The 57671-nt window shown below is 55.8% G+C and carries 43 protein-coding genes (2 of these 43 running past the window's edge); 25 read left to right on the plus strand and 18 right to left on the minus strand.

Annotation, left to right across the window (positions count from 1 at the left end; translation table 11 throughout):
• On the plus strand, positions 1–249 hold the 3' portion of the coding sequence (locus tag Mal52_RS03690; protein WP_145374378.1) for a mandelate racemase/muconate lactonizing enzyme family protein. The gene continues 1035 nt to the left of window position 1, outside the view; 249 of the gene's 1284 nt are visible here — the last part of the coding sequence; its start codon lies beyond the left edge, outside the window; the stop codon is at positions 247–249.
• Between the two features lie 113 nt (positions 250–362).
• On the opposite strand, the gene Mal52_RS03695 is transcribed toward Mal52_RS03690, so the two are convergent.
• On the minus strand, positions 363–2096 hold the full coding sequence (locus Mal52_RS03695; protein WP_145374379.1) for an NHL repeat-containing protein: 1734 nt from the start codon (positions 2094–2096) through the stop codon (positions 363–365).
• Between the two features lie 524 nt (positions 2097–2620).
• On the opposite strand from Mal52_RS03695, the gene Mal52_RS03700 reads away from it, so the two are divergent.
• From Mal52_RS03700 to Mal52_RS03720, 5 genes are all read left to right on the plus strand, one after another.
• On the plus strand, positions 2621–3910 hold the full coding sequence (locus tag Mal52_RS03700) for a DegT/DnrJ/EryC1/StrS family aminotransferase (RefSeq protein WP_145374380.1): 1290 nt from the start codon (positions 2621–2623) through the stop codon (positions 3908–3910).
• A 46-nt stretch (positions 3911–3956) separates the two neighbouring features.
• Positions 3957–4334, plus strand: a complete 378-nt coding sequence (locus Mal52_RS03705) for a hypothetical protein (RefSeq protein ID WP_145374381.1) — start codon at positions 3957–3959, stop codon at positions 4332–4334.
• Between the two features lie 255 nt (positions 4335–4589).
• Positions 4590–5132: a hypothetical protein gene (locus Mal52_RS03710; RefSeq protein WP_145374382.1), complete on the plus strand. Its 543-nt coding sequence runs from the start codon at positions 4590–4592 to the stop codon at positions 5130–5132.
• 247 nt (positions 5133–5379) lie between these two features.
• On the plus strand, positions 5380–6066 hold the full coding sequence (locus Mal52_RS03715) for a YoaK family protein (protein WP_145374383.1): 687 nt from the start codon (positions 5380–5382) through the stop codon (positions 6064–6066).
• A 95-nt stretch (positions 6067–6161) separates the two neighbouring features.
• Positions 6162–7094, plus strand: coding sequence for a MauE/DoxX family redox-associated membrane protein (locus tag Mal52_RS03720; protein ID WP_145374384.1), 933 nt, complete (start codon positions 6162–6164; stop codon positions 7092–7094).
• A gap of 73 nt (positions 7095–7167) precedes the next feature.
• On the opposite strand, the gene Mal52_RS03725 is transcribed toward Mal52_RS03720, so the two are convergent.
• Positions 7168–7692 (minus strand): hypothetical protein, encoded by a 525-nt coding sequence (locus tag Mal52_RS03725; protein WP_231962519.1) that lies wholly within the window; start codon positions 7690–7692, stop codon positions 7168–7170.
• Positions 7693–7798: 106 nt separating this feature from the next.
• On the minus strand, positions 7799–8725 hold the full coding sequence (locus Mal52_RS03730; RefSeq protein ID WP_145374386.1) for a hypothetical protein: 927 nt from the start codon (positions 8723–8725) through the stop codon (positions 7799–7801).
• Positions 8726–9223: 498 nt separating this feature from the next.
• On the opposite strand from Mal52_RS03730, the gene Mal52_RS03735 reads away from it, so the two are divergent.
• Complete coding sequence (locus Mal52_RS03735; protein ID WP_145374387.1) at positions 9224–9829, plus strand: Pycsar system effector family protein; 606 nt, start codon at positions 9224–9226, stop codon at positions 9827–9829.
• A gap of 7 nt (positions 9830–9836) precedes the next feature.
• Here Mal52_RS03735 and Mal52_RS03740 read toward each other — a convergent pair whose 3' ends face one another.
• Entirely contained in the window at positions 9837–10700 is an 864-nt protein-coding gene (locus tag Mal52_RS03740; RefSeq protein WP_145374388.1) for a hypothetical protein, read from the minus strand.
• Positions 10701–10896: 196 nt separating this feature from the next.
• Here Mal52_RS03740 and Mal52_RS03745 point away from each other — a divergent pair, with 196 nt between their 5' ends.
• From Mal52_RS03745 to Mal52_RS03760, 4 genes are all read left to right on the plus strand, one after another.
• Positions 10897–11307 (plus strand): BlaI/MecI/CopY family transcriptional regulator, encoded by a 411-nt coding sequence (locus tag Mal52_RS03745; RefSeq protein WP_145374389.1) that lies wholly within the window; start codon positions 10897–10899, stop codon positions 11305–11307.
• A 2-nt stretch (positions 11308–11309) separates the two neighbouring features.
• On the plus strand, positions 11310–14684 hold the full coding sequence (locus Mal52_RS03750) for a M56 family metallopeptidase (RefSeq protein WP_145374390.1): 3375 nt from the start codon (positions 11310–11312) through the stop codon (positions 14682–14684).
• A 126-nt stretch (positions 14685–14810) separates the two neighbouring features.
• Positions 14811–15989, plus strand: coding sequence for a lipid-A-disaccharide synthase (gene lpxB / locus Mal52_RS03755; RefSeq protein ID WP_145374391.1), 1179 nt, complete (start codon positions 14811–14813; stop codon positions 15987–15989).
• Positions 15990–16273: 284 nt separating this feature from the next.
• Complete coding sequence (locus Mal52_RS03760) at positions 16274–17323, plus strand: Gfo/Idh/MocA family protein (RefSeq protein WP_145374392.1); 1050 nt, start codon at positions 16274–16276, stop codon at positions 17321–17323.
• A gap of 1 nt (position 17324) precedes the next feature.
• On the opposite strand, the gene Mal52_RS03765 is transcribed toward Mal52_RS03760, so the two are convergent.
• Positions 17325–18821 (minus strand): leucine-rich repeat domain-containing protein, encoded by a 1497-nt coding sequence (locus tag Mal52_RS03765; RefSeq protein WP_145374393.1) that lies wholly within the window; start codon positions 18819–18821, stop codon positions 17325–17327.
• A 459-nt stretch (positions 18822–19280) separates the two neighbouring features.
• Between Mal52_RS03765 and Mal52_RS03770 the strand changes: the two genes are divergently transcribed.
• Entirely contained in the window at positions 19281–20708 is a 1428-nt protein-coding gene (locus Mal52_RS03770) for a sulfatase family protein (protein WP_145374394.1), read from the plus strand.
• 10 nt (positions 20709–20718) lie between these two features.
• On the opposite strand, the gene trpE is transcribed toward Mal52_RS03770, so the two are convergent.
• Positions 20719–22206 carry an anthranilate synthase component I gene (gene trpE / locus Mal52_RS03775; protein ID WP_145374395.1) on the minus strand — a complete coding sequence of 496 codons (1488 nt, stop codon included), beginning with the start codon at positions 22204–22206 and terminating at the stop codon, positions 20719–20721.
• A 424-nt stretch (positions 22207–22630) separates the two neighbouring features.
• Between trpE and Mal52_RS03780 the strand changes: the two genes are divergently transcribed.
• From Mal52_RS03780 to recQ, 4 genes are all read left to right on the plus strand, one after another.
• On the plus strand, positions 22631–23155 hold the full coding sequence (locus Mal52_RS03780) for a UvrB/UvrC motif-containing protein (RefSeq protein ID WP_145374396.1): 525 nt from the start codon (positions 22631–22633) through the stop codon (positions 23153–23155).
• Positions 23156–23308: 153 nt separating this feature from the next.
• Positions 23309–24373 carry a protein arginine kinase gene (locus Mal52_RS03785; RefSeq protein WP_145380531.1) on the plus strand — a complete coding sequence of 355 codons (1065 nt, stop codon included), beginning with the start codon at positions 23309–23311 and terminating at the stop codon, positions 24371–24373.
• Between the two features lie 412 nt (positions 24374–24785).
• Positions 24786–25163: a CoA-binding protein gene (locus tag Mal52_RS03790; protein WP_145374397.1), complete on the plus strand. Its 378-nt coding sequence runs from the start codon at positions 24786–24788 to the stop codon at positions 25161–25163.
• Positions 25164–25380: 217 nt separating this feature from the next.
• Positions 25381–27231, plus strand: coding sequence for a DNA helicase RecQ (gene recQ, locus Mal52_RS03795; RefSeq protein ID WP_231962520.1), 1851 nt, complete (start codon positions 25381–25383; stop codon positions 27229–27231).
• A 74-nt stretch (positions 27232–27305) separates the two neighbouring features.
• Here the strand turns inward: recQ and Mal52_RS03800 are convergent, their stop codons facing one another.
• The 4 genes from Mal52_RS03800 to Mal52_RS03815 all read right to left on the minus strand — a co-directional run bounded on the left by Mal52_RS03800 (position 27306) and on the right by Mal52_RS03815 (position 32575).
• On the minus strand, positions 27306–28592 hold the full coding sequence (locus Mal52_RS03800; protein ID WP_197534640.1) for a citrate/2-methylcitrate synthase: 1287 nt from the start codon (positions 28590–28592) through the stop codon (positions 27306–27308).
• 184 nt (positions 28593–28776) lie between these two features.
• Positions 28777–30732 carry a redoxin family protein gene (locus Mal52_RS03805; RefSeq protein ID WP_145374400.1) on the minus strand — a complete coding sequence of 652 codons (1956 nt, stop codon included), beginning with the start codon at positions 30730–30732 and terminating at the stop codon, positions 28777–28779.
• A gap of 298 nt (positions 30733–31030) precedes the next feature.
• Entirely contained in the window at positions 31031–32023 is a 993-nt protein-coding gene (locus Mal52_RS03810) for a DUF4292 domain-containing protein (RefSeq protein WP_145374401.1), read from the minus strand.
• 60 nt (positions 32024–32083) lie between these two features.
• On the minus strand, positions 32084–32575 hold the full coding sequence (locus Mal52_RS03815) for a hypothetical protein (protein ID WP_145374402.1): 492 nt from the start codon (positions 32573–32575) through the stop codon (positions 32084–32086).
• Positions 32576–33012: 437 nt separating this feature from the next.
• On the opposite strand from Mal52_RS03815, the gene Mal52_RS03820 reads away from it, so the two are divergent.
• Entirely contained in the window at positions 33013–34431 is a 1419-nt protein-coding gene (locus Mal52_RS03820) for an outer membrane protein assembly factor BamB family protein (protein ID WP_145374403.1), read from the plus strand.
• Between the two features lie 229 nt (positions 34432–34660).
• Here Mal52_RS03820 and Mal52_RS03825 read toward each other — a convergent pair whose 3' ends face one another.
• The 5 genes from Mal52_RS03825 to Mal52_RS03845 all read right to left on the minus strand — a co-directional run bounded on the left by Mal52_RS03825 (position 34661) and on the right by Mal52_RS03845 (position 41782).
• Positions 34661–35854, minus strand: coding sequence for a M14 family zinc carboxypeptidase (locus Mal52_RS03825; protein ID WP_197534641.1), 1194 nt, complete (start codon positions 35852–35854; stop codon positions 34661–34663).
• A 306-nt stretch (positions 35855–36160) separates the two neighbouring features.
• Positions 36161–36850, minus strand: coding sequence for a hypothetical protein (locus tag Mal52_RS03830; RefSeq protein ID WP_145380532.1), 690 nt, complete (start codon positions 36848–36850; stop codon positions 36161–36163).
• Between the two features lie 439 nt (positions 36851–37289).
• Positions 37290–38594, minus strand: a complete 1305-nt coding sequence (locus tag Mal52_RS03835; protein WP_197534642.1) for an MFS transporter — start codon at positions 38592–38594, stop codon at positions 37290–37292.
• A 756-nt stretch (positions 38595–39350) separates the two neighbouring features.
• The gene (locus Mal52_RS03840) at positions 39351–40040 is read right to left on the minus strand and encodes a uracil-DNA glycosylase (protein ID WP_145374406.1); all 690 of its coding nucleotides are present in this window, start codon (positions 40038–40040) and stop codon (positions 39351–39353) included.
• A 143-nt stretch (positions 40041–40183) separates the two neighbouring features.
• Entirely contained in the window at positions 40184–41782 is a 1599-nt protein-coding gene (locus Mal52_RS03845; protein ID WP_145374407.1) for an ArnT family glycosyltransferase, read from the minus strand.
• A gap of 799 nt (positions 41783–42581) precedes the next feature.
• On the opposite strand from Mal52_RS03845, the gene clpX reads away from it, so the two are divergent.
• Positions 42582–43874, plus strand: coding sequence for an ATP-dependent Clp protease ATP-binding subunit ClpX (gene clpX, locus Mal52_RS03850; protein ID WP_145374408.1), 1293 nt, complete (start codon positions 42582–42584; stop codon positions 43872–43874).
• 68 nt (positions 43875–43942) lie between these two features.
• On the opposite strand, the gene Mal52_RS03855 is transcribed toward clpX, so the two are convergent.
• A complete protein-coding gene (locus Mal52_RS03855; protein WP_197534643.1) occupies positions 43943–45724 on the minus strand; it encodes an Eco57I restriction-modification methylase domain-containing protein in 1782 nt (593 codons plus the stop codon).
• A gap of 22 nt (positions 45725–45746) precedes the next feature.
• Positions 45747–46064 (minus strand): hypothetical protein, encoded by a 318-nt coding sequence (locus Mal52_RS03860; RefSeq protein ID WP_145374410.1) that lies wholly within the window; start codon positions 46062–46064, stop codon positions 45747–45749.
• A gap of 129 nt (positions 46065–46193) precedes the next feature.
• Between Mal52_RS03860 and Mal52_RS03865 the strand changes: the two genes are divergently transcribed.
• The 3 genes from Mal52_RS03865 (at position 46194) to Mal52_RS03875 (ending at position 51485) form a co-directional block, all read left to right on the plus strand.
• A complete protein-coding gene (locus tag Mal52_RS03865; protein WP_145374411.1) occupies positions 46194–47333 on the plus strand; it encodes a VWA domain-containing protein in 1140 nt (379 codons plus the stop codon).
• 281 nt (positions 47334–47614) lie between these two features.
• Positions 47615–49864: a DUF1549 and DUF1553 domain-containing protein gene (locus Mal52_RS03870; protein WP_145374412.1), complete on the plus strand. Its 2250-nt coding sequence runs from the start codon at positions 47615–47617 to the stop codon at positions 49862–49864.
• 160 nt (positions 49865–50024) lie between these two features.
• Positions 50025–51485: a DUF1501 domain-containing protein gene (locus Mal52_RS03875; RefSeq protein WP_145374413.1), complete on the plus strand. Its 1461-nt coding sequence runs from the start codon at positions 50025–50027 to the stop codon at positions 51483–51485.
• 76 nt (positions 51486–51561) lie between these two features.
• Here the strand turns inward: Mal52_RS03875 and Mal52_RS03880 are convergent, their stop codons facing one another.
• On the minus strand, positions 51562–52800 hold the full coding sequence (locus Mal52_RS03880) for an outer membrane protein assembly factor BamB family protein (RefSeq protein WP_197534644.1): 1239 nt from the start codon (positions 52798–52800) through the stop codon (positions 51562–51564).
• 647 nt (positions 52801–53447) lie between these two features.
• On the opposite strand from Mal52_RS03880, the gene Mal52_RS03885 reads away from it, so the two are divergent.
• The 4 genes from Mal52_RS03885 to Mal52_RS03900 all read left to right on the plus strand — a co-directional run.
• Positions 53448–54752, plus strand: coding sequence for a HEAT repeat domain-containing protein (locus tag Mal52_RS03885; RefSeq protein ID WP_145374415.1), 1305 nt, complete (start codon positions 53448–53450; stop codon positions 54750–54752).
• 51 nt (positions 54753–54803) lie between these two features.
• Positions 54804–55562, plus strand: coding sequence for a uracil-DNA glycosylase (locus Mal52_RS03890; protein WP_145374416.1), 759 nt, complete (start codon positions 54804–54806; stop codon positions 55560–55562).
• A 213-nt stretch (positions 55563–55775) separates the two neighbouring features.
• Entirely contained in the window at positions 55776–56426 is a 651-nt protein-coding gene (locus Mal52_RS03895) for a hypothetical protein (RefSeq protein WP_145374417.1), read from the plus strand.
• A gap of 51 nt (positions 56427–56477) precedes the next feature.
• A protein-coding gene (locus Mal52_RS03900) for a hypothetical protein (protein WP_145374418.1) crosses the window boundary here: on the plus strand, positions 56478–57671 show its 5' portion. It continues 141 nt past the right edge of the window; the window shows 1194 of its 1335 coding nt (coding positions 1–1194); the start codon lies at positions 56478–56480; its stop codon lies off the right edge, out of view.

Below are 57671 nucleotides of genomic sequence, written 5' to 3' on the forward strand. Positions count from 1 at the left end.
CGCACCGAGCCCCAGGACAAACCGTACCCGCATCCCGAGTTATTGATCGCCATTCGCTGGCCGGCGGGGACCACGACGTATTACGCGCATACCGCTCAGTTCTGGGAGGACTGGCATGCCGGGCGACTGCCGTTTTTCCCGCGCGGGGTCAACCTGGAGCACATCGCGAACGACGGCACGGCCTCATGGAAGGACCTACGCAGCCGCGCACTGGCCGGAGCGGTCCATAGCCAATCCCCACCGTTTTGAAGCACCGCCGCTCAGACGACACCCCGTAGGGCAGGCTCCCGCCTGCCGCCATGCTCATTTGGACATTGCAAGCCAAAGGTGATTCACGGCAGGCGGGAGCCTGCCCTACATGACTAGGCGTTGCCGAGCCAGCGCGGCAGTAGATTGAGGTGGGCAAAGAGAGGCGTTTCGCCCGCTTCGGTATGCGCTGTTTCTGCCGATCCAAGACGGTCTTTCTCCGGGATCGTCGCGAATAGCGACAACTCGACATCGGCAATCGTGACCGGCGTGGGCTGATACATGCGGAACACCAAACGAAATCGCTCAGCCGGTTCAGCGACATAAGCCCACAGTCCATGCTCGACGGATTGTTCGGTCAGTTGAATCTGTCCCAGTTCTTGGATTTCCGGCCGTTTGTTCTTTCCGTGCCAACAATACAAGTCGCAACCGAGTTTTGCATTTTCGTCGGCTTGGCCGTGAAATTTCAGTTGCAGGAAATGCTGCCCCGGCAGCGACCCCGATTTGGGTGCGCTATTGCGATACCCTGCGCCTGTGTAAAACACAACTTGTTCGCTGACGGTAATCACTGGACCGTCGGACAACGGCTTGACCCGGTTCGATTCCGGATCCACATAACTCCAACCGGTTGCCAATCGGCCCGTGCTGGCGATGGGCGGCATGACGATTCCCACAATCCGCTCGCTGGCCTGCTCCTCGATTCCCGGATCGGTGTAGGGTGTCCAGGTTCCCGGCCAGACGTCGGGATACTGTTTAGCGGCTGCAATGAAATGGGGCGGAGCAACTTCCGCATGTTCGCTGTGCAGCGAGAGCGTCGTCGGCTGCGAGACTTCCGGCAACGGCACGCGGTCCTTCCACAGTTGGAAATCAAAATCGTCCGCGCGGTCATCGGGCAGGGGGATCAGAGTGAATAGCGACGGCGAAGGAAACCCTTCCACCGAGGGCAGGAACAGTTCTCCCTGATAGGCCTTGGTCTGGCGGTCAAAAAATGCGAGCCGCGGCGGAATCTGCGGTTGTTTCGATGTCTCATTCCGCCATTGTGTGACGCCGCACACGATGTGCTTTTCCGTGACATGAATGCCGCGGACCCATTGAAAACTGTTTTCCCAGGTGGGCTGTTGGATCGTCACCGGCAAGACATGGTCCGGGCTGCGGCCTGTCATTTGCATGTCGCCGACGTTGTCGTAAATCAACACTTCGCTGTTGCCGGTGGCGGAGATATAAAAATCTCCTTCGTGGACGAATCCGTCGTGCGGAAAATTCAAACCTTCCAACACGACTTCGCCCGTGTCGAAGCAGATGACTTTTCCCGTCCGCGTGCCATTCCAGTTTCCGCACGTTAAATAGATGCGGCCGTTGTGTTCGGTAATATGATTGCAGTGAACCAGATCGGTTGCGGCGGGATTTCGCTCCAGGGCGGTTTCGGCGACAGCGGGGGAGATGTCCCACAAATAATGGTGTTTGACAAAGTCTCCCTCGGGCGTGAGTTCGTCGATCGCATCCATATAGGAATTCGCGATGAACAGTTTGCCACGGTCCTTGCTGAAGTGCAGATGGTGCAAATCGGCAGCTGCCCGCGCGCCGATTTCCCACTCCGGTCGCCGCACCGTCCGCTCCAATTCGTAGCGGACTTGTCCGGCCGTGGTGTTCACACGATAAAGGTAAAGCGCCGCCGAGCTCAAGACGTACAGCAAGTCATCGACCAGCAGTGCGCCACGGAATCCGCGTCGCTTGAACGGTTCGGCGATATCTGTGATCTCAAAATGTTCCCAACTCGCTGTCAGCGGATCGAGAATACCGATCGCCGCTTGGTTGCTGGGGCGAGAATCAACTGCCAGAAGCAATCTCATATTGGGGTCGCCCTGGGGGTCTCGGATCTAAAAAAACAAAGACGACGGTGCACAATCCCGTCAAAAACTCCGGGTGGAGCAAGACGTTTATTAAAGATGGGCATTTAACGCAAGATCATTTCCGTGCACCCTTTGCGCTCGCAACGGTAACTCGCGGTTTTTTCATGGTCCGACTATTTCAAAACGAGCAATTGTGCCGCCCTTTCAGGGCTGGAACTCTCGACCGTCCCCCGAACCCAGGGCGGCGAGGAGTTCGCTACGCTCACGCCGTCTTGCCCTGGGCTAACTTGTCGTGGCCCCTTTCGGGGCGAATTCACCAGCCCCAACGGGGCCACACATGTCAGCCCAGGGCCAAGCGCAGCGACGCCCTGGGTTACGTTGACCGCGCACCAAGCCAGCCCTGAAAGGGTGGCACAATTGCTGACGTGCACCTTCGTCCCGGCACATTCGCAAACGTTCCCCAAACACGATAAAATCCCAATTTGCTATTTTCCCGCGCAGTCATTTCCGGAGCGATTGAAAACATGAGTGAACTAGCCCTATTGGGTGGTCCCAAGACCGTACAGATTCCCGAGCCGAAATGGCCCATGTGGAATGACGAGGACCGGCAAGCGGTCAACGGGGTGTTGGAGAGCGGGAACTGGTGGATGTACGCTGTCGGCGATGCCGAACTGGGCGGGGCGGAGGACAAACCCCAGCGCAGCCAAGTGGCACAATTCGAGGAAGAATTCGCCGCGCTGCACAAGGTGAAACACGCCTTCGCCGTCACCAGCGGCTCGACGGCGCTCGATATCTGCATGCGAGCCATCGACCTCAAGCCGGGCGACGAGGTGATCACCACCCCCTATACGTTCATCGCCAGCGCCACTTGCATTCTCAATGCCGGCGCGCTGCCGGTATTTGTTGATATCGATCCTGACACGTTCAACATCGATCCCAATCGAATCGAAGAAGCGATCACCGACCGCACGCGGGCGATTCTGCCGGTTTATTTCGCCGGCGAAATCGCCGACATCGAAGCGATCCTGAATATCGCTCAGCGGCACAATTTGAAAGTCATTGAAGATTCCGCCCAGGCGCCCGGTGTCGCCCTGGAAGGCGATCGCTATGCCGGTTCCTTCGGCGAAGCGGGGATCTTTAGCTTTCAAGCTTCCAAGACGCTCAACAGCGGAGAAGGGGGGATCATCACCACCAACTCCGACGAAATGGCGGAGATCGTTTGGAGCCTACGGCACGTCGGCCGGACCAAGGAAAGCTTGTGGTACGAACATCACCGCATCGGCTGGAACGCGCGGATGACCGAATTCTGTGCAGCCTTGTTGCGGACCCAACTGAAAAAACTCCCCGCTCAAAACTCCCAACGGATGGCGACCGTCGAACGGTTCTTTGAACGCATCGCCGGAGTCGAAGGTTTCGTGCCGGCCAAATTGCATCCCAAAGAAACGCACCGCGGCCACTACCTGGTCCTGTTCCACTACGATGCCGCCGCCTGGGACGGCCTGCCCAGAGAGAAGTTCCTGGAAGCGATCAACGCCGAAGGGGTTGGCGCGATTGCCGGTTACACATTCCCCACCTTCGACAATCCGCTGTTCCAAAAAACTGATTTCTGTTCCCCCGCCTCGGTCTATATGGTCGGCCGCGACGCCCCGGTCGATTACAGAACATTCACCGAAAAATGCCCCGTCGCCATCCGCGCCTGCGAAACCGAAGCCGTCTGGATGATGCACACCCCGTTTTTAGGCACCGACGCATATATCGATCAACTGGCCGATGCGGTGGTGAAGGTGCGGGAGAATTATCGGGATTTGTTGTAGTAGTCGTGGCCTGCTATTCGTTGTTTCGATATTTGCTGGCAGAAAAATGACCAAACTGACACCAATGGGATTGTTGTTTCGGACCGTTTGCGAAGAGACAGGCGGGCAAGGAATTAGTCGCGTCGGCGTGATCTCTTCGGCCAACCTTTGCGACAAGGCTGTTTGCACACGAATTGAGGCGTTACTCGCTGACCATGAATGGCAGAAGTGCTCGTCGTATCTGCACGGTGACCCAGGCGAGGACTGGGCTCAGTGGTGCGTGGTCTTCTGTGAATGCGGGCGTGCCTATTTGGTAGAAGCGGTGTTCTATATTGAGTTGTATGTCAATGACTTCGTAAGAATCATCAGGCAACTTTCCGAGTTCGAACGGGTGGAGGTAACGCAGCACCTGCGCAAGTGGCATCAGATTCGTGAAACCTGCTGATTCGCGGGTGGCCCCGAAAGATCCTTTCGGGGCGGCGCAGCCGCAGGAGAGTGCGAGCGGATGGGGAGCAGGTTTTGATGTCCGCAGCGCGCGGGAATTGTGGTAACGTTCCGGGTTAAGCGGCAGACCAAACTGCGGACTCCTGCCGACTTCGTCGGCCCAGAAAGAATCTTTCTGGGCCACCTGCACATGATTGAGATTTCGTAAAACAAGGTTCGCTGACTTAACGTAACTCGAACAAGGAGGCTGAGACCGATGTGGAATGTCAAAGCAACAAAGGCGGCGCTGGCTCTGGTGATTGGCTCCACGACCCTCTTCGCTCTAACGACCTTCGCCGCAGACTCGGCAGGCCAACCATCGAACCATTTCCGTGTGCGTGTTACGGATGTCATTGCGGTCGACGACTCGGTCGTCAAACAAATGCAGATTGAAGCAAAACCTGGTTGCAAAGCAGAAATCACGTCGGACAAGAAGGGTGGTGGGGGACTGTGGACGACAGCAGGGAAAGTCGAGGACAAGGGACTAGGTCTCATCACAGTCACGATTCTCGTTGATCGCGTTGAGTGGAAGGCTGGAGAGGTGAATGCGCTCAAGTTTCTGATGGCCATCGATGGTAATAACAGCAAGGCGCTCATGTCAGACTCAGGTCCGATGAGCGCGGGAAAGCAGCTGAACGAATTGCTGTCCGTTGCAATGAAATCCGGCGAGTACGAATACGGCAAGACAGTTCCGCTGCTGAAATTTAAAGACAAAACATACTCCCTGACCGTTACAGCCCCGCCAGCATCCCCCCGATAGCCAGCAGCCAAGCCGTGACCCGCTGATGCGGTGGTGAAGGTGCGGGAGAATTATCGCGGGGCGGCGCAGCCGCAGGAGAGTGCGAGCGGATGGGCAGCAGGTTTTGATGTCCGCAGTGCGCGGGGAATGTGGTAACGTTCCGGGTTAAGCGGCAGACCAAACTGCGGCCTCCTGCCGACTTCGTCGGCCCAGAAAGAATCTTTCTGGGCCACCCTCTCAATTCTTTCCAGGGAATCGCGCCGACACCATGCAAGTGACTTCAAACACTCCCGTGCGAACGCAGTTGTTATTGGCGGCCCTGCTGGCGACCATTGCCGGATATGTTGATTCGTATGCCGTTCAGAAGTTTGCGGTCTTTGCTTCTTTTATGAGTGGCAACACGACTCAGACCGGATTGCATGCGGGGCTGGGACAGTTTGCCGCCGCTGCACACCAGTTTTTGCCGATCCCCTGTTTCGTGGCCGGCGTTGCTGTTGGGGCATTCCTCCTGGAAGGCGAGCTGAAAAAACCGGTCCGCCGGTTATGTGGTTTGGTCGCTGTCATGCTGGCGGTCAGTGCGGTTGCGACTCGCTTCGGTTCGCTCGCAAACACGGTCAGCATCATCGCGGCCAGCTTTGGGATGGGAGCGATGAATACGGTCCTGTCGCAGGTGGGACGACAATCGGTGAGCCTGGGTTTCGTGTCGGGTGATTTGAATCAAATCGGCCGCCACTTGGCATTAGCGGTCCGAGGAACGCCGCTGCCCGATGCCGTCTCGGCAGGGAATACACGCTGGCGCAGGGCGGGTGTGCTGGCCATCGTGTGGTTGTGCTTTCTCACCGGTGCGGGACTGGCGGGCGTGTGGATGCTGTTTCTCGTAGAATGGACTCTGATCCCGCCCTTGATTGTCTTATGCTACTTGGCAGCTTTTTACCGCAGTCCACAGTCAAGTTGACATAGCGCCAGTTCCAACGGCCGTCGCAAGCTAACTTCCATCCGGCTCAGTCGGACCACTACGGTCGGGTGTTTTGAAACAGCGGGAGTGATTCTGTGAGCGATTCAACCGACACGACGCAATCGGCGGGCGGGACCTTGGGCTGGGAGTCTTTTCGCTTCGCAGTGGCTGCCTTGCTGTTCGCGACCGCCGTGATCAAGATCGTCAACATGGCACAAATCTTGACCGGTGGCGGCTTGCTGGGCACGATGCCGCGTCTGGTGGCCGTGACGACCTTCGAAGCGGCGGTGGCGGTCTATCTGATTGTCGGCAATCGGTGTTTGGCCTGGCTGCTGACGCTGACGACGTTCGCGATCTTTGTCGCATCGACGTTATATGCCATTTCGATGGATCAGCCTTGTGATTGCTTCGGCGGAAAATTGGAGCCTGAGACGGTCGTGGTCATCGACGCTGTCGTGTTGCTGCTGACGGCGTGTCTACGTCCGCGTCGCTGGCAGGTCGCTTCACCTAAGCTAATCCGACAACTGACGGTTGTGACCGTGGTGGCCGGTCTCGTTGCGGGGGTGGCGGTTTGGCGCTATGACGTTCTCTTGGAGAAAGAAAGGTCGCGCTTACTGGTGGCAGAGGTGCTGGTCGGCAAGCCATGGCCTCTGAACGGACAAACGGACCCGCGACTGTCGGAACTGGACAGCGGCAAATGGATGATCTTGATTGCGCGGCAGGACTGTGGTCATTGCCGAGAGATGGTCGCCCGATACTTTGCCGATCCGGAAACACATCGCCCCGACGAACGAACGGCATTTTTTGTTTTTGGCGGGCGCGATCCCCAGTGGCGATTTCAGCTGGACCGGGTCGCTTTCGATCCGCCAAGCGAAGCCCTGCTCAGTTGGCCAGACGGTGAGCCCTACGTCATCAACCCGGCAATCTTTCTGGTGGATAATGGCGTCGTTATAGACGCCGCCGAGGGGACAGAGTCCGAACAATTCTTAGGGTCACTATTGAGCGGTCCCGAACCGGCAACGCCATAGGGGCTACGTGTGGGCGTGTTTCAGATCGAACGACCGTAGAAACTAACAGGCCGCTTGTTGCCCACGTACTTCCTCAGGTCATGGCAATTGCCAAAAGGTCCAACTTGCCTTTGGCCACGGAGGTCGCCATTTCGGAGAATTCGATTCGCGCCGCGTTGATCGCAGCTAAATCGGACGACCCGCCGCCCCATAACCAATGGGGTTTCTTGAAGGGCGGCGAATGATCTTTGAGTCGTTTTTCGATGTCAGCTTCAGTTTTTCCCTGCAAAGTTTCCCGTGGCAAAAAACCGACACCCGGCGGGAAGAAGGTCGACGTCGGAACTGGAAATGGCGGTTGAGACTGCTGCAGCAAGGGCCAAATTCCCACCTCTCCGAAGAAGGCATCCCAACTTCGACCGGCAAGTAAGCTTTCCAAGACAATCATTTCGCCGTCGACGTTTGCCATTTCCGCCAAGGCAATAAAGTAATCGATGGCCAAGTCCTCGGCGTCTTCATCCTCTTCTGCGTCATAAGGTTTGGGGATTTCGTTGCGGCAAATCCGCTCGGCCAGAAGCAAGCAAACTGCGATTTGGTCGTCGTCATATGGGGACTCGGCCACTTTCATGTTTTCCTCGGTTTCCTTCATCAGTCGGCTACGGTCTTGCCGTAGGCGGCGCGCAAACGCATCTGCATCTAGAGCGAAGAAAACAATTGAATATCTCAATTTAGGCCTCAGCAGTAGTTTCTTCCAAACCGAGTGACTGTCGCGTAACAAGGTAAGGTGACAAATTGTCCGGTAATAACGGCAGCTCCATGCCGTTGTATTGCGCTATCTCGTAGATTACGGATTCCGGTGTTGCAATAAGTTCGGGAAAAGCAAATCCAACGCCTTGCTTCTCGACTGTTTTGTCAAAACGTATTAACGATTCACGCATCGTCGCCGCCAACAATTCTGCATCTTTCGCCACAACAGCATCCCATGCCTGCAGCAGTATTTTCGTTTTCTTCGTTCGCTGTTTCGCGATTAACAAGCGGGATTGGTCCGCTCGTTCTGTCGGCTCATTTCGAATGCCTGAAGCGATCACCGAATACAAGGATCCAATCTCTGGCGAAACGCCGCACAGGCTCGCAATGTCAATCTGACGAGCCCAATCACTGATTCGCTCGACATCCTCCCACCGCCGAGCAAGTATTGCTAGCAACAGGCCATCGGCGAAGGAGTTAAAGAAGACAATTTCCTGATCCGCATCCTCGCGGGAATGTATTTCCTCTTCAGACTTCCACCAATGACCAAAGAATAAATCAATCGCAGTATCAACTCCCGCTTGCAGCACGGCATTGACGTCGTCAATGGTCATGAGTTGCAGAGAATGGATGCAAATTATTTTATAGGCTTCGTGAATATTACTTTCACGAACCGTCATTGCATCCCATGCTGGATCTGGATTCGTGATGTCGTTTAAACTCATCGCCACAGCTTGACGAATCTCGCTGCTTCGAACCTCTGGCTCAAAGCCGATTAACCGATATCGAGCTGCGGATGGATCGGCGTGGGGAGCCTCAACAAGACTCTGTAATATCTGCCGCAATCGCTCAAAAAACATATTTTCCTGATCTCCATGGCTTCCTATTCGCACCTTTCGGTGGATCATAGATTTGAAAACCTGCCAAAATGTGCCATCGTTGATTTTGGGAGGTCGCTGCGCCTGCTTTTAAATTTCACTCGAATGATCGTTGTAATCATTTTGTCTATTAGAGTGTATGCGGTCCACAAATTTGTCGCTTTCATATCTTCACCGCGGGGGTGGCGCCGCCGCTGGGTGGCAGGTTTTGATGTCCAGAGCGCGCGGGGATGTTCCGGGTTGAGCGGCAGACCAAACTGCGGCCAGCAGCCGACTTCGTCGGCCCAGAAAGAATCTTTCTGGGCCACCCGCCTGGTTCTGGGGCTACCTTACGGGGGAATTCTCGGGGGTTGTTGTGAACCCAATGTGTGCAGCGAGCGTCATTTCTTAGGGCCGGTTGGATCGGCCGTTTCAAATTGGATTCTAAACTGCGGCCCTACTGTCCGGCATCGTTTACTGGTACCTCGCCACGGGCAGGGATATAATCCGCTCATCACATCCCCAGCTTCGCCGAGAAGGCTCGCCATCATGACCGAAAAATCAAACGAAGAACCAGTATCTTCCGTTCCGGCCGCCACACCGGAGGCGGAACACGTCCAAGCCGAAGATACGGCAAACATCATTGAGGCGTATCATGCTGTCGCGGAGTGGATTCGCTTCGCCGATGCTAAGTCGGGGGTTGTCTTGACGGTCAGTGCTGCCTTGGCGGGAATTTTAATTCCTACGATCCGCCCCATCATCGATGATCCAGAAGGAATCCATTTGATCCCGATGTGGAAAGCAGCAGCGTTGTCCTTTTTTGGGTTGTTTCTGATCTTTTTGATTCTCTCGGGAGTCGCCGCATTTCGCTGCATCAACCCCTTCCGCTTGCGCGGCAAACACCCGTCGCTTGAACGGTGCAGTCACTTTCACCCGGCAGCGATCTCGGATAACTACAAAATCGATCAGGAGCAGGAATTTGTGCGAGATTGCAATCAAGGGGGGGTGGTCAAATTCCGCGAAGAAGTCCTGACCGCATTGTTGATCGACTCACACATCTCCAATTCCAAATACCAGCGCGTTTCGTCGGCGATCCAGTGGTTTACGGTGAGCGTGGCGTTCGCATTTTTATATCTGCTCACGATCCAGCTCTAAGGCTCTGTCAGTTCTGGGTCAGACGGCGATGCCCCAGTAGGGTCCCGTTCGGAAATCCCTCGATGTAGCAATTGTAACGCGGGCGGATTGGTTGTTGGCGTCCGAGTGCGTGCAGTTGGCACAGCTCGTGAATGTGCGCAGCTTCTGTCGTAAAAGTTGAGATGAGCCGCACGCCGCCGAGTCGCGGGTCTTTCACCGAATACACAACCAGGGATTGTGGAGCCGAGCCGCGACGGTTGGCCTGCAGTTCGACCATATCGGTCCGTAGCGAGATGCGCCGTTTCCCCCCGGCATCGGTAACGGTCACATCCTCAGTGATTCGCGACGACTTGAGTGCGGCAAAAGCATAGTCCCGCAGCACCTCAGCGATGTCCGAGTTCTCTGCGGATGCTCGTTTCCATTGTCGACAGTCACAAAGCGCGATCTGTCCCAAACACCACGTCACATTTTGCAGCAACGTCCCTTGCTTCGGTTCAGCGGTCAGCGTTCGTCTAGGGAGCCCCAAGCCCTCTTCGATCGTATGGTTCAGCCAGCGTTTTCGTTTGTAGCCAAACGGTGTTTGTAACCAACTGAAGAGATATCCATACGTATGAATCAATCCCGCATGGTAGGACTGGCCGTCGCGGATTTTTTCCTGCGCCAAAGTGCCGATCACGGTCAGGATTTTGGGGTGCACGATGATATCTTGGGCGAATTCGTCAAAGTTGCGGCTTCGGCCCCACAGCTTTAACAGTCCGCTTCCGGCATCACGTTTCAATTGCGCTGCAATCGTGGGAACGGCTGCGGTAAAAGCGCATGTCGTGATCCGTCCTTTGCGGGATTCGTCAACGAGCCGCCGTGCGATTCGTTCGTATTGAGTTCCTGATATCACAGACCGTCCGTTTCGTAGACTTGCGTGAAGGGAAGGGGTATGCCGGGCGCTGCTAGGTCGATCGAACGATGTCGCAAGTTGCCGCCAATAGAATTTGAATTGAAGCAGAATCAGCAATAAAACAAAACCGCTCTTGCGTTCTACGACGAACGTAGTAACATGGCGATTATTACATCTGTCGTAATCGAGGGCTGCTGTGAAGAAGAAATCCAATTCTACCTCCCCGCGTCTCACTGCTGGGGAAATTGAAATTCTTGAAATGCTCTGGGCTGCCGGAGCGGTGACGCTTTCTGCTGCTCACAAAGCCATGAAACGGGCTATTGGGTATACCACCGTGCAAACCCGGCTCAACCGGCTGGTGGAAAAAGGGTTTGTGGTTCGTAGTGATGACCGGCCCGCCCAGTACTCCGCCGCTGTTTCGCCCAATGATGTCAGTGCGGGGCATTTGGATTTGTTGCTCAAGCGCGTCAGCGGGGGGAGCGTCGTGCCGTTGGTTACGCATCTTGTCCGCGACCGCCGGCTCTCTTCCGACGAAGTCAGCGAACTCAAAGCATTGATCGAACAGGCGGAAAAAGATCTGGGGTCTTCCTCGAAAAAAGGACGCTAGCCGTGAACGAAATCGCCTCGCTGTTCTGGCCGCATCTGTTGCGCGGCACGGTCATCTTGTCCGTCACGTGCATCGTCGTCATTTGCGTGCTACGCCTCTTGCGGGTTTCTTCGCCAACGCTGCATCGCATCGCTTGGTGCGCGGTGTTGCTGCAAGGCTGTTTGATCTCCAGCTTTACGTTGCCTATCCCCTGGCACGATCCTCTATCCGTCTCGGCGCTGCCGGCGCCGATGACCATACCAGAGATGCCGCTCAGCGATGTTCCTAACACTGATATTGTCGTAACTACACTTGAGGTTGATGCCCCTGCGGAATTACCCGCTGTCATTCCCGCCGAAGTCAAACCGGAAATAAAAACGTCGCCGGTTCCAACGTCCGTCTGGTTCTTATTGGTCTGGATTGCGGGCATGTTGGTTGCCGTTGTTCGTTGGACGGCTGGGTATGCTTGGTTCTTGCGTAGCCTAAAACCAATCACGACGGACGATGAAACGTGGCAAGCGGAGTGGCGGGAATTACAAACTGCGCAGAACGTGCGTCGACCCCTTCCGCTGATTATCACCGCTGCCCAGGGACCCATGCTCTGCCGGTTGCCGCAGGGGTTTGCCGTGATTGTTCCCGAAACGTTATGGCGAAGCTTTGCGGCATCTCAGCGACGGGCGGTGCTGCGGCACGAATTGGCGCATTACCTGCGCGGCGATGCGCTGAAGTCATTGGCGATGCGGTTGTTGGCCTTGCCGCACTGGTTCAATCCTTTGGCATGGTGGACCGTCCGGCGGTTTGATGAAGCGGCCGAATGGGCCTGCGATGATGCCGCCGTTGACAATCTCGGCCAGTCGCCCACGTCGTTTGCCAAAACGTTGTTGGAGTTGGGGACCGTAGCCGCTCCTCCCTTGAGTCATAGTCCGGCGGCAAGTGGCCATTCGTTGGCGCGTCGCATCCGCCGCATGTTGTCCGCCTCGCCGACTCAAGACCAACCCTGGAAAAAAACATTGGTCCTACTTGTCGGTGTTTTAGCCGTGCTGCTCAATGTGATCCGCTTAGAATTGGTTGCCAAGGCCGCGCCGCCGACGAATCCGGCAGGGGAAGTCGCAACGGATTCTGACGATGCGCCCCTTGCCAACGAAGCGGAGAAACCTGCACCCGCCGCAAAGAAAACGTTGAAGGCAAAACTGCCTAAAGCGGTGCAGGGGGGGATTGATTATCTATTTTCGCAACAGCAACCCGACGGTCATTGGACGAATGGTGACGAGAATTCGTGGGTCATTGGAGTCACGAGCCTGTGTACATTTGCGCTGCTCGAAAGCGGCGTGACGGCGGACGAACCATGCGTGAGCGACGCGCTGGATTATTTACGCAAGCAAAAACCGACACGAACCTATGAAGTCGCCTTGCAGACGTTGGCATTGTGCGCCGCCGGAGCCAAGCAGGATCTCGCGACCATTCAGCGAAATGTGGTCATCCTCGAAAGTGGACATATTCAGCGGGGGCCAGGGCAGGGTACATGGAGTTACGGCACGGGCAACCGCTTGAACATGGCAGGGGGTGACAGTTCCAACAGCGAATTCGCCATCTGGGCCTTGGATGCTGCCGCCAATGCCGGTGTGCAGGTCAAACCCGAGACGTGGAAGTTGGCGTACGATCATTGGAGTAAGAGTCAATTGGCGGAAGGGGGGTGGGGATATAGGGCTCGCAGTCCAGCAACCGGCAGCATGACCTGCTCGGGAATTGCTTCGCTGGTGATTTGCCACCGCCGCGTCTTCAAGGACGATCAAGACGACGCACCGGACCTCAAGAAAATGCTGGCTCCCAGCCTGGAATGGATGGCCAAGAATTTTGCCGTCGGGATCAATTCACCGCAACTCAACTGGCAATTGTACTATATGATGGTGCTTCGCAACGCGGGTGAATTATCGGGCACCCAGCGGTTCGGCGAACACTCCTGGTACGCCGAAGGGAGCTTCTATTTGTCCGAGCGTCAGTCCAAGAAAACCGGCGCGTGGAATGGGGCGGGACAGATGGAAGACGAAATCCTGAGCACGGCGATGGCGTTGTTGTTTTTGAAGGCGGGGCCGCCAAAGGTTGCAGCGGAGACGTCGGCGGTTGAACCGGCGGAGGGTGATTCTCTGGTGGCGAGAAAGGCGGCCGTTGACGAATTGAATAAACTGGGCCTTCGCCACCCATTGGAAGTCGGTGATGGCAAACGGCCTTACTTCGAGGTTGAGTTGAGCGGAAGTGAAGTTACCGATGCCGATCTCAAACATCTCAAAGATTTAGGCGGGCTATTGGTATTAAAGTTCGAGAAAACGCAAATCACCGACGCGGGTTTAAAGCACGTCATGCCGTTGTCGGGGTTGAGGTTACTATGGGTGCAAAACTCGAAAATTACAGTCGCCGGGCTTCGCGAACTTTGGCGTGTGATGCCCAGACTTCAAGTCGTAGAAATCAATACGATAGCCGAGGGCGATCCGGGAACGGCGAAAAAACTGCTCCGGGAGACTGGCGACGCGCTGATCGCCGCCGCGGCTGCGAGAGAGGCGAGCAAGCCGCGTACACCCGTTGAAAAAGAGATTTACGCTGCTCTTAAGGCTCGTGACGATACCGTCAAGTCTTTTCGGTTTGTATGGACAGAGCGGCACACTGACCACAAGGGCTCACAACATAGCATCGCAGACCGCGCTCGGGTTGCGCTCGGCCAAGATACCAGTTATACCTGGACCACCGAAATGGCCGTTGACGGGAAGAAGATGCTTTATTCATTTTCCGGAAAACAACCGACCTATGACGCTAGCGGTGAGGCGGAATTCATTGAAAGACGTTATCTGAGCGGATTCAATGGTCGGGAAATGCGGTCTGCTTCCCTGTATCCCGGATCGTCTAAGATAACACAGGGTTTTTTACGCCCGGCGAACAGGAGCGACGACGTCGCGCTAGCCAGCACCAACATTTTGCGATGGCTCTATTGCACGTTTGATCCCACGATGACGAATACCAACTGGCAGAGTCTTGAAGTCGTAAAAGAGCCTGCCGAAGTTCGGGGGCACCGTTGTTGGGAATTGCGTCGACGATATGAGGGAATAAATCCTGGTGCCCCCAAAGTGCCGTCGGCGTCCTGGTGGGTGGATCCCAACCGGGAATACGTGATCGTACGTTACGCCTACTCAAGCAGCGCCGGCACGGTTCAGTCACAATTCGATATTGATTATCAACAGGATGACAAGCACGGCTGGGTTCCGTCGCTTTGGCGGTTTCGCCGATTCGATCACAATGGCAAAGTCCGTACGACAACAATTTCACGCGTCACAGAATACGAAATCAATCCCCAACTCGACGACGACATCTTCACCCTTCAATTCCCACCCGGCACGCATATGAACTGACATTCGCCACCAAACCCCTCTTGCTCCATTTGAGATAATCCCGTATCGTCCCCGCTTCGCAGTGGGGGCGCGACCGCGTTCCCCGTGCTGCGTGGCACCATGGATGGTTGTTTCTTGGGATAATCAATGCATATTTTCTTTTCCGTCGGCGAACCCAGCGGCGATGCTCATGCGGCGAAGCTGATTGAGGAGATTCGTCGTCGCGATCCGCAGTCGCGGTTTTCTGGTTACGGCGGACCGCAGATGGCTGATGCGGGGTGTGAGTTGCAATTTGAACTCACCACGATGGCCGTGATGGGGATCGTGGCGGTGTTGCCGCTGTTGCTGAAATTCTATCGGCTGGTCAAACAGGCCGAAGTGTTGCTCAAGGAGCAGCGGCCCGATTTGGTGGTGTTGGTCGACTTTCCCGGTTTCAATTGGTGGATCGCTCGCAAGGCGAAACGTTTGGGGATTCCGGTCGCCTTCTACATGCCGCCGCAATTGTGGGCCTGGGCTTCGTGGCGGATTCACCGCGTCCGCAAATTCGTAGACTATGTGCTCTCGCCGTTGGAATTCGAAACGCGTTGGTATTGCGATCAGGGAGTCGATGCGGAGTGCGTGGGGCATCCCTTTTTTGATGAAGTGGCCCAGCACAAATTGAACGCCGATTTCATGCACGAACAAACTGAGCGGGGCGGGACCGTGATTGGAGTGCTGCCCGGCTCGCGCAATCAAGAGGTGCAACGCAACTGGCCAATTCAATTGGCGACCATCCGCCGAGTGCACCAGCGTTGCCCCACGACGCGGTTTCTGGTTGCTTGTTATAGTCAACAGCACGTGGAGTGGTGCCGCGAATTGTTGACCGATGAGTCAGAGGATTTGCCGATCGAATTGTGCGTGCAGCGTACGCCGGAAGTGATTGAGGCCGCCGATGCGTGTTTGATGGTCTCCGGGTCGGTCTCGCTGGAAGTTCTGGCGCGGCAGACGCCGGCGGTCGTGATCTACGTGATGTCGAAAACGCTGCATCGGTTGGGCAGTCCGTTCATTCGTTGCGCTTATATCACCTTGGCGAATCTGATTGCCGGGCGTGAAGTGATGCCGGAATTTGTGGTTTTAGGGGACCCGCAAGCGGATATTGAGCGGATGGCGGGGATTTTGGAGCAATGGGTCCATAACCCCGACAGCCGATTGCAGCGCAAGGAAGAATTGGCGACGATTGCGGCCGCTGCCGCACAGCCAGGGGCCACTGCCCGTGCTACCGATGCGATTTTCCGGCGTTTTTCGGCGATTGAGAACTCAAAGTCAGCCGAGCGCCGCGCTGCTTGAGGCATTTGTCGACCCCTGCGAGGCAGTCCGCTGGTCTGGCGTCCTGGTGAATTTCGGTTCGATTGCTGTCCATAGGTTGAAATTCCGGGCACAGGGCATCACTATACGGGCACCGGTATCGCGCTGCGCGCGTCGGAGCCGCGTGGGCGTCGCAATCCGTCGTGCGGAGACCACCCTCGATTGTCAGGTTTCGTACGGAAATCGCAGTCGGTAAATGACTAAACAGAGAGTGGTGACGCCACTAGGGCCAATTCCATCGGCATTGAGAATTTTTGAGTTCATTCATGGTTGAAGATACTGTTCGCGTTGCCATTGTTGGAGCGGGTGCGAATACCAGATTACGCCACATTCCCGGCTTTCGCGAAATCGACGGCGTCGAAATCGTAGGTGTCGTCAACCAGACTCAAGAATCGACGGCTCGCGCCGCCCAGGAATTGTCGATTCCCAAGCAATACCCCGACTGGCAAGCCTTGGTTTCCGACGATGACGTTGACGCTGTCATGATCGGCACTTGGCCGAATCTCCACTGCGAAATCACTTGTGCCGCTTTGGAAGCAGGCAAACATGTCCTCACCGAAGCCCGCATGGCTCGCAACGCTTCCGAAGCTCACGCGATGCTCAAGGCGGCTCAGGCGCATCCCGACTTGGTTGCCCAAATCGTGCCTAGCCCGTTTGGCTTGGAGCACGAAAGCCGTATGCGGCAATTGATCGAGGATGGCTTTATCGGCGATCTGCGCGAGATGGTCGTGGTCGGCGCTGCGGACGCATTTTGGGATTACACCAAGCCGCTGCATTGGCGGCAAGACGCTGAGATCAGCGGATACAATACCCTGACCCTCGGGATCATGCACGAAACGGCCATGCGTTGGACGTCGCCAACAACGCGGGTCTTCGCGCAGGCGACGACGTTTGAACCGAAACGCCCTTCGAAGGTTGGGACGGATATTCTCGACGTCACCGTCCCAGACAGTCTGCAGGTGCTCACAGAACTCTCCGACGGCGCGCGCGGCTTGTACCACTTTAGCGGGATTGACCTATTCGGGCCGGGACACCAAATCCACCTCTACGGCACCCGCGGCACGATCAAAGCCAAATTCAACGACGGCGAACAGATCTTCGTCGGTCACGCCGGTGACGACGATATGACATTGCTGCGTGTTCCTAAGGAACAGCTCGGCGGATGGCGGGTCGAAGCGGAATTCATTGGCGCCATTCGCGGCACCGAACCGGTGCGGCTGACTGATTTTGAATCCGGCGTACGGTATATGGAGTTCACCGAAGCCGTGCATCGCAGCATTCAAACCAACGCACCGGTCAACTTGCCGTTAGCATAAGCTATCGGTTGGGCAGTTTGGTCCAGACGCCGATCGGAGGCGGGGAGATGTCGGTTCGTCGATCGGAGCGAACTTGCACGGGCTTGATCCACTGCGTACGTTGAATCTGTTGCGGATTCGGTTGAGGCATGACCGTGTTGCGTTCTCTCGCGATTTCGTTGAGCCAATGGCGTGCGGATGACATGCGCGGGTCGAGTTGCAGTGCGTAATGTAACTGTGCTTCGCCTTGCTTCCAATAACCCGCTTTGCACAACATGACTCCCACATTGAAATAAGCGGCCGCCTCGCCCACCGTCTCGGCGAACATAGGCAGAGCGGCACGCATGTTGCCAGTTTCCGCTAGCGCCACAGCCATGTAATAACGCGTGATATCCACCCCGGAATTGCTCTGCACAGCACCGCGTTGCATGAGCCCGGGAAAACGCCGCGCCGGCAATGGCATATGCGGTGTAGCCATCGAGACAGCTTGGCGAATTTGCCGGCCGTTGGTGTTCATCTGTCGCCGCGCTTCGCCGGATTCCAGGCCTGGCTCAAGAGCGTTCGGCTGCTCGTCGGCATTGTCGGTCGCGTCCTCGGTGGTGTCTTCGGTGGCCTCCTCGGTGGCATCGACCGGGTCAGCGACAATGCGGCAGTTCGGCAGTGCGACTTGCAGTTCGGCGATTCCTACCGGTGTGACGCGGGTTCCGACTAGACTCAGTCCTTTGAGTTTGTCAAAGCCCCGCAGATGTTGCAGTCCGGCGTCGGTGATCTGCGTGTGTCCTAACAACAGATACTTGAGATCTTTCATATTCCGCAAGTGGGCCAATCCGGCATCCGTGACTTCGGTTTTATTCAGACCCAAGGATTGCAGACCGTTCAACTCGGCAATTTGAGCCAGTCCGGCATCTCCGACGGCTGTTTCGTTCATCCACAACAGTTGCAGCCGATTCAAGTTTTTGAGGTTCTGTAATCCTGCATCCGTCAGGCTCGTTCCATTGAGCGACAGACGCGTCAAATTCGACATCCAATGCGGGTGAGCGAATGCCGCGTCCGTGATCGTTGTTTCGCTCAGGTCAAGTTGCGTTAAATTCTCCAAGCCGGCGCCGTTTCGCAGGTCATCGTCTCCGACGATTGTTCCCGACAAATCCAACACGCTGATATCCTGTGTTGAGTCCAGTTCCACCGTTCCGCCCAGGGATTCAAACCGCGTCGCCAATTCCTGGGAGGTCACCGCCGGTTCCGCTTGGGTTTGCGGATCCATTGGTGCAGCCGTGGGTGGATCCACGGGAGGGGCAGCGTACGGTTCGTCCAGTTGTACCGGACCTGTGGAGAGTTGCTGATCGGCTTCCGCAATGGCGGCCGGCGCTTGTTGCTCAGCGGCGGGTGCACAGACTTGGCAGCATCCGGCTGTTTCCTTTTCCGCGTGTTGACAACCGCAGACACCGGCGAACCCCGCCAGCCCGATCGTCGCGACGACAGTCACCAGTTTTTTGGAGGGCAAGGAGAATTTGTTGAACATAATAGTCGGACCCGCGTTGAAACATGGAAAGACCGTAACAGAAAGATCGCACTGAGCATGGCTCAGGGGGCGGTAATCATTTTCGGTGCAACCGGTTTCACCGGTCCATTTCAAAACAACCAATCGCGCGATCCCGAATAACCCGGCGACGATTGGCGCAATCGATCCGGCTATGTGGCCTCGTGGCGTTGTAACAAGTGTGCGGCACACGACGATCTTGCCAAACATGAGTCCCTTTCGCAGGCAGAGCATTCGCTACAACCGGACCGTCGCGATAGGGCAAATCGAGGGGCATTTTCAGTCCCGCAGGAAAGCCAATCAGCGGGGTCCTGCTTACAGTCGCCGCGGCGCGTCATTGACACTGCCGACCGAAAACGGCAAGCTGATGCATGAAATCCAATAGTACTCCCATGGCCAAACTTGGCAGAGAATCATTGAATCGTGCGGAAGGCATCCTTCATGAAATTGACGACAGCCATCATTGCGGCGCTGCTGGCCACTTATACCTGCTCGGACTGTGCCCAGGCGGCGGATAAACCGAATATTTTGTTCATCTACACCGACGACCAAGCTCCTTGGGCGCTGGGGCTTTCGGGACATCCGGATGCGGTAACGCCCCACTTGGACGAGCTGTTTCGCAGTGGTGCGTATTTGGTCAATGCATTCACAACGACCCCGGTTTGCAGTCCGTCGCGCGCGGGATTGATGACCGGTCGTTATGGCAGTGAACTGGGCATCACCGATTGGATCAATCCTCGACACGAGTATGGAGTTGGTCTGCCGCCCAGTTCTCTCTGTTGGACGGAAGTCCTGCAGCAACACGGATACACCAACGGCCTGATCGGCAAATGGCATTTGGGTGTCCCGGACCGTTTTCATCCGACGCGTGCCGGCTTTGATTACTTCATGGGGTTTCGATCCGGGGGGACAAAAGTCAAAGGCGCTGTTTTGGAAACTGAGGGACAGCAACAAACCTTTCCCGGTTTCACCACCGACGTGCTGACCGACTATGCCATTGAATTCATCAAGGATCATCAAGAAAAACCGTTTGTCTGTTGCGTCCACTACCGCGCGCCGCACGCCCCATGGTTGCCGCAACCGGAGTCGGATTTAGAACCGTTCAAAGACCTCGATCCCACGCTTCCGCATCCGGATTATCCCAAGTTGGACGTCAAAAAAGTGAAGCAAAAAACGCGGGAATACTTGGGGAGCGTCCATGGCGTGGATCGCAATGTCGGCCGGTTGATGCAAACGTTGGACGACCTGAAATTAGCTGACAACACAATTGTGGTATTCACCAGCGATCACGGCTACAACATGGGCCACAACGGTATTTGGCACAAAGGCAACGGCCACTGGATTTTGACCGAGTTTCCCGCAGGGACGGAGAATGTCCCCCGACGACAACGACCGAACATGTACGACAATTCAATCCGAGTGCCAACCGCCATCCGCTGGCCCGGTGTGATCAAACCGGGCACGATCGTGGAAGAGACCTTCTCCAACTTGGACTGGTATCCCACACTTTTGGGGATGGCCGGAGTCCCCTTGCCGGCGGACACCATCCTCCGTGGTCGAAGTATTGTTCCGGTGCTGGAGGGCAAATCGACCGACTGGGACAACGACTTTTATGCCGAATACAGCACCAAGCACCAGTCGCACACGCACATGCGGATGTATCGCACCCCGCGTTGGAAGCTGGTCCGCGATTTTCTCAATCCCGAGCGCGACGAGTTGTACGACCTAGAGGCTGATCCAACAGAAACCACGAATCTGATCCACAAAGACACGCCGGAAACCAACGCGGCGATTGAAAAGCTGCATGCGAAAATCATTGAGCAGATGCAGGAAATCAACGATCCCGTATTGGCGCTCGTCCAAGAATGACCAATGGCCGCTACAACTGTTGCTCGGCGATTTCGATGGCCTTCAACAGGCCGCGGGCCTTGTTTAGCGTTTCTTGATATTCGCTTTCCGGGACGCTGTCGGCGACGATGCCGGCGCCGGCTTGGACGTAGACGGTCTGGCCTTGCATGACCATTGTTCGCAGGGCGATGCAGGTGTCCATGTTGCCGGTGAAATCGACGTAGCCGACCGCCCCGGCATAGGGGCCGCGGCGGTGCGGTTCGAATTCGTCGATGATTTCCATCGCCCGCACCTTGGGGGCTCCGGAGACCGTACCCGCCGGCAGTCCGGCACGCAGCGCATCGAGTGCGGTACGACCTTCGGCGAGTTGACCGGTGACGTTAGAGGTGATGTGCATCACGTGGCTGTATTTTTCCACGACCATCATGTCGCTCAATTCCACCGTGCCGTATTCGGCGATGCGGCCCACGTCGTTGCGTCCCAAGTCGACAAGCATGACATGTTCGGCGCGTTCCTTGGGGTCGGCCAATAACTCTGCGGATAAACGTTCGTCCTCCGCTTCCGTCGCACCCCGTTTGCGGGTCCCGGCCAATGGACGGATCGTGACCTGCCCATCCTCGACGCGAACCATGATCTCCGGCGAACTGCCGATGAGATTCACAGCCGGGGTTTTGAGCAAAAACATAAACGGGCTGGGATTGACCACCCGTAAGCTGCGATAAATATCGAGCGGCCGCGCGTGCGTCTCTAATTCCAATCGCTGGCTGAGCACGACTTGAAAGATGTCCCCGGCGCGGATGTATTCCTTGCAGGATTCGACAGCCGCTTCGAATTCGGGTTGCGTGAAGTTCGAGCGAAACTCAATCGTCGATTCCTCGTCCAGGTTGATGTCGGTGACCTGCAGGTCGGAGGCACCCATTTGGAGTTGTTTGCAAAGCTCATCCACCCGTTTGCGCGCTGCATCGTAATCAGCCCGCAAGTCCTCCCCGTCGGTACGGGCGTGGACGACAACCAGCACAGTCTTGTTGATTTGATCGAAGATCACCATCCGGTCGTAAAACGCGAACGACAAATCGGGCAACTGGCGGTCATCTTCCGGGGCATTGGGCAGATGCTCGGCGTAGCGGACGGTGTCGTACCCCGCATACCCGACGGCGCCGCCAGCAAAGCGGGGCAGTCCAGGCAAGTGCACCGCGCGGTATTGGCTGAGCAGGACTTCCAATTCGTGCAACGGATCGTCGCAGTCCCGTTCTTCGACACGGCCGTCTTGGTGTGTGAGCTTGATGCGCGTGCCGTAGGCATCGAGCTGCAGGAATGGATCAGCGCCGAGGATGCTGTACCGGCCGATCTGTTCGCCGCCGACGACGCTTTCAAACAAGAATGAGCAAGGCCCCCACTGGATCGTACTATAAGCGCTCAGCGGGGTCAGCGTGTCACTGACCAATTGCCGATAAACCGGCACCACATCGGAATCGGCCGCCAGTTTGGCGAAAGTGTCGAAGTCAGGGTAGTACTTCATAGCTGTCGAACTTTATTGCTGGTGTTCAGTGATGTTCGTTGGGGCGACCGAGTGAATTGTCACGATTCAAAGCTTGAGTTGGGTGCCTGCCCACAAAAACGCGCTACAGGGTCAGATTAGCCGCAGATTATTTGTTTGAATCGGATCGGCCGACCTGTACATAAGGTATGATCAATAAGGTGTCCGGTCAGTTCCGTCGCCGAGGGGCAGAATTCTGGTTGCTTGGATTTGAGCAACGACGATCAGCAAACGTAACCGCATCCATAGTACCAGCTTGGCCTTAGGCGCGACAGTCAGAAACGTCGTCGCTTGACACTCGGGGGGCCGCGAATAGAATTGAATTGAGGTGATGCCCGACGGGAACGGCCCGTAGAGCGGATGCCCTTTATTGCGCACACATCAGTTTTTTGAAACAACCGTTTCAATGAAGAAATGCAGCAAATGCCCGAAGCCGGCAACCTTGCACATCACGGAACTCGTGAAGCAAGTGCCGCATGAGATCCATCTGTGTGAGGATTGCGCGCAACAATACCTCAACCAAGACGAGCCATCGCCCGCCTCGGAACCGGAGGAAGGGATGATGGTCAAGTTGCAATTGGATGCGGGTGACAAAGAACTGGCGGAATTGGATAAAAACGTCTGCCCCAATTGCGGCATCAGTTTTCGAGAGTTTCGCAGCCAAGGGCGGTTTGGGTGTCCTCATGATTATGTCGTCTTCGGCGACGAGTTAGAGGCACTTCTGGAGAATATCCACGACGAGCGACAACATTGCGGAAAAGTTCCCAAGCGTGCACCCTCCGACAGCCAACGCCAATACCAACTGATCAAACTGCGGAGCGAATTGCGCAAAGCGGTGGCGGAGGAATCTTACGAAGAGGCAGCGCGGTTACGGGATGAAATCCAGGCGATGGAAACGGCGCTATCGCAAGGCACGGGTGACGCAGACTGATGGAATGAGGATGCCCTGTCTGGTTCATCAGGCTAGGCGGCGTGTCAAATTGAAATGCTAATCACGCGTATCGTTGTCGGCAGTTGGCCGAGGGCGGAACGTAGTCGGTGGAATTGGTCGCGATTGTTCGGGCCACCCTGGGAGAATTTGATTGTGGAACTGGATGACCTCACACACACCAGTGGCGAGTGGTTGCGAGGCACCGGGCCTGAAGCCGATATCGTCATCTCCAGTCGAATTCGGTTGGCACGCAATTTGGCGCAGTTCCCGTTTCTGAGTCGCTCCGACGAATCCACCCGCGCCGAAATCGAAGGCTTGCTGCATCAACACGTCAGCGATCTCCGCCTGCCGCAACCGTTGACGTACCTCGACGTGCAAAACATGTCGGAGTTGGACCGCCGCTTTCTCGTCGAACGACAATTGATCAGCCGCGAACTGTGCGAAAGCAGCGGCGCGCGCGGTGTGGGAATCAGCAGCGGCGAAAACGTAAGCCTGATGGTCAACGAAGAAGACCATCTGCGGATTCAAGTCCTGCGCAGCGGCTTGGCTTTGGAGGACTGCTGGGAAGAAATCGACCGCATTGATGATTCGCTCGAAGAAAAAGTGACCTATGCCTTTAGCGAACAGCTCGGCTATCTCACTGCGTGTCCTACGAATGTGGGGACCGGAATTCGCGTGAGCGTCATGCTGCATTTGCCGGCGCTGGTGATGACCAAAGAAATCCAAAAGGTGTACCAGGCCCTGCAAAAAATCCATCTCGCCGTCCGCGGCCTGTATGGCGAAGGCAGCCAGGCGATGGGAGACTTTTATCAGATATCCAACCAAGTCACGCTGGGAAAAAGCGAATTGGATATCATTAGTGAAGTGAAAGACGTGATCCCGCAAATTATCGGCTACGAGCGAAAGTATCGAGAAGCTTTGGTGAAGGAAAAACGCCGCGATTTGCACGATCAAGTTTCGCGGGCCTATGGAATCTTACGGACCGCGCAGACAATCAGTTCCGAGGAAACGATGCATCTGCTTTCCAGCGTGCGGATGGGCATCAATTTGGGCCTGATCGACGATTTGGAAATCCCGACAGTGAACGAGTTGTTCATCCATACGCAACCGGCGCATCTGCAAAAGCTCCGCAACTCCGCACTCGAATCGGGCGAACGCAACGTGGCCCGCGCCTGCTATCTGCGTGAACGCTTGGCGTCCAACAACGACGTCCCGTAGCACAAACTGCGGTTCGTTTCGAAAACGGGGTGACCGTGGTGTGCGGTAAAAAGAAGCCTCACGCAAAGCCGCAAAGCTCGCCAAGGGATGTGCCGGGTCCAACGGGATTGTGAGCGTTTCCTCATATTAAGTTCAACGTACTCAAGAAGTTCATAGAATTCGTTCTCCCCACCGTTGGGCGCTGATCACGACCTGCGCTAAACGCCGAAAACTCCTTTGCGAGCTTGGCGGCTTTGCGTGAGGTATTTTTTACCACTGATCGCTAAAAAAGATTAACCACGAAAGAAGCGAAAAACACGAAAAAATGCTGTGATGGTGTTCGTTCGTCTCGCGATAGCTTAGGCTCGATCAGGTTTTATCATCCAACCGTGTAACCAGCCGTATTTGCCAATTTCCACAAAGGGGATTTCGTATGTCGAAACCGACTGTCGCCGTGCTCGGGGCCAGCGCCGATCGCAATAAATATGGCAACAAAGCGGTTCGGGCGTATCGGGAGCAAGGGTATGACGTTTATCCGATCAACCCCAGTGTGACGGAGATTGAAGGGCTCAAAGCGTATTCCGCGCTGGATGAAGTGCCTGTCGAGATGTTGGACCGCATTAGCGTCTATCTGCCGCCGACGATCGGGATTTCGCTGCTGCAGGAAATCCAGGATGCCGGGGCTGAGGAAGTCTGGCTGAATCCCGGCAGCGAAAGTCCGGAGTTATTGGCCCGTGCGGAGGAGTTGGGGTTAGACGTCATCCAAGCCTGCAGCATCGTAGACATCGGCGCGCGGCCCAGTGCGTTTTGAAATTGGGGATCTGCGAGGGACTTGCTGAGCGCGTCTTGGTGGACATTTGCATCGGCGTTGCTTAGTGTAGCTATCCGAACCCGCGTATTAGCGGATGCCCGCGAGAATCAGTGACACCGACGATTCTCAGCTTGGCAACGCAAACGTGACGTCCCGCGCTCCAATTCGGATTTGCTCTGCCCTAGAATCTTCAGTCGAACATTTCTCGCCGATGCACATGGATGCCAACACTGCCGCTCCTGAGGATGTCCTCAAGCAATACTGGGGCTACGACGACTTTCGCCCGCTACAGCGCGAGGCGATCGACTGTGTGCTTGCCGGGCGGGATTCGGTGGTTGTGTTGCCGACCGGCGGCGGAAAATCGCTCTGTTTTCAAATTCCCGCGATGTGCATGCCTGGTATGGCGGTCGTGGTTTCGCCGCTCATCTCGCTGATGAAGGACCAAGTCGACGCGCTGCGTTCCAACGGCGTCCCGGCTGCTTGCGTGAACAGTTCGCTCTCCTATCAGGAGCGTATTCAGGTCTCCGAAGAAATTCGCAGCGGGCAGTTGAAGCTGCTGTATGCGGCGCCGGAACGGTTGTTGATGGAAAACACGATCGAATTCCTGCAGGAGTCCAACGTCTCGTTCGTCGCCATCGACGAAGCGCATTGTGTGAGCGAATGGGGACACGACTTTCGGCCGGACTACCGTCAATTACGGACACTCAAACGGGCCTTTCCCAATATCGGCATCCATACCTATACCGCGACGGCGACCGAAATCGTCCGCGAGGATATTGCCAAACAACTCGATTTGCATGAGCCGGAGGTCCACATTGGATCGTTTGACCGCCCGAATCTGATTTATAAAATCGAACGCCGATCGGGCGGGATCAAACAGATTCAGGAAGTCATCGACCGGCATCCCGGCGAGTCGGGGATTGTGTATTGCATCAGCCGCCGCAAGGTGGATGAAACAACGTCGGAGCTCAACGAGTTGGGTTACCGCGCCTTGCCCTATCATGCAGGGATGCCCGATACGCAGCGAAAAGACAATCAGGATGCGTTCATCAACGAACGCTGCGACATCATCGTGGCGACGGTCGCCTTTGGTATGGGAATCGACAAGTCGAATGTCCGCTATGTGATTCATTCGCAACTTCCCAAATCGCTGGAAGCGTATCAACAGGAAAGTGGCCGCGCCGGGCGGGATGGCTTGGAGGCGGAGTGTTGTCTGTTTTATTCCACTGGCGATTTCAACACGTGGTCGCGGTTGCTCAATCAGTCGGGGGACCTCAAAGCGCGAGACGTGTCGATTGATTCGCTGGGGATGATGCTCGATTTCTGCACCGGTGTCACGTGTCGACACCGCGCAATCGTGGAACACTTTGGGCAAAAGCTAGCTGTGGATTCCTGCAATGCGTGCGACGTCTGTATGGGGGACATTGAACTGGTCGACGACGCGCTGGTCATCGGTCAAAAAATCCTCTCCTGTGTGATTCGCCTCGAACAACGTTTCGGCGGCGAATATACCGCGGGCGTGTTAAAAGGTTCGCAGGAGCGTCGCTTGCTCGACAACGGGCACGATCAATTGAGCACCTATGGTTTACTCGCCGAGGAATCGCAGCGAACGATTCGTGACTGGATCGAGCAGTTGGTTTCGCAGGGGTATTTATCGCGTTACGGCGAATTCAACCAATTGCAGGTGAGTGAAAATGGGCGGCAAGTGTTGCGGGGCGAAGTGACCCCTCGATTGAGCAAGCCGCTCAAGAAGGCTAAAAAATCCAGGTCCGAATCCAAGTCCAAAGTCGCCGAGGAATCTTGGGAAGGCGTCGATCGCGGACTGTTCGATGTCCTGCGGACCATTCGCAAGGCGATCGCTGAAGAAAAAGAGGTCCCCGCCTACGTCGTCTTCGGTGACGCCGCCCTGCGCGACATGGCGCTGCGCCGCCCGACCACACTGGAAGGATTTCTAGACGTCCGCGGCGTCGGCGAAAAGAAGTGCAAGGACTACGGCGAGGAATTCGTCGGCGCGATCAGCGCGTATTGCCGAGAACACGATGTGACTGCGGATGTTGATGTGGATTAGGTGTAGGTCATGCTGTGCATGACGATGCTTATGAACCTTCAACATGGCGCGAGGTTCGTCATGCACAGCATGACCTACGCGGTCGTGGAGACGTCCAACGCCGCTGCTTCATGCACGAGCTTCAGCGCTTGATCCAACAACTCGGCGGCGCGGCGTTGATTGTCGGGGACTTCGGCTGCCTGTTCGCCGGGGGTGATTTGTTCCAGCGAGGTGGCCAAGCACATTGATGCGGCGGCCAGCAATTCGGGGAAGTATTCCGCTCCGACCTCGCCGCTTTCACCGTTGTCGGTGTCGAGTGCGTGGCGGACTTCGACTAACTTGCTTGAGGCAGCGAATTCATCGTCATTCGACTGCGCTGCAGGAATGGCGGTGGACAACGATTCCAGCGGTTGTGCGTTGCGGGCTTGTCGGGCGTCGTCGATGATCGCTTGGTCTTGTTGTTCTTTATCGCGGAACGGTTTCTTTTTGCCGCTGCTAAAGAGGCCTTGGATTTTCTGGAATGATGAGTTGTCCCGCAGTTTGTTAAACCGTTTGGCCAGTTGTTTGAAGTTGGCGTTGAACAACTTGGGCATTGCCACCGGCAGCACCATGAATCGTTTTTGTGTTTGATAGGGCATGTCTGTCTGTTCCTCGACCACATGCGCCAACATGGCTGCCGTCCGCGCCAGTAAGAACAAACCGGTACCATGCTGTGGTTGGAAACCGAGCGAAAGCAAAATCGCGCCGGTGATGCCGTCGACATTGGGCGGAACTCCTTTTTGTTCCGACATGCAACCAACGACACCGTCGTAGACGTCCAGGTAAGGGCCTTCGGCTTCCAGTTCGCACAACACTCGCCGCACGTGCGTTGGCCGGGGGTCTTTGCGCAACAGCGGATGTCCGTAGCCGGGCACGGTTTCACCCCGCTCGATCATACCGAGGACATGTATGCGCGCAAATTCGACCAACGCGCCTGCTTTGGCTGGTGTCTCACCCTGTTGCTCGCGGTAAGCGGTCAGGATGTCGCGATACAACGTCATCGCATGTTCGACGGCTCCCACGTGATACGGTCCGCTGGCCAAGTAGCCCGCGGCCAGCGCTTGCGCAGTGGAAACACCTGTTCCGGCGACCAGTCGCGGGACTAGCGTTGTGGGGGGCAACAGTCCGAATCCGCCATGAAAGGCGACCAAGACCAGGTCGAACATTTGCCGTTCTTTTTCTGAGGGCAATTGTCCGTGCAGAATGTGAAACAGCGCATCGGTATAGGTGTATTTGCCCAGCAGGTCGTTCAGGTTGTGAGAATGCACGAGCAATTGCTCGGCAGACATGTGCACGCCGTCGATCTGGGTGCCGAGATACGGATACGGAAACGACCGCGCCATGAACTGCGTCTCCCAGTGCAATGTCACACTCAAAAAATCAGGGTGCCACTGGCTCCGCCAGTGCTTTGAAGACATTTTCAGAAAGTTTGAATGCGCACGGACCAAGCCCGTGGCACACTATTCCAACCACATATTGGATCGTGACAAATCACGAGTCCTGCCCAGCATTCCGGGCGGTTCGTCGCTACTTGGTCTTGGATGTTTTTTCGTCAGCGCCGACTTGAGGCGTTTTGCCCGCGATTAAATCCGGCAGCAACGTTTTCAAATCATCAACGCTGGCATTCCGCTTCACGACCTTGCCGTCGCGGTCGACCAGAAACACCGTCGGAGCTGTGATAATGCCGAAGTCGCGCGCCGGGGGGCTGTCGACCAGTCCGCCCGGTTCATGAATCTGCGGCCAAGTCACTTTGTGCTGTTTCAAATATGCAGGGATCTCACTTGCATCGGCGTCGACGTTGACACCGACGATTTCAAATCCGTTGCCGTGATGTTTCTTGTACAGTTCGCGGATTTGCGGGAGGTCCTCCGTGCAGGGTTTGCACCATGTGGCCCAATAGATCACGGCTAATACCTTGCCGCGATAGTCCGCTGTCTTAATCGTTTTGCCTTGCAGGCTGGTCCCGCTCAATTCCAACGGTTTGCCTTCGATCTCGATCCGCTTAACGGCCCCCTTAGCGCGAGGGAGTGAGGGCGATTCGGGATAATCCTTGATCAACTTGGCATACCAGGTTGCCGCTTTTTTCACATTGCCGCTGAATTCTTCAGCAATGGCGATTTGCAGAATTGCCTCCGGGGCATCATCGGACAACGCATGCTTGTCTACATAAGCTTCTAAATCCGCCAGCCATTTTTCGTGGATTTTGCTTCGTTCGTCGTTGTCGGCGTCGCGAATCTTGACGTTGTAACCGGCCAGCATTCGGCGATAAACCACATAGGCCAACATCGGGGCTTCGTTGTTCGATTTCTCCAGTTCGGCTTCCAAAGCCTTCAAGCGTGCTTCTGCCTCGGGGTAGACACCCGTCTGGATGCCGGCGGCGAGTCCATCAGTCAATTGCCGCGTCCATTGGTCGCGGAGTTCGTCCGATTTCGACGTCTTTCGTAATTTGGTTAACAGATCAGCCCGCTCTGCATAGTATTTGGACATTTTGGAACGGCTGGCGGTCAGGGCGGGGCTGTTTTTATCTAGCTCCTGCAGCTCTTCGATCAACTTCCGGGCAACCGGATTGTCTTCGGATTCCATTTCCGTATCGGCGACATCGGCTGTGGCCGGATTCATCAGAATGCCGCCGACCTGGACCGAGTCCTTGCCCATCAACTGGGGAATGCCAGCCAACTTCCAGGAGTTTCCAACACGGACCATCTCGCCGATTTGAATCAGCGCCGTTTGCGATCCCGTTTCGACAGTAGCCATCGCGTTTTCGTAGATGAACAAATCCTGCGGCGCGCCGATTTGTTCGGCTGGAACCGTGGCGGGAATCGAATTGATGAACTGAAGCCATCGCGATTGTTTGCCGATTCCCTTGGCAGCGGATTGGTTCTTGGCCAATTTCGCGGGCGCGTCGGCAACTTCAGCGAGTAGCTTTTTGGAGACCGATTTGGGAATTCCCAATTCTTTGGCATCGTCTTCGTTGAACAGCAAGGGTTGCAGAATCTTGCTGTTGCCGGAGGTGAGCGCTCGGACTGCTTCACGACTGGCTTCCTCGGCGGAGATGATTTTCCACGAGTCGACAATCCCATCGGCGTTGTTGTCGATGCCCCACCGCGAGCCGGCGCGGTTCATCCAGCGAAACTGGTCGATTTTGTTGTCGGCGTTCGAGTCGATATCGCGATAGACTTCCAAACCACGGAAGTAGTACCCCCAGTGATCGACGATGTTATCACCATCGGTGTCCATGAACCGCCGCAGAGTTTCGCCTCCCGGTCCCAACACAACCCAGCCCGAAGCCTTACCCTTGCGGACGACCGTGACTTTGCATTGGTCGTATTCGCTGGTTTTGGGAATATCGTATTCGACATCGGCCTGTTTGGGCTTAAAGCTGAGCGCTAATTTTGCTGTGGGAGGATCGGCCGCCTCGACCGTTGTCACCAGCACACTCAATAGTCCACAAACCGCAGCTAACCGCATCAAAGTGTAGTGCATCCGCACAACTCCATCGTTGAATGACCCGTCCAAGTTCTCAACCACTGCCGTAGGGTGCGTCGCAACGCAGCTTTCTGCGCAGAACTAACGCCCCCCACGAGTTCACCACTGTATAAGCCTTCCGCCCAAAGTGACACACCTGCTCAAGCCTGTCCCCTCACGCCTCAAGCCTTTTTCCTCGTGGCGGATTTTATAACATTCTCCACCGTCAGGTCACCAGCAGGTTGCTGAGATTTCATTGGTGAGGACAATTCTCAGCTAAAAATCAGCACGAGCGAATTCCGCCGTTTCGCGGCGCTTACTCTTCATACGGCGTTGACTGGATCGGTTCATACTCGCCCTGCGCGGAGGGAGCTTCGTAGAGATTTTCCTGCAAATTGGATCGCTGGATCATTCCTTGTGCAGGAATTTGCCGCACCGGCATGCCTTGCGGCACTTGGAATTGGGCCGGACTGGTGGCTGGATTAAATTCGATTTGCTCCAGTTTAATGTTTAATTGCATTTGAGATTGCGGCCAAATCAACTCAATCCGACCCGGCAAATACGCATTGCTGTTGGGATCGGAGAGATATTCGGACAGATTCGCCTGAGCGATCACGTGTCCGCCCGCATCGAGCAACGCATGTTCGACGACGTTGGCATGGCAGCGATTGATCGTCGTGCGCTTTTGCACAGGCTGCCCGGAAGGGGAAATGCGTTTGTTGTAGATTTCCAAGTACCCTTCGCGTTCAACAAAAGTCGTCTCGTTGTCGAGGACGATTGGGCGCACACCCATCACCTCCATCAACCAATCGGGTTCGAAGGGAATCGGCATCGTGTGGGCGGCATGGGCGACGTCTTCATGATTGCACATGATGACGTCGGAGTCGGGGTGCTTGGGATCCTCGATCCAAAACCAAAAATGGTCGTCATTGGAACCCAAATCGGCGACCTGACGCGCACCCAAGGGATGTTTCGCCAACAGGCGGAAATTCCGCTGTCCGTCAACCGCGACAGTTGTCCCTTTGACCTTGAGGAGCATGTGGCTTCCGGAAATCGTCGCCTTTGTCGACTTCCAACCATGAATTTTTTCTGTGTTGGCATTCACCTGTGCGACCAACAAGTGCGGCTCCATGGCGGGATTGACGTGGCATTTGGCACTGGGGCCAAACGGATCATCGGGTGCAGGCCAGAGTCGGCAGCCGGTGCCGGTCAGGCAGAGAGTCGCCGCCAACAGACAGCACACAATTGCAGCCCGTTGGTTTCGTGCAGGTTGCAACGTCGTAAGCGGCGTCCTTGCCTGTTGTGACATCTGTCGATTCCTATCGTTGTGTCCGTGTGGGCTGTTGAGGCTGTGCGGGGCAACGTCCGTTTATGCCGCCCACTCCTGCATTAAGTGCGCGTTGAGGCTTTCTTGCAGTTCGTGCATTTCGTCTTCTTCGAGTTGAAAATCGCGGACTTCGTACATCCCTTCGCCTTGGCTGCCGCTGACTTGGATGTATTCGTCTTTGCCATCGTGGTGCGAGCCTTCCAAACGCACGCGGCGTTTTTGCAGCAACAACAGTGCAAGGACGTACCGCAGTTTTTCTTGTGCCGGGTTGGCGTCTTCGGTCATTTGATCGAAATAGGCCATTAACCCATCGGCGTCGATGGTCGGTTTTTTATTCACGATCGGTTCGGGAACAATGCATTGCCAAGCACCGATCGGTTCTCCCTGCCACAACTTGCGGCCCGCTTCAGAAAAATCAAGCCGCACCATCTCGTCGTTCTCTTCGATCAAAACGCTATAGCACACTGTGCCGGGGACAAGGTCCTCGCCGGTTTGCGCACATTTTTTACTGAGCGGTTTGAGATGATAGTCCATAAGAGGGGCGAATCGCGTAGCAGGCTAGAGCAGGGTGGGATGGTATGAAAAACGTATCCCGACCGCGTGTGCCGGGAAACGGGGCGGGATCGTACTGCAAAGTTCATCACGACACAATACGATCCCACACCGCGACGCGCAGCACGCGCCATGCATCTCAGAACGCCTTTGCTGAAGGCTTGAGGCGTGAGGTGACAGGCTTGAGGGGGCGGGGTGTAGGGTGGCTTGGGTGTTGTGACTGGATGGAACACCAACGAATCCATCTCAAAAGAAGATCTCATCCCACCATCCCTCAAGCCTGTCGCCTCAAGCCTCACCCCTCAAAACGTCCCCGCGATTGGCGCTTCCCCTACCGAGCAGGTATAAAACTGAGAGACCACCGCCCCGTGCCGTGGCTCATCTTGATTCTCCCCCTCCTGTCCCCTTGAGGTTGCACCATGCGTTTTCTTGTGTTGACTCCAATATTGCTGTCGTTTTGCGTAGCGGTTGCCTCGGCGGATACCTGGTTGCAGTTTCGCGGACCGAACGGGGCCGGGCGGATGCCGTCAGCAGCGCGGCTGCCCGAAGAGATCGGGCCGGAGAAAAACGTGTTGTGGAAAACGCCGCTTCCGCCGGGGCATTCCTCGCCGGTGGTGACGGACGATCGTATTTTTGTCTCGGGCGTCCGCGACGGCCAATTGGTGACCATCGGCCTGGACCGCCAAACCGGCAAGCAACTTTGGGAACGCGTCGCCCCGCATGACGCCTTAGAAAAGATCCACGCGATCGGCAGTCACGCGCAAAGCAGTCCCGCCAGCGACGGTGAGATCGTGGTGAGCTTTTTTGGATCGGCGGGACTATTCGCCTATGACAAAGATGGCAAACCGTTGTGGCATAAACCGCTGGGGCCCTTCAGCAACACCTTCGGCGCCGGCAGTTCACCGATTCTGTACGGCGACTACGTGATTCTCAATCAGGATCACGATATCGACTCCGCCTTGATGATCTTCAACAAGACCAACGGTGAATTGGTGCGGCGCATCAATCGCGACGATTTTCCGCGGAGTTATTCCACACCGATTATCTGGGAGCAAAACGGCAAACCGCAAATTGTAGTCAGCGGTACGCTGCGCATCGTGGGCTACGATTTGGAAACCGGAGAGGAAATCTGGACAGTGCGAGAACTGGCGCGAATTTCCAACACCACGCCGGTGATTGGTTCTGATGGTGTTCTGTATCTCGCAGTCTGGTCGCCCGGTGCGGATTCGGAGAACCGTATTCAAGCCGAACCGTTCGACGAGTTGATTGAGACGCTCGACAAAAACAAGAACGGTGCGTTGGAGTTAGTCGAAATCCCCGAAGGAGCGCTGCAGCGTCGCTTTGGACAAATCGACCGCAACAAGAGCGGCGAAATTACGCGAATGGAATACGAGTTCATGCGCAACGTCTTCCACTCAGCCGAGAACGCCATTGCCGCAATCCGTCCGGGCGGAACTGGGGACATCACGGACACGCACGTCCTCTGGAAAGAACGCAAGACATTGCCCTACGTCCCCTCGCCGCTGTTTCACGACGGGCATGTGTATACGGTCAAAAAAGGAGGCATCTTCACCAGCCGCGATGCTTCGACCGGGCAGGTCGTTAAAACAGGCCGACTGCCTGCAACGGGTGCCTACTACAGTTCGCCGGTTTACGGTGACGGCAAATTCTATCTACTCAACCAACATGGCCGCTTGTCGGTCATGACTGCCCAGCCAAAGTGGAAGAAACTGAGCACGGCCGATTTCGGCGAAGACACCTACGCCACCCCCGCCTTGGTCGACGGAAAAATCTACCTCCGCACCGCCGGCCACCTGTATAGTTTCGGACTCGAATAGCCGAACACCATCGAATACGCCGCGCATCCATCTCCCCCTCTCCCTCTGGGAGAGGGCCGGGGTGAGGGTTTTCGCTCGGGCCAGCGATTATCCTCGCTAACAAACCTTCCATCCACGTCTGCACACCAGTAATTCCCTGTAAGGCAAACTGCTTTGCTGCGCCGGGTTTGAATAGGGTAATCATTCATCCTAGGCGAGAAAGGTGCGTCGCGAGGCAGCCCACGACCGCTTACGGGCGTTGTCTGGGCGGGGGGAGTTCGTGGTAGCCGCGGCGTGCCGGGCGCGGTGCTTGCAGGCGATTGGGATTGGGCACGCTGGTCGGCCCGCCGCCGTTGATGTTGAGTGGTAACGGGAACGTTTTCGATTTGGCGACCGGGCCTTGCGGATCGAGATCCTCGGTCGACTCGTTGTAATACGGGGATTTCAATCGCGGATCCGCGGCGGTGAGCGCCGTGACGAGGCCATCGGCATGAGTACTCCAGGCGGTCTTGCCGTCCAAGCGTCGATCGATGGACACCACAATGACCGGCAACTTGCGATCGTTTCCGGCGAACTGTTCTAAGGAGCCTGAAATCTCTGCTTGTCGATTCGAGACCCGATAGCCATTCTGCACGGCCACCTTGCGGGCGAGTTGCCGCGCCGGGCCGGCGTAATCGATGCTCCCTTTGGCGTTCGTGTTTTGTATGACAATAATCCGATCCGGTTTGAAGTCGTCGATCATGCGGATCAACACCCGCGTTTCGATTTCACTGGCGGCATTGGGGCCCGCTTTCCCATCAGCGGTCGTTCGCCAATTGTCCGACGGAAAATTACGCGTCAGATCGATTCCCCGACCGTTGTAGGGTGAGCCCAGTGCAACGCCGTCCGGATTAGGATTACGGACAAACAAAGCGGTGCAGGCGTTTTGCAGAGTTGCTTGATTGCTCATGGTTTGGGCGAACTGTTCGATCACACTGATGCTCGAAGCATCCTGGCCGTTTAAGCCAGCCAGCACCATCACCCGCGATCGACCGATGCCGATTTGCACGGTCTGAATGGGCCGACGTTGTGTGCTTTGGTAGTGCGATTCCCACAAGGTACGATGCTCGACCTTTTGGCGAATCGTATTTTTGATGCTCGGTCCGGGCCGTTCCGGTCGACCCCAGGGGTCAGTGCGCACGTTTCGCACAGGCAATTTGCGACGCCGCGCTTCGGGACCGGGGTCAGGCTCGGGAGAGAGCAACTGCGGCCCCCCGGAATTCGACGTTCCTGGTGCTTCGAGAATTGGCGCTGACGAGGACGGAGGAAAATCGGATTGCTGTTGCGGAATCGGCGTCAGGTTTTGAGGAGAGCCGCCGTAGTAATCTGTTTGGGTATTTCGAGCGGTGCACCCGGCGATTAAAAACAAGCAAGCGCATATCGTACGTGATTTATAAGTATCCATAGCAATTCCTTGCTGGAGGGGGTCGCAAAAGTCCTCGTGTCTCCCGGTCCAACCGACCGGTGGGTGCAACCACCGTTGGGAATTGTGGTGCACTGAATAAACGGCGAGCATCGCGAAGTGTTTGTCGAATAAAAAACGGCGGGAGGACGATTGTCCCGTCCCGCCATTTTCGTCTGAGAAGAGCATCCGCGTAGTGTGTTTGAGCAACAAAGCAACCGGCGGCTGCGTGCCCCCGTTTCAGCGCTCCAGATGCACACTGCACCGGGCAACTAAAAATTCCGAGGGCTTCGCTTGTTTCAAGGGGGCTTAATAAATTTCGTCGATGCCGAGTCGATATTTCAGTTCATCGAACATCGAATGGAATTCATCGCGGGAGGAATGGACGTGTTCGGCTTCGGTGATGAACTTAATGTCCTGGTCACGCCGTAGGCCGCAACTGTTGAGGATTTCCTCAAATTCTCCCAGTTCCTGCCCATACATGATGAGCAATTTGTGTTCGTCGAATTGCAGTTCCAACGGAATGTTGGGGTTCAAGACGGCAATGCCGGTGCAGCCGTCGTTTAAGAGCATATCCTCGAAGTCGTAAAGAATGCTTTTGAAAACCGGCGCGTCAATATGTTCGCGGTACAGGTCGTCATGTCCATTTGAATTGCGGTCGTGGCTGGTTTCCAAGACGACATCGACTTGGTCGCCCAAAGGTTCCAGCAAATCGATGAAGACGTCCATCATCGTATCGCTGGAAGCGGCCGCCATGATCACCGGGATCTCGACACCGGTGGCGCGATCTTTATAGACGTCGTGCCGATACCCGGCGCTGGGCACCACTTGTAGGTCGAAGGACGGCCGGACTGCATCCGTCAGCGAAAAGCCGCCGTAGCTGGCGATTCGCAGATGGGCATCCAGTTGCGCTTCGGAGAGATCCTCGAAGCTGCTCTGGTCTTCGTGGATTTGACCGTCATGAAAAACGTTTGTGAAAAACTTTTTTAGAAAGCTCATATTCCAGATTCCTTTGTCCCGCAGACGGTCAAAGTCGTCGCCTCGTGCGGTTGTTTCCGGCCCCATCAAAATCAGTTTCATTGCGGCCCCGAACCGGCAGGCAAACGCCAATGGGCCTCGTCAAAACTCTAGCATGCGTTTTGAGGGCAATTGAGAAACTACGCATCGGTGTGGCAAAAAATCATCGCGCATCGACCCCTTTTTGCGGGGGACGCACTTTGCGGAGAGATTGCCGCACAGAGAAACTGCCCCGTTAGGAAACCTCTGCGGCCAGACCAGGGGACAAACAATCGACGCAGCCGCGCAGATCGTCACAGCACAACCCGTCAGCGAAGCGCTTCTACGGGTCAAACCGACAACAACGATATTCCGCCCACGTGACTGGAATCGGAACGAACCAGCTTCCTCAAGCCTGTCCCCTCAAGCCTTGAGCTTACCCTTAGTCGTCCAGTTTTTTCCCCGTCGTATCGGGGGCGAACAAAATGACGATCATCCCGAGCAGATAAATCAGGTGCGTCCAACGGCCGACTTGGGCATAGTCGCCGTGAAAGGTGTTGAGCAGTGCTCCGGTTCCTAAGACACCGATGGCGGAAACAATACGGCCGAAGTTAAACGTCACGCCCGAACCGGTCGCGCGGATGTGGGTGGGAAACAATTCCGGCAGATACAACGGCAACCACCCAAAATAGATCGTCCCGAAAAATCCCAACATAAACACCCAAACCGTGAACGTCGGTGACAGGGGCGTTAGATTCCAAAACAAATAGCCGCTGCATGCCAGCGATAAAAAGCTGATCACAAAATAGGTGCTCCGCCGACCGAATTGGCTGGCCAGCCACCCCCCCAAAAGGCTTCCCAACGTCGCCCCCGTGGATCGACAGATGGAAATCGTAGCTTTGAGTTTAGGATCGTCGGCTCCCCCCACTTGATCAGCCCAAGGAATCGTCCAGTTCAAAGTGCCCCAACCCCCCAGCAAGGGAATCGTGCCTAAACAGATCCCGATGATCGTGATTCCCAGGTAGGGTGGTTTGAAGACCGTGGTCATTGAAGGGGTGTGTTTCGCGTCGCCACTGGAATTGCGTTGCGCTAACCAACGCGGCGATTCCGGGAGCGTGAACCACGCGAGTACCCCTAGCAGCGCGGGCAGCCCTGCCAGGGCGAATACCCATCTCCAATCTTCAATCGTCACATCGCGGACATATTTGGCCAGCAGACCGACAATCACGAATCCGACATTCGCTGCTGTCCCGATCAGTCCTGCTAGTAAAGGCCGTGAACCTTCGGACCAAGCTTCGGATGCCAATGCCACACCGTTGGGCCACATCCCGCCAATTCCCAGGCAAGCAATGAAACGCAAGACGAACAACTGTTCCAGTGACGTGGCGAAATAGCTGACTCCAGTGATCAGTGAGTAACACAAAATACTAGCTGCCATCGCTTTTGCGCGTCCGATTTTGTCACCCAGCCATCCGAAAAGTAGCCCACCGGTCGCCGCTCCCAACAAAAAGGCGCAGATATAACGTGCAAACCATTTTCCGACTTCGCCTTCGATCTGCGAATCGGGTAAGCTCTCCGGCAAGAAACTGATAATCGCCGGCCGTCCCGCCAAGGGGATCACATTCATCACCGAGCCGGCAAACATCCATCCCAAAAAGGCGACAAAGAGAATGAAAAGACTTTGCGCCATGGAAAGGCCAACTTGCGGCACGTTGGCTAGTTCCACGTTGTCTGACTCGGAGGACATACACATGACCTATGATTTTGAATGAGTGATGTTTTTCAGTCGGTGCAGTGTGACAGCTACACCGCACGGATTCAAATCCGCGCGGCAGATTCTCTCAACACTATGCAACTAACTGCAAACAACAGCTCAACCAGACGCGCCTCAATGGCCGTTTGAACCCAAGAAACCGATGCGTAGGTTTTACTTCTCCGTGCGACGAACGATTCAATGTTTTGTCTGGGACGTAAATATTCACCCCCAAAAAAAGAAACCACGAAAGCTACGAAAGACACGAAAACGATATCTGAAATGACAGCAGACGCATAAACCTTGTGCAGGCAGTCTATTAATGCAACCTTCTGTGCCTTTTTCGTTACCACCTGGACTCGCAGGCAAGGTACTAGCCACAGAGAGCACCGAGGACACCGAGAAAATCTCTGATGTGCGGTCATCGCTGTTTTTAAAATTTCTCTGTACTGCAAACTGTCAAAGTTTGCGCGCCACACGCGCTGGGAAATCATCCAGCAACTCAAACCCCGTTTATTTCGCGTCCCAAATTACGCCAGCGCTTGGTCCGGCACGAAATGCACAATGCGACGGCAAGCCGTCGGTTTGGGATCTTAATAGTCACGCCCAGAAATCTGTGTTTCATCCGTGTTCAATCTGTGGCTAAGAAACTATCGCCCCGGTTTCGATGCGGCCTAACTGCTCCGTGTCCTCCGTGCCTCCGTGGTGAATCCTTAGAACGGTGGATCTTCTTAAGATGCGCCCACCACACTAATCGCCGGCTTGCAAGATACCGCGGGCGGTGGCGAAGATGTCGTCGAACATCTCCTCTGTCAAACGGCCGGTGAAGGTGTTTTGCTGGCTGGGGTGATAGCTTGCCAGCAGCACACGGCCGTCGGTCAGTTCGACTTGTGCACCGTGACCGAACTTGGGAAGTTTGCCCGTATGCCAGCCGCGCGAACGTGCTTCTTTCAAGATGGCCTTAAACCCAATTTGCCCCAGAGCCAAAAACAAACGTACCGGCAACTGCTCCAACGTCTCCGTCAGCCAGTCGCGGCAATTGGCGATTTCGTCGGTCGTCGGTTTGTTTTGCGGCGGCGCGCAATGGCACACGGCTGTGATCGCGCAGTCCTTGAGAATCAATCCATCGTCGGCGGTTGTGGCTGTGGGTTGATTGGCAAATCCGGCGCGATGCAGCGCACGGTACAACCAATCGCCGCTACGATCGCCGGTGAACATCCGACCGGTCCGATTCGCTCCATGCGCCGCCGGCGCCAATCCAACCAACAACAACCGCGCGTCCGGGGCACCGAAATTCGGTACGGGTTGTCCCCAATACTGCGAATCTCGAAACGCTTTGCGTTTGACCGTAGCAATGTGTTCGCAATGCGCGATCAATCTCGGACAACGGCGGCACGTCGTGATCTGCGTATTGAGTTGTCCCCAAGCGTCATCGGGCATCGGTCTTCCTGTTTTTGATTTGGGGTGCGGCTTGTCCGCCAGTGCAGAATGTGAGACCGGCAATACACTGCTGGGCAAGCCAGCAGTGGCACCCAACTCTGGGATGATTTTGTTTTTTCAACGGGCGGGCTTGCACTGTATTATTAGGGTGCCTGATAAACCCCGGCCAATGGCACGTTTTCACGACGCACTTCCGAGATGATCCGCCAATTTTCGTCCGGTGTCACATCGAGATTTGCGCGACGATAATAAACGAGTAAATAGTCCTGCGCGCCCAGCGGAGCGCCCTGGTAGGGCTGCAATTGAATATCGTGCTGCGCAAATAAAGGTTCCTGAGCCAGCATTTCGTCCAATTGAAATTGATGCAACACCGGAGCCACATAGAGCGTGCTCCCGTCGGGAATCTCATCGAGCGCCTTCTCTAATAAAGCGTGGGTGACGCTGTCACTCCAATAGGTCCGTTCCAATCCCAAGCGATCCGCTCCACGCAGACCGCCAACCGTCAGGTTGTAATAACTCAACCAGTAGGGGGCGAGAAAAACGATGCCGTATGCCTGCAGCAGTAGAAATCCGGCAAGACAGCCGTTGGATTTGCCGACCGAAATCCGTTTCCGCAGCCAATCGAGCGCAAGCTGCCCGCCTCGTCCAGCGAACAAAGCCCATAACGGATAGACGACCAGAAACAACCGCACGCCGTCGTAGATCGGAGTACCGGGCAGACTGAATACTAATAACGGCAATGCGATCGCGCCGAGCAATAGCACTTCACGCGGAAACTTGGTGAAAGTTTTTCGCAGTTCAGCCACGCCTATAAGACTCAACAGATGCACGCCGACCGGGACCGTGATCGCGAACATCACCAGCGGATAATGCCAAGGGGTCATACGGTCGGCATATTGCTGGCCGAGATACCAATTCTGCAATTCGATCCGCTCGGTCGTACGTCCGAGATACTTCAGCAGATGGTCGAACGGCGCATCCCACAAATGGGGCCAACCAGCGTAAAACACAAATAACCCCGCCATGCCCCAAACAGCGACCGGCACAATCGCGCGGTGTCGCCAACGCAGTAAGGCCCACAACGCGATCGGAATCGGAATAAAAATCGCCTGCACTTTTGAGAGCAATGCCAGTCCGAACAACACTCCGGTCAAACAAGCGACCCGTTTGCTTGGAGGGGCTTCGTGATCCCAAAACTGAGCCACCGACAAAATCGCCGCCGCATAGGTGAGATTCATCATCGACTCCAGCGAAGCGATGTGTGCGTGTCCAAACACGCGTGGCATGACCAACAGTGAGATAGCGGCCACCCAACCAGCAGGCCGTCCGTACCAGCGCGTTGCTACGAAACCGATCAAGCAGATCAGAACGGCAAACTCAACCGCCGAAGCAATGCGGGCGCGGGCGAGACTATAAGGTGCAGTTGGATTCTCTGGAGCGACGATCCTCCGACCCACTTGTTCGGAAATGCCGATTCCCCACCGCGCCAACGGCGGGTGGTCGGTGAGCGCACTCTGAGCGACTTCAAGTTGACTTGCGGGGTGCAACATGGCCCACCCATAAGCCCCGGCCGCTTCGGTCAGGAAATATCCTTGCGCGGCGTTGAAGGATTCATCGATCGTAACTCCCGGTCCGGAATGAGCGGGGTTGATGGTGGCCAGCACGGCCACGAGCGCGACGAGACCCACGGCAACGGGGCCGGTCCAATCAGAGGCAAGGATTCGGCGCAAGCCGGAAAGCATGGGCGGAGGTTCGTGAATAAGGTGAATGATGGATGTGTGGCATGCGGTAGGACCCAGCGGTCCACGAGCGCCCGCGTTTTTGACTGTAGCGTGTCCGCGTCTGGTTCACAATCGGGTGTTTGCCGCGTCAAGAAAATCGTGGTTTTGAGATCGATTCGACCGTTGTGCCTCAGCCCGTTCAGATGCTCTTGCCACAGGCGACGATGTTATAGATAATCGCTCTTACGCCTCTCAAAACGCATCTTGGTTTTAAGACAAAATTCCATGTCCAGGTTCAGTAAAATACTGGAGACCGTCGGCATTCCGTTGGCAGCGATGGTCGTAACTTTAGCTGTTTTTTCCTGGATCGTTTTGCAAATCCGTGCACGGTATCGGGAAAGTGACGATCCTGCGGAGTCAACTCATGAAATGCTAACTCAATACAGAGAATTGCACGAGCAGGGTGAGCTATCGGAGGAGGAATTCCGATTGATCAAGAGTCGATTGGCAAACACACTGAATTCCAGCGGTCGACCAACTCGCGATTCACACTAGCGGATCGCACCGGCGGATCGGACAATCGAAGATTTCGGGCCTGGACCGTTATTTAGAAAACATTCCGCCGACGGAAAAACCGAAACTGCGTACAGGACTGTGGAAAGCCGGATTGGCATGCGAAGTGCATGTTTCCGATTGGAAATTCGTCGATGAGCAATGGATGGCTGCAATCGAGACAGTTTTTGATTGCATGAGTTGGAAACTCTGTCGACGTAATTGGCTTTGAGAACTGGTAACTACTGAGTCGTTTGAAGGAAAACCGATGCCATCCGGTAATGATGTAACTTCTGGGAGTCGCGGAGCGACCGGTAAAAAAAACGCAAATTGCTCATTCTGTCGCAAAAGTTATAGGGAGGTCGGCCCGCTCGTAGAAGGCCCGTCCGACGTCTATATCTGCGGCGAATGTATCGAATTGTGCCAATCCATATTGGAACAGGAACGCCGTCGCCGCGGATCGTCCCCCAGCCTCTTCACCAAGGTTCCCACTCCGCGTGAAATCGTGGAGAATCTGGAACAGTATGTGATCGGGCAGGATCGTGCCAAAAAGGTCTTGGCGGTCGCCGTACACAATCACTACAAACGGCTGATGATCAGCGCCGATGCCGACAACGACGTTGAAGTCGAAAAGTCGAACATCATGCTCATCGGTCCGACCGGCTGCGGGAAAACCCTGTTGGCCCGGACGTTGGCCCGGACTTTACAAGTTCCGTTCGCCATCGGCGACGCCACGACGTTGACCGAAGCCGGCTATGTCGGTGAAGACGTCGAGAACCTGTTATTGAAATTATTACACGCCGCCGACTTCGACATCGAAGCCGCTCAGCGTGGAATTTTATTCATCGACGAAATCGACAAAATTGGCAAGACAAGCCAAAACGTCTCGATCACCCGCGACGTTTCCGGCGAAGGGGTGCAACAAGCCCTGCTGAAAATGCTCGAAGGGACTGTGGCCAACGTTCCTCCTCAAGGAGGCCGCAAACACCCTGAACAGCAATATATCCAAATGGACACCACAAATATCCTGTTCATCTGCGGCGGGACGTTTGTGGGCTTGGAAGACATCATCGCCAAGCGGCTGGGCAACAAGGTGATCGGCTTCGGGTCCAGCGGCAGCGGCGGGGGCAGCACTCGCAGCGAAAACGAAAAGGGCGAATTGCTCAGCCAAGTCTGTGTCGATGACATCTTGGAATTCGGATTGATTCCCGAATTGGTCGGACGTCTGCCGGTCGCCACCGCATTGACGCCGCTCGACAAGGAACATCTGGTACGCATCATGCAAGAACCGCGCAATTCGCTGGTTCGGCAGTACCAAAAGTTCTTCGAGATGGAAAACGCCGAGTTGGAATTCACCCCCGAAGCCCTGCTGGAGATTGCCGGCATGGCCAAGGAAAAAGATACCGGTGCTCGCGGACTGCGGAGTATCGTCGAGCAAGTGATGTTCGATATTATGTACGAATTGCCCGAACGCACCGAGCACGGCAAGTACATCCTCAACGACCGCATGGTGCGGGGCGAGGAGCAAATGTTTTCACAAGACGACTCCGCCGCCGCCTAACGGTGGTAGCGCGGGTCGTCTGATCGGACAAGCGATGCAAGGTCGTTAGAACCCGTTTCAAGACCCAATTACGCTTGTTCTCGAACCCCATAAAGCCCGGCGACAATCTTGTCGATCCGGGCTTCTTGCTGCGCACAGTCCACTGCCGAGCCGCCCGCCTGCCGCGTATGGACTAGCTCCGCTAACTGCTGCTCTTTTTTTGCATCCCGTGGTGGCAAGGGGAACCGCCGTAATACGTGCAAGTTGATCTCTAAATTCACGCCCCGCTGTTTGGCATGCCGGGCGAACCAGGCGGCGGCGATTGATGAATTTAGGATGCCGGTCAATGTCGCCAGACTCGGTTCTTGCAGCGTACGCGCTGAAATGAGATTCACTGAAAACCCGACATAGGCGGCACTGCTGGCTAAAACGAACCGCGGCACGCGGCCCATTTGAATACTCAAGATTGCCGGTTCGGTAAAGATCCGCTGCTGACGCGGCCAATGCAAATGCCACCACGCATTCTGCCCCTGCCGCGTTTCCCGCCGTTGCTCCAGCACTTTTCGATACTTCTTCAAATGACGGCGTACGTTCGGAAATTTATCCAGCGTCGCCGCTGTGTCACGGGTTAAATACAACACCTGATGCGACGGCTGATCGGGCAGCGCGTAGCGGTCGAGCGTCGCTGTTTCGAAATAGGGTCGTAAAAGCGCACGTTCGGCGGCGTTGAAATCCAATTGCGCCACTTCGTCATCGGACAACACAAACACCCCGTCGCCGACGTTTGCTGTGCCGCCCAGTTTCTGTGCCAACCGTCGATTCACCCGCGGCGGATTCTCGGCCATGCCTTGCGCTGTGTCGTATGCCTCACCCAAGAGCCGGCACCCATCAAATCGATGCGCCTGCGCCAGTGGCCGCGCCAACGTCAGCCCGCCAGCGGTATAGAGATCGTCCTGAGTAAGTTCATAGGTGTCGACCTCTTCATCCAATTCCTGACTGGAATCTGGAAATGGGCAGGCGCGATTCTCCAACGAAATCACGCGACAGGAACTGTGCGAGCGCGCCTTGCGCATACGAACAATCAAATGCCGACCGGTAACGCCGTCGAAAATTTTGCGGGTTCCCAATAAGACGACTTCATCCAATGTCGTTTCTTGTCGCAGACGTTCAATCAATTTCTCCGCACCGCGCGAGGCAGTCCAATAACTGTTGACAATAAACGACAACGTCCCCCCCGGCCGCAATAGGTCCAACCCGCGATGCAGGAAGTAGTAGCACAAATCCATCCGCGACTGCCGCCACTGCTTGCCCAACGGTGTGTGTGCGATCGTGTCGAAGAGCGCCTTCGCAGCCAGTTCACGGCGATAAGGAGGATTCCCCAATACCAGATCAAACCCACCCGCAGCAGCGATTTGCGGAAACGCATCGCGCCACGAAAATCCTTCGGTGACTTTCGCTGTCCGAGAAAAGTCCTCGCCAATCAGCGTGTTGCCGACCCGCAAGTTTGCCGCCAGGACACGCTCCACTTCAGCACGCAACTCCGCCGTGCGCGGTGCGATCCATGATTCCAAACGCTGCCGCGCTAGCTGGATCGCCTCGGGGTCCAGATCGACACCGAAAATCCGCTCACGAACGATCTTCAGTCGCCCGGCCACCGTCGACCGGCGTCCGGCGAGAATCTCTTCAGCGGCGCCAATCAGAAACATCCCATCTCCACACGCGGGATCGAGAATCGTCCCCGATTGCTCCGAGTCGCCCTGCAGGCAGCCTCGTGCCATAAAACGGACGACCGGCGAGGGGGTGTAGAAACTCCCCAATTGCCGCCGCTCGGCCGGCGTCAGCCGCGTGATTGTAGAAGTCGTATCATCCATGTTACGGCCGCGGGTCAGTGTCCTAGTTTGAGGTTCTGGAGTGTGGCGCGGAGGTGAAACGATATTGCCAGTTTCCTGCACCATCGTGTTCTACATCTGTGATTTCGATCAAATGAGCCTGCTCGTTGACGTGTAAAGTATACTCAGCAAGATCGAGCATGGTTTGGTAGTTGTCTACCCATTCGCCCATTTCGCCCGGGTACGCGATAGGGTCCAACCGAAAAGCCCCTTCCCAATAGACAATGGTCCCCTTCTGGGTGGGAAGATATTTTCCAGTCACCTCATAGGGGGAGCTATTGCTCCCGCCGGTCAAATGTCCACTGAAATCGATTTCTTCCATATGCCTGATTCCGGCCAGCGCATGCGAAATAGGAGACGACCTGGCCGAGTATATCATAATCGGCGGATTGCCAGCGGTCGCTACGGTGTCTACCATTGACGTAGCTATTTTTCAGGGAGCCGATGCGTTATGCCCGAGTTTGAATACAGCCGCTGGGACGGCACCCAACAATTCACGCCGCAGTCCGCTGATAGTATTTTCGATCAGCTCAGCAATTATATGATGGACTACGGCGAAAACGTGCTCGATATGCTCGACCAACTCCAGGAGGACAATCCCGAAATCCTGGATTTGCTGCTCAAGCAAGGTTATATCGACCGCGACGAAGACGGAAAGTTCATGGTCACCGGCAAGGGAGTCAAGCGCGCCGAGACGCGAGCCCTGGAAGACCTGTTCGAGATCTCCCGCAAAGACAAACTGGGCAGCCACGAAACCGAATTTCGCGGTGCCGGGCAAACCGTGCACGAGGAGTCCAAGCCGTACGAATACGGCGACCCGGTGTCGAACCTCAACATGCATGAAACACTCAAGAACGCCCTCTATCGACAAGGGGGCGGCTCGCCGATTCATGTGGGCGAAGAGGACTTCGTCGTCCACGATACCGAATATCAAACCTCCTGCGCCACGGTCGTGTTGCTCGATATGTCGGGCAGCATGATGCGCTACGGAAAATTCGGCCAAGCCAAACGCGTGGCGATGGCGCTGCAATCACTTGTCCGAGGCAAATACCAAGGGGACTTTTTGCAGGTCGTCGGGTTCTATACCTATGCCACATCTCTGTCCGAACGAGAATTGCTCTACGCCGCTCCCAAACAGGTCAGCATTTTTGATTCGCGCGTCCGCATGCGGATCGATTTGGACAATCCCCCCGCCTTCGTGCCGGAACACTTCACCAATATTCAAGCCGGCCTGCAATTCGCCCGCCGTATCCTCAGCCGCCAACCCGCGCAAAACAAACAGATCATCACCATCACCGACGGCGAACCGACCGCGCACATCGAAGGCCGCGAAATAGTGCTCGTCTACCCTCCAGCACAAAGCACCGCCCGCCGCACCTTGGCCGAAGTCCGGCGCTGCGCCGACGAGGGAATCCACCTCTCCAGCTTTGCCCTGATCGAGGATTATTTCTATCTGGGGTTGGTCAACTTCGTCGAACAAATGGCCGAAGTCTCCCACGGCGTGAGCGCCTACTGCGATGCCAACGACCTCGGGAACATGGTCATCGACAGCTTCGTCGGCGGCCGCAAAAAACGCCGCGTCGTTGGGTAAAGATTCCACAACCGGGGTGCCACTGGCGGCTCGTCCGCCAGTGCGGTGTTACAGAGCGGTTTTCGTGCCTCTGAACACCGAACGACGTGCGCACTGGCTGGCAAGCAGCCAGTGGCACCCGGCGAAGATGCTTCTTCCAGAAATTGCACACCATCCCGATTACGCTTGCCAACCACCAACCCGTCCCGCAAAATAGAAGATGACAGTCATCCCACCCCCCATTCCCTCCCAGGAGTTCGATTTTGCGCGCTTCGTCGAAACATGACCGGGGATTTCCGAGATTGTGGGGACTTGCGCTTGGTGTGCTGCTGTGCATTTCGGCGTGGGCAGCAATTACCGCGGGCGAACCGACGGGGGAGAATCCGGACCTCGATGCGTATCGCATCGAACTGAGCGATGTTGATTACGAGCATTGGTCGTTTTTACCGATCACTCTTCCCGCGCCGCCCGAAATTGACGACGCTTGGATTCGCAATCCGATCGATGCGTTTGTGCTGCAAAAACTGCGCGACGAGGGACTCACTCCTTCGCCACCCGCCGATGATCGAACGTGGGTCCGTCGCGTCTATTTTGACCTGATCGGTTTGCCGCCCGCGCCCGAAGAGGTGCGAGCCTTTCTTGACGATGCGGCGGCCGACAAGCGCGAACGACTGGTGGACCGTTTGTTGGCCGATCCTGGTTATGGGATCCGTTGGGGCCGGCGTTGGCTCGACGTGGTGCGGTATGCGGAGACGAATGGTTACGAGCGCGACGGCGATAAGCCCAGCGCGTGGCGGTATCGCGACTATGTCATCGATTCGCTCAACGCCGATAAACCATTCGACCGTTTCCTCACCGAACAACTCGCCGGTGACGAAGTCCGCGACGTGAGTGCCGAGACGTTGATCGCCACCACGTTTTTGCGACTGGGGACCTGGGACGATGAACCGGCCGATCCCAAGGTCGACCGATATGACCAACTTGATGACGTGCTGGGGACGGTCAGTTCCACGTTTTTGGGCATGACCCTGCGTTGCGCGCGGTGCCACAATCACAAGTTCGAACCGATTTCGCAAATCGACTACGCCCGCATGTTGGCGATCTTCGAACCGCTCAAACGTCCGCAGAAAAAACGGGCCGACCTCGACGTGCTCGTCGGAACACCCGAAGAACTCGCCGCATTCGCAGCAGCGGAGGACCGTCATCAGGACGCCTTGGAAACTCTCCAAGACCAAATCTCTGACCTGGATGAGCACGTCCGCGCACGATTTTTCGCTGTCGGGAAAACCGAAATCGCCGCCGATGCGCTGCAGGCTCACCAAACGACCTCCAAGAAACGGACGAGCCAACAGAAAAGACTTGTCGGCAAAACACAACGACAATTGGATAAGGAGATCCGTGCGTCGCGCACACCCGATGAACAACGACAACGCGACGCGTTTCGATCGGCAATCCAAGCCATTGAAGCAGCCGCACCGGTTTCACCTCCCCGCGGCTACATTTGGCGAGAAACAATTGATGCAATTCCCGTCACACACGTGTTTCGTCGTGGCGACCCCACGACACCGGCTGGTGAAGTTCAACCAGGTTTCCCTGCGGTCCTGCGAGATGTGAACGTTGAAATACCGACTCCTGATAAATCGCGATCAACGACGGGGCGGCGTTTGGCGCTGGCCAAGTGGATGACCTCTCCCCAAAACCCCTTGGTCGCCCGCGTGGCGGTAAATCGGATTTGGCAGGGGCACTTCGGTGAGGGGTTGGTCCGCAGCGAAAACGATTTCGGCATCATGGGCCTGCCGCCGTCGCATCCGGAATTGCTCGACTGGTTGGCGCATACGTTTCGCGAAAACGGTTGGAGCCTCAAGTCGCTGCACAGGCTGATCGTGTTGAGCAACACCTATGCCCAATCCAGCACGGTCCGCACCGAAGCGGCAGACGCTGATCCGGAGAATGAATGGTTCTGGAGGTTTCCGCTGCGGCGGCTGGAGGCGGAACCGCTGCGTGATTCGATCTTAGCGGTCAGCGGCAAATTAAATCACAAGATGGGCGGACCGAGCGTCTATCCCAAGATCGCCGAAGAAGTCCTCGCCGGCCAATCTCGACCGGGACTGGGGTGGGGAAAATCGGACGAGGCCGAAGCGTCGCGTCGCGCGATTTACATTTTCATGAAACGCTCCATGTTGGTGCCGCTACTGGAATTGTTCGACCTGGCCGATACGACCGCCTCGTGTGAACAACGATCCCGCTCCACAATTCCGACCCAAGCGCTCACGTTGCTCAACGGCGAATTCCTCAATCGGCAAGCGGCCTATTTCGCCGAGCGACTGACAGGCGAAGACCGCGCAGCCCGCGTCCAACAAGCGTATCAATGGGCCTTATCCCGCGACGCCGATGAAACAGAACTCGCCACCGCTCTCGATTTTTTAGACCGCCAACAACAGTTGATCTTCAATGAAACTCCCGGCATGACAGTCGCCGAAGCAGACAAACAAGTTTGGCAGGCGTTCTGTTTGGCGATCTATAATTTGAACGAGTTCGTTTATATTGATTGAGTGTTTTACTGAAAGAAATCAGAACCACGAAAGACACGAAATGCACGAAAACAAATTAGAAAAAATTAGAGGTCACTGAAGAGAGTCATCTCATTTCTTTTTCGTGTCTTTCGTGGTTAAATCTTTTTTAGTTGCGGCTTGCCATGGTGTTAGGACTTTGATGTTTTCACAACAGGACAAATTGACACCCTGTGGACGCACGCGACGGGAATTCCTGTGGCAGGCTGGGGGTGGGTTTGCTGGGACGGCGCTGACCGGCATGTTGGCCGCTGATGGGTTTTTCGATACGCCCGCTGTGGCTGGCGAGGCAAAAGTTGCATCTCCGTTGGCAGCCAAGCGGCCGCATTTTGCGGCGCGGGCGAAGTCGGTCATTTTCTTGTTCATGTATGGCGGTCCAAGCCAAGTCGACCTGTGGGATCCCAAGCCGGAACTCGTTAAACGCGACGGCGAGGTGATGCCCAACCTCGACAACGATCCGCTGTTCAAAGTCCGCAATCCCGGCAAACTGCTCGGCAGTACGCGAACCTTCACCCCCGCAGGGGAATCAGGTATCCCGGTTTCCGATCTGTTTCCACATGTCGCGAATTGCGTGGACGATATTGCCGTCATCCGTTCGATGTATGCCGATAGCTTTGCGCATGGCAGTGGTTTATTGCAAATGAATACCGGCTTCGTCCGGCAAGGGAATCCCAGTTGCGGTTCATGGATCAATTACGGACTGGGAACGTCGAATCAAAATCTGCCCGGTTATGTGGTGTTGCTCGATCATCGCGGGGGACCGATTACTGGCCCGCCGAATTGGAGTAGCGGCTATATGCCGGCGACCTATCAAGGGACGCAGTTCCGTACGACCGGTGCGCCGATTGTCGATTTGCGTTCTTCGATTGGACTTTCACAGCAACGACAGCGCGACCAACTCGACCTGATCGGAATGTTGAATCAACGGCATCAGCAACAGCGTTCGGGAGAGTCGGATCTACAATCACGGATTGATTCCTACGAGTTGGCCTTTCGCATGCAACAACACGCCCCCGAAGCGGTTGACCTGTCCGCTGAATCAGCAGCCACGCAGTCGCTGTACGGATTGGATGATCGACAGACAGAAAAATTCGGGCGACGCTGTTTGATGGCGCGGCGCTTGGTGGAACGCGGCGTGCGGTTCGTGCAGGTCTATTCCGGCGGCGGGCATTCCGAACAAACCTGGGACGCGCACAGCAACGTCAACAAAAACCATGAAGAGCATTGCCGCAACACCGATCGGCCGGTTGCCGGATTGTTGCAAGACCTGAAGCGGCGCGGCTTGTTGGACGAAACGCTCGTCGTCTGGACGGGGGAGTTCGGCCGCACACCGACAGCACAAAACGGCAAAGGCCGCGATCACAGTCCCCGCGGTTTTAGCGCCTGGATGGCCGGTGGCGGTGTCAAAGGGGGACAAACGATCGGCGCCACGGACGAATTTGGCTTTGCTGCTGTGGAAAACAAAGTCCACGTCCACGACCTACACGCCACGATCCTGCATCTGTTGGGGCTGGATCACGAGTTGCTGACCTATTTCCACGGCGGCCGCGACATGCGGTTGACCGATGTCGAAGGCCGCGTAGTCCGCGAGCTACTAGCGTAGCTAGGTATTAGGCTTGAGGCTTGGGGACGTTCAACGCTCCCCCCCTCAAGCCTGTTCCCTCACGCCTGTCCCCTACTTAAGGTGCAGCGTTGGCATCCGCATCCGCTGCCGGGGCATCTCCAGTTGCCGGGGCGGCCGCTTGTGCGTTGGCGGGGGCGAATTGTGGCATCAACGGTTGTTCTTCCGGATTTTTATGGAAGTGCGGCAAGTCCCGCGGCGTTTCCCGCAAACAGACAATCGTGCCTGACGACGTGGCGACATAGATCCGGTCGGTGAAATCGTTCGTCATGTGGACTGTCGCCGGTCCCAGCGGAACTCCGCCGACCTTGGCACCCGTATCCCGGTTGAGGATGACCAACCGGTTGAGGCGATCGACGGCGTAGACCCTCCGTGGGCTGAGCGACAATAGTTTTTCAATCCCCTCCACATACCAATGTTCGTCGCCGGTTTTGGCAGACAGGCAATACAGTCCGCGATGTTCCGGAACGAGGTAGACATCGTTTTTGATAACGACCGGTGCCTGCTTGATCCGTTCACCGGATAGGAATGGCGACCGCCAACCTTGGCTGCCGTTATTGATATTCAGGGCGTACAACTTGTAATCTTCCGATGCCAGCAGCACGAGATCTTCAAAGACCGCCATCGGTGCCGTGATTTGGCTGTCCGATTCGAATTGAAACACGGTATCACGTGTCAAAGCATCGACGGAATACAGGATACCGTTGGTGCTGGCGAATAGCACTGTGTGCGAATGCGGCAATGCGGGAACTAAAATTCGCTTGCTCGTCTGGTACCGCCAATTGACCATGCCCGATTCGATGTCGAAGGCATATAAACTGCCATCGAGGAACCCGATATAAATTTGTTCTTCGTCCGCGCGGGCACTGGTACTGGGTTGCCCAGGCAGATCAAACTGCTCGACAATCTTGCCTGATTCCTTGTCCAGCATGAACAGCGTTGCCGCGCTCCATACGAAGACATGGGTATCATTCGAGGAGGCCGGCATTCCGGGAGCATCGGCGCTGCCAATCCGCGTAGCCCATTTCTTTCGCCCCGACTCCGCATCGAATGTCGTGAGGATTCCGTTTGAACTTTGAGCGTAAACGTTTTTATCGTCGTTGGTCAGGTGTTGTAATTTGTCGCGACGATAATTCATCACCGCCTGAGACCACCAAGCGCGGGTCAGTCCCTGCTGTTGCAAAATTCGCCGACGAATCAATCCCGATCCGACACGCGAACCGGATTGTGCCATAGCCGGCGATGTGCAAATCAAGATCCCCAGCAGGAGTAGGCTGACTTTCCTCAACTCCGACATGCGACTTCTCCCTGAGCGCCGACGATTTTTTACCGGCGTCATTTCTTGGTCTCAGTGCTTTACGCACTTCATTTATACGTTCGTTTTGTATTGCTTGACGAAATTTGTCCACGCGGTGGGCAACACAAGTGTAGCGTCATTAACGGTGAGAGCGGCGAAGTGTTTACGGCATTCATCCAACAGGTCGGTGGAATCCCGAAAATCCATAGCGGACCGCAGTCTTGATACCAGAAGACTACGTTAACTATCCAATTCATCTATTCTAGCCATGCTGTCGTCGCCAAAGCCAGAGTTTCCTGTGAGAAAATAGCACTCTGGCCGCAATTTCCCGGTTTGAAGTTTCGTAAGCCCAACAATCGAGCTATTTCCAACTCACCAAGTCAATTCCGCAGGTTTTCCGTAACCGCCTCAACCGGAAGTTGCCCTGATTTGCCTGCTAGAAAGGGCTTTAGAGCCGCTGTCGCACTTGACGATTGAAGGGAAATTGCCAAACTTGTGGTTAAGCGGGGTCGTGCGTGGCGAACACAACGCACCGCCAGTTCTTCCCCGGTATGGCAGGATGAGCCAAGGTTGTCCGGATCCGCGCGACAATTCATCCACCGCATGGAATGCGGCCCTCAAGCACTCTTGTTGTGATGAGCGAGACCATGAAGCCTCGAAATGGTTGGACCGGCTGGCTGAACGTCGTCATCGTCTTTTTGTCCTGTACGGCCATGGCTCGCGCCGACGTGATTACGTTGAAGAACGGCGGAGAAATCCGCGGTTTGATTCAAAAGAACCCGCGCACAACCAGTTCCAAAGGTCGCGACGTCATCGTCAAAACCCTCAGCGGATCGTTGGTGACAGTCTCCAAGTCGGAGATTGAATCAATCCAGCGGCGGCGGCTGATTCTAGAAGAATACGAAACCCAGCGGCGCAATACGCCCGACACGGTCGACGGACATTGGGAACTGGCCCAGTGGTGCCGCAACCAGCGACTGACCCGCCAGCGCCGCACGCATTTGAAGCGGATCGTGGAATTGAATCCGCAACATGAACAGGCGCGCCGCAGTCTGGGCCATCAGAAGTACGACGGCGAATGGATGTCCCGCGAGGAGTATATGAAATCGCAAGGACAAGTCCTGTATCGCGGACGCTATGTTTTCCCCCAAGAACTGGAGCAAATCAAGCAGGACGAGCTGGAGAAAGAAGGGGAGCGCGAGTGGCATAAAAAAGTCAAACTGTGGCACGCTTGGATCACCAGTGACCGGACCGAGCAGCAAAAACAAGCATTTCAGGAATTGTCGGCGATCACGGATACGTTGGCGATCCCAGCGCTGTCGAAACGCTTTCGCGATTCGCCACACCCGGCGCTCCGCGAACTGTACATCAGCATTCTGGGGCGCATGCAGAGTGCAGAGTCCTTGCAAGCACTCTTGTATCAGGCGATTTTTGATAGCCAGCCAAATCTCCGCGAAGTTGCGGTCACCGCAATTCCCGAAACCCAAACCAATACAGCGATTACAGCGCTGGTCCGCGGTCTCAAGAGCGAACTCAACCTGGTTGTCTGCCGTTCGGCGACCGCTTTGGCATTGCTGGGCAATGACCAAGTTGTCCCACAGTTGATCGATGCCTTGGTCACGACGCACCGTTATCGCGTAGTCGTGCCCGACAACGGCGCCAACACAATTGGCTTTGCCGCCAACGGGGGGCAGGCGCCTCTCACGTCCGGTCTTCCCCCCGATGTCGAATTACAGATGATGACCGGCCAGCTTCCGTACGGTGCTGTGGTAATCCCGCCCAACGATCCCGGAGCGCAGATGCGTCAGAAAACGCAAATCGTCAAACGGACGCAAAGAAACGGACCCGTGCTTGAGGCGCTCAAGAGCTTGACGGATGAAGATTTTTCCTACAACCGTCCGAAGTGGCGCTTGTGGTGGGCGGAAAAAAACAATAACGTGGGCAAGCCGTAGCGGGTGCGAGCCGCGTTACCTGTTAATACTTGGCCGACGGGCAGGACAGTCATGCAAGCAGTAGGCGACGAGGCTCTAAAACGCATACTGCTTCAGCAATTGCGCGGACTGCAACGCGCGGGTGTCTCGGGACTGCCCTCTACTTCGGCCACCGCCGCTCCGGCGGAATCGACCCCTCAAGTATCGCCCACGCCAAAGCCCACACCGACTATGCCACGACGTACCGCTTCGCCGAAAAAGGGCGATCAAAAACAACAACTCGCCACACTCTGTAGCACGGTCGCCAGTTGCACGCGCTGCCAGGAGTTGGCCGAGACCCGCAATCAAACCGTGTTTGGCGTTGGTAACCCCAATGCCCAGGTGTTGTTCATCGGCGAGGCTCCCGGAGCAGATGAGGATGAACAAGGTATCCCCTTTGTCGGCCGGGCCGGGCAGTTGATGGACAAGATCATCGAAGCCACGCAGTTAAAGCGGGAGGATATCTATATATGCAACATTCTCAAATGCCGGCCGCCGGGAAACCGAAATCCCTCGCCGGTTGAGGCTGGAAACTGCCGCGAATACCTGGACGGACAACTCGCCATCGTCAATCCGGAATACATTGTTTGCTGGGGCGCCGTTGCTGCCCAGAATTTGTTGGGCACCGATGTGGCGATTGGAAAATTACGGGGCACCTTCCACGAACATGAAGGCGCCAAGGTGCTCTGCACCTATCATCCTTCCTATCTCTTGCGCAACCCGCCCATGAAGAAGGAAGTGTGGAAAGATATGCAGATGTTGATGGCTGAACTGGGGTTAGAAGCGAACTGATGATTGGCGGTTTGGCAAATCGGTGCGCGTCGATTTTTCCAAAGTTTCACCTCGCGTGATCCGCCTCTGCTCGTTGGCCAATCCCACCCGTTTCGGCAAACCTCAACGCTTCGATAAAAGGAATGCGGCGGTCACCTGTCGGTTTTCTTGAAATTGCTCAAGAGGCCACTTATTGCTTGACCGTCCTTCCCTGGCTATGGGATGATAGTAGGCATGTTACACATCAATCAACAAAAACTGCCGCGGACTGTTCTGAGCTACTTGTCCTTTCGCATGTCAGGAGTGGCGACGCTGCAATTCATTGAATTGTCGCGACAACTCCCCGACGTCGACCTGGAGAGTCAAGGCTTTTTGACGGAGGTTCCCTTCCTCCGTGAAGTCCCGCCGCACGTGCAAATCGAACTCTTGGCCGAAACCTGGAGCAAACATGTCGCCGAAAAACCGTACGAAGCCTCGCTGCTCGACGAAAGCGTGATCTACGCCGCCTGCGAGACGGCGTCCTACATCGTGCAAAACAATCCCGAATTGGTCCCCTCGCTGCTCAGCGGCGGCCCGTTGGAAGCACAAATCGATGTAGGCCAGGAATTGGCCGAGTCGTTGCAAAAGCTGCATCTGAATCTCGCCAACGAAGGCGATTTTCTACTGATCAGCCAATTCATGGACATGCCTCCCGAAGAGTGCCAGGAATGGAAACAGCGTTACGGCCTGGAAGACGAGGACATCGAACCGATGTTCGACGCCTTGGCACGCTGGAACATCTCCCCCTCCGTCGAACAAAACCTGAGCGGCCTATTCAGCCCCAACGAAATCCGCAGAATGCTCCCACTGTTAGGCGTGCGGGCACATGACCCAGCGGAGTCGTAGCACGGCGGTCTTGTTTAGAATTCCATTTCGCCGAGCGTTACGGATTACGAAATGATGCCCGATTCTCCTCAGCGGTTTTGGACGTTGAGAAAACGGCTATGTTTCGTATTTGGTCTAATACTATTCGCGCCGTTGGCTGTAGCGGGATACGTGTGGTTTACGGCGAGTTTGGAGTTGGCAGCGCATTTGGCGGAGTTACGGTCGCAGGGATTGCCCACAACCGTCAGCGAACTGTCCGAATTCTATTCCGTTCCCAACGGCGTCAACGATCCCACTGCCTTGTGGGTCGAAGCTATTGATCGTGTTCAAGCAGCTGGAGTATACGAACGCGGTGAAAATTTGCCGTTCGTTGGCGAGAGTGAATTGGCGGTTCCGCCTCCGGGGCAACCGTGGCTGGAATTAGACGCCTCCCGCGCGCTGATTGACGAATTGGTCGTCGAATTTTCGGCGATTCGCCAAGCAGCGGCTGCCGGTGGTCAAGTTCGATTTCCTATCGACTTCACCCAGGGATTGGAAATGGACCGGCCGCACACCGTTCACGTTTCAGGCGTCGCAGAACTTCTCCAACTCTCTGCACACGTCAACGCCCACATGGGCAATGATTCGGCTGCCTTAGAGGACATCAAGGCGATCTTCAAACTCTCAGACGCACTGCGCGGCGAGCCTGTACTGATTTCAAATATAGCGCGGAATACGGTTCACAATCGCGGGTGCGAAACTATTGAGAATTTGTTGCCCTTTTGTGAGTGGAGCGATGTGGATTTGGCATCTCTCCAATGGGCCGTCCAGTCCGCCAGATTCAAAGACGAGTTAGCAAGGGGTGTGGCCGGTGAACGGGTGGTTCTGCTGGACGCCATTGCCGAGACGTCTGTCGGGCCTTGGCGGACCGCCAACAAATTAGAAGTACTACGACTAATAAATCGATTCGCTGACTCCCTATCCAATTCATCGCCAATTATCTTGACAGGTCTACGCGACCTAGAGGCTGAAATTGATGCCTATTCAGAAAACCACACCAACGGCGTTGCCCCTATTATTTTATCACTTGCTGTTCCAGGAATTGCCATTGCCGCCAATTCGTCTGCAAGCAGTACGGCTCAACAACGATGTACTGTTGTCGCCCTCGCGCTGCAGCGCCATCGGCTCAAGAACGGCCAATTGCCCGATTCGCTGAAAAATATCGACCCGCAATTATTGGGACCAACAACGCAAACGGCCGACGCACTCCTCGATCCGTTTGATGGC

This window comes from Symmachiella dynata (genome assembly GCF_007747995.1).
Taxonomy (GTDB): domain Bacteria; phylum Planctomycetota; class Planctomycetia; order Planctomycetales; family Planctomycetaceae; genus Symmachiella; species Symmachiella dynata.

Bases quoted from the DNA above. Each gene is read 5' to 3' on its own strand.
- Mal52_RS03835 (WP_197534642.1), bottom strand. From the start codon at position 38,594: ATGTCCTCCGAGTCAGACAACGTGGAACTAGCCAACGTGCCGCAAGTT.
- Mal52_RS03855 (WP_197534643.1), bottom strand. From the start codon at position 45,724: ATGGATGATACGACTTCTACAATCACGCGGCTGACGCCGGCCGAGCGG.
- Mal52_RS03885 (WP_145374415.1), top strand. From the start codon at position 53,448: ATGAAGCCTCGAAATGGTTGGACCGGCTGGCTGAACGTCGTCATCGTC.
- lpxB (WP_145374391.1), top strand. From the start codon at position 14,811: ATGCATATTTTCTTTTCCGTCGGCGAACCCAGCGGCGATGCTCATGCG.
- Mal52_RS03845 (WP_145374407.1), bottom strand. From the start codon at position 41,782: ATGCTTTCCGGCTTGCGCCGAATCCTTGCCTCTGATTGGACCGGCCCC.
- Mal52_RS03805 (WP_145374400.1), bottom strand. From the start codon at position 30,732: ATGCACTACACTTTGATGCGGTTAGCTGCGGTTTGTGGACTATTGAGT.
- Mal52_RS03700 (WP_145374380.1), top strand. From the start codon at position 2,621: ATGAGTGAACTAGCCCTATTGGGTGGTCCCAAGACCGTACAGATTCCC.
- Mal52_RS03865 (WP_145374411.1), top strand. From the start codon at position 46,194: ATGCCCGAGTTTGAATACAGCCGCTGGGACGGCACCCAACAATTCACG.
- Mal52_RS03780 (WP_145374396.1), top strand. From the start codon at position 22,631: ATGAAGAAATGCAGCAAATGCCCGAAGCCGGCAACCTTGCACATCACG.
- Mal52_RS03890 (WP_145374416.1), top strand. From the start codon at position 54,804: ATGCAAGCAGTAGGCGACGAGGCTCTAAAACGCATACTGCTTCAGCAA.
- Mal52_RS03875 (WP_145374413.1), top strand. From the start codon at position 50,025: ATGTTTTCACAACAGGACAAATTGACACCCTGTGGACGCACGCGACGG.
- Mal52_RS03695 (WP_145374379.1), bottom strand. From the start codon at position 2,096: ATGAGATTGCTTCTGGCAGTTGATTCTCGCCCCAGCAACCAAGCGGCG.
- Mal52_RS03840 (WP_145374406.1), bottom strand. From the start codon at position 40,040: ATGCCCGATGACGCTTGGGGACAACTCAATACGCAGATCACGACGTGC.
- Mal52_RS03800 (WP_197534640.1), bottom strand. From the start codon at position 28,592: ATGGCGCGGTCGTTTCCGTATCCGTATCTCGGCACCCAGATCGACGGC.
- Mal52_RS03880 (WP_197534644.1), bottom strand. From the start codon at position 52,800: ATGTCGGAGTTGAGGAAAGTCAGCCTACTCCTGCTGGGGATCTTGATT.
- Mal52_RS03815 (WP_145374402.1), bottom strand. From the start codon at position 32,575: ATGGACTATCATCTCAAACCGCTCAGTAAAAAATGTGCGCAAACCGGC.
- Mal52_RS03760 (WP_145374392.1), top strand. From the start codon at position 16,274: ATGGTTGAAGATACTGTTCGCGTTGCCATTGTTGGAGCGGGTGCGAAT.
- Mal52_RS03730 (WP_145374386.1), bottom strand. From the start codon at position 8,725: ATGATCCACCGAAAGGTGCGAATAGGAAGCCATGGAGATCAGGAAAAT.
- recQ (WP_231962520.1), top strand. From the start codon at position 25,381: ATGGATGCCAACACTGCCGCTCCTGAGGATGTCCTCAAGCAATACTGG.
- Mal52_RS03860 (WP_145374410.1), bottom strand. From the start codon at position 46,064: ATGGAAGAAATCGATTTCAGTGGACATTTGACCGGCGGGAGCAATAGC.
- Mal52_RS03705 (WP_145374381.1), top strand. From the start codon at position 3,957: ATGACCAAACTGACACCAATGGGATTGTTGTTTCGGACCGTTTGCGAA.
- clpX (WP_145374408.1), top strand. From the start codon at position 42,582: ATGCCATCCGGTAATGATGTAACTTCTGGGAGTCGCGGAGCGACCGGT.
- Mal52_RS03710 (WP_145374382.1), top strand. From the start codon at position 4,590: ATGTGGAATGTCAAAGCAACAAAGGCGGCGCTGGCTCTGGTGATTGGC.
- Mal52_RS03715 (WP_145374383.1), top strand. From the start codon at position 5,380: ATGCAAGTGACTTCAAACACTCCCGTGCGAACGCAGTTGTTATTGGCG.
- Mal52_RS03790 (WP_145374397.1), top strand. From the start codon at position 24,786: ATGTCGAAACCGACTGTCGCCGTGCTCGGGGCCAGCGCCGATCGCAAT.
- Mal52_RS03770 (WP_145374394.1), top strand. From the start codon at position 19,281: ATGAAATTGACGACAGCCATCATTGCGGCGCTGCTGGCCACTTATACC.
- Mal52_RS03895 (WP_145374417.1), top strand. From the start codon at position 55,776: ATGTTACACATCAATCAACAAAAACTGCCGCGGACTGTTCTGAGCTAC.
- Mal52_RS03735 (WP_145374387.1), top strand. From the start codon at position 9,224: ATGACCGAAAAATCAAACGAAGAACCAGTATCTTCCGTTCCGGCCGCC.
- trpE (WP_145374395.1), bottom strand. From the start codon at position 22,206: ATGAAGTACTACCCTGACTTCGACACTTTCGCCAAACTGGCGGCCGAT.
- Mal52_RS03810 (WP_145374401.1), bottom strand. From the start codon at position 32,023: ATGTCACAACAGGCAAGGACGCCGCTTACGACGTTGCAACCTGCACGA.
- Mal52_RS03830 (WP_145380532.1), bottom strand. From the start codon at position 36,850: ATGAGCTTTCTAAAAAAGTTTTTCACAAACGTTTTTCATGACGGTCAA.
- Mal52_RS03820 (WP_145374403.1), top strand. From the start codon at position 33,013: ATGCGTTTTCTTGTGTTGACTCCAATATTGCTGTCGTTTTGCGTAGCG.
- Mal52_RS03825 (WP_197534641.1), bottom strand. From the start codon at position 35,854: ATGGATACTTATAAATCACGTACGATATGCGCTTGCTTGTTTTTAATC.
- Mal52_RS03765 (WP_145374393.1), bottom strand. From the start codon at position 18,821: ATGTTCAACAAATTCTCCTTGCCCTCCAAAAAACTGGTGACTGTCGTC.